The following is a 55,216-nucleotide window of genomic DNA, read 5'->3' as shown; positions in this document are numbered from 1 at the left end:
GCTCAGGGTCATGCGGTGCATCCTTGTGGGCTTATCGGTCGTGAGTCGGGCTCCGGCGATCGGCACGGCGCTGTGCGTGCCTCGCCTCATTGCCTGCAGTCTAGCGGCTTCGTTGCCCTCGACACCACGCCCGCCTGCGACCGGATCTCATGACCCCGCTGAGCCTTGCTCCTACCGCGTTTGCTGGTCTGAGTGCTCAGCGCTCCAGGAACCAGCCCTTCATGACGTCGGTGATGCGGCGCATCTCGGCATCGCTGGTGATGTAGGCGGGCATGGTGTAGAGCCAGCGGCCGAAGGGGCGCAGCCAGACGCCCTGGGTGCGGGCGAAGTCGGCCACGCCCTTGAGCGTGGCGGCGTCATGGACCTCGATCACCGCGGTGGCGCCCAGCACCCTGACATCCTCGACCTCGGGATGGGCGCGCAGCGCCTCATCGTTCACTAGCGTCTCGCGCAGCACGCTGTTGAGCGCCTTAATGCGGCCCAGGTAATCCTCCTCCTCGAACACCGCCAGGCTCTCCAGCGCCACTCGGCAGGCCAGCGGGTTGCCCATGAAGGTGGGGCCGTGCATGAAGGCGTGCAGCTCGCTGTCGCCGACGAAGGCGTCGTGTACCCGGTCGGTGGCGAGCGTCGCGGCGTGGCCCAGGTAGCCGCCGGTCAGCCCCTTGGAGAGCACCATGATGTCCGGCGTCACGTCGGCATGGTCGGCGGCGAACATCCGCCCGGTGCGCCCGAAGCCGGTGGCCACCTCGTCGAAGATCAGCAGCACGTCGAACTCGTCGCAGAGCTCCCGGGCGCCGCGCAGATAGTGGGGCGAGGTCATGTTGAGCCCGCCGGCGGCCTGCAGCAGCGGCTCCATCAGCAGCGCGCCGATCTCCTCGTGATGGGCCTCGAGCACGCTGCGCAGGGCGTCGAGGTCGGCCTGCACTTCCTCTTTACTGGCCTCGAAGGGGGCGGTGGGGGCGGGGGCGAAGTGGTGCTGAGGCAGGAAACCGGCGAACAGCGAGTGCATGCCCTCCTCGGGGTCGCACACCGCCATGCAGCCGGCGGTGTCGCCGTGGTAGGCCTTCATCAGCGTCAGCATGCGGTGCTTGGCCGGCTTGCCCCGCAGGTAGTGATACTGCACGGCAATCTTCATGGCCACTTCCATGCCCACCGAGCCGCTGTCAGAGAAGAACACGTGGTTCAGGCCCTTCGGGGTGACGCGCACCAGCTCACGGGCCAGGCGGTCGGCGGGCTCGTGGGTCAGACCGCCGAGCATCACGTGGCACAGCTCGTCGGCCTGCTCGCGGATCGCCGCCACCAGCCGCGGATGGCGATAGCCGTGGATCATGCACCACCAGGAGCAGGTGGCGTCGAGCAGCGTCTCGCCGCTCTCCAGGGTGAAGGTCGCGCCCTCGCCGCCGACCACCTTGGGGGCCGGGCGCTGGGTCTTGAGGTGGGCATAGGGGTGCCAGACGGGGGACGTCATCGGGCCTCCTGCAGTGAACGTGGCGTGTCGTCACCGGCACTCACCGGTGGCGTCAGATAGCGCCAATATCCTACCTGTAAACTCTCTTCCTATGAAGGTGTTTACAAGGGCGCGTGGCGGGCTTTATGAGGAGGTAGTAAAATAGTCTTCACAACCAAGGTAAGTGAAGTCGGGCCGCCGTTTGGTGCTGTCTTGTGTCGGTCCGGTGTCCTTTGAAGGGAATCAGGAGACACAGCATGATGCAGGCTTTAAGACGGTCCGCAGGGGGACGAGGGACGCTTCGTCGGGTTGAGCAGGCGGCGCTCGCCATGATGCATCAGGTTTCCGCCCGTTCGTGGCCTTCATGAACGTTGCTACGCCCGAGGTGAGGCTGCCCTGCGCCTCCCAGGCCCTGGCGGCCCTGGCCCGCGAGAGCCGAGCCCTGATGCAGGACGCCAACTGGGCCGATGGCGTCGATCGCCTGCTCGCCGAGATTGGTCGTAGTACCGGGGCCAGTCGCGTCTGGATCTTCCAGCTGCTGGAACTCAGGGAAGAGGCCGTGGTGCAGGACTACGTCTTCGAGTGGGCCGCCGCGCCTCGCTATCGCCAGCTGATGCAGCGCCGCTTCCGTTTCTTCCACTCTGCGCTGGGCGATCCCGTCTATCGACGCATGATCGAGGAGCGCCGCGCCGGCCAGGCCCACGACCTCTGCGTGCCGCGGATGTACGAGAGTCCGCTGCGGCGCCATCTTGAGAGCCAGCACATCCGCTCCATGGCGACGGTGCCGATCGTCGTTCATGGGGAATGGTGGGGTACCCTGGGGATCGACGACTGCGAGCGCGCCATCTCCTGGCAGGGGCCGGGGCTCGACCTGCTCACCACCGCCAGCGAGCTGATCGCCGCGGCTCTCTATCGTCACCAGCTGACCAGCCGCTCCCGCCAGCTCGAGCTCTTCCATCAGGTGACGAATTGCGGCGTCTGGGAGGTGGTGCTCTCCAATGGGCGGGTGTGGTGCTCCCAGGCCTTGAAGGCGCTGCTCGACTATCCCGCCACCTACCCCCGAGTGCCGCTGCGCCGGCTGCTGGCGCGCGTGCAACGGCAGGACCGCCAGCGCCTCTGGGCCGAGCTGCGGCGCGCCCTGTCTCAGCGCCAGGCAATGTGTCGGCTCGACGTGCGCCTGGCCCTCGGCGATGCTGACGAGCACTGGTTCGATCTGTTGGCGGAGATCCGCTGCGACGAGGCCGGGCGCCCCCAGATCATCGCCGGCATCCTGATCGATATCCGTCAGCGCAAGCGCGACGAGCAGGACGCCTGGCGCGCCGCCGAGTCGGACACCCTGACCGGGGCCCTCAACCGGCGAGGCCTGGCGAGATGGCTCGAGGCGCGCGCCGAGGCGCGGCGCCTTCACCTGCTGATGCTGGACATCGACCATTTCAAGCGCGTCAACGACGCGCACGGCCATCCCGCCGGCGACGCGTTGCTGCGTCTGCTGGCCCGGCGGCTGCGCGATGCGCTGCGTGAGGAGGACGCCCTGGTGCGCCTAGGCGGCGAGGAGTTTGCCGTCGTAGTGCGGGGCCGGGACGACGCCTCGGCGGTAGCGCTGGCCGAGCGGCTGCGGCGGATCGTGGTGGCGACGCCCTTCCGCCTGGGCCTGCCGGGGCAGGGCGAGGGGCTCAGCCTCGCGGTCTCGATCAGCCTGGGGGTGGCCCTGCTTCCCGGCGCGTCGGACGCTGCCGAGCGTCGCCTGTCGCTGGCGATGGCCTGGGCGGACGAGGCCCTCTATGCCGCCAAGCAGGCGGGGCGCGATCGCGTGCGGATCCATGAGAGCGTGTGCGAGCAGGCCGATGACCATCACCGAGCCAACGAGATCGAGGGCGATTGCGCCGGGTGAGCGCGGCATATGGTACGACAGAAAGAGGTCGACCGGCGTCGATGACGTCGGGTCAAGGGATTCGCATTACGCTGAGATGGTGCGGATGGGGAGACTTGAACTCCCACGCCCGAAGGCACCAGGACCTAAATAAAATCAACGTGGTACGAGATAAGCAAATATCATACCAATTCGCCAAAGTGTGCCAGTTAGTGTCCCCACTATGTTCGCGTTGCCGCGGCAGTTAATCCAGTGCGCCAAGTTAATCGCAGACCTGTTTAGCTATAGGTAATCTCTATTGGACAAAGTGCAAACGCAGTGCTTGCGCAACGATCCAGAATGTTATAAACTGCTGGGTAAGCTAGAACGGCGAAAGGCCCGAACCCATATCGCGCCAACGATACGAGCCCGAGCCTCTCTAGTGAGTGCAAGCACCATGTGGGGTGGTGCCTGACTAGCTCCTTTCTTTCACCGGCTAGTCTAGCTGCATAACGCCCCCATGGCAACAGAAATTGCCGTGGAGCTAGACCAAATGCGACATCTATTCGCACTGAGCGACATTCGCTCAACCTACCAACTTCGTAGCCTGGCTGCCGTTCAGCGGTGGTGCAAGCATCCCGCATTTCCCTCTCCCGTCGCCAGCTATGGTCCGACAAGTCGCCCGCTGTTCGATCCTGCTGCTATTGCCGCGTGGGTAGCCGAACACCGCCCCGAGTACGTCCAGCATGGGGAGGTGCGGTAATGGGTATGCAATTCGATTTGTTCGGCGCTCCGACCAAGCCTGTTTCTTTCCCTGCCGTGGGCTCAAGCAATGCCCGTTGCCTGTGGCTCATGCTCAATGAGGGATGGCTCGATAATGACCGCCTTCGTGCGTATGGCATGGGCAATGCCTCTCGCCGTGCCAAGGATTTGGTAGAGAATTACGGATGGCCCGTGGTGACTCGTTGGAAGTCGTTTTCTCGCCCTGATGGCGTGATTGTGTCAATCAAGGAATACCGCGTAGAGCCCGTATGGCTCCACGAACTAGTGCGTGACGACGAGGTATTTGCCGAACGTCTGGCCATGTGGGGTCTTGCACAGAACGACTACGAGCACGGCAAGAAAGGGGGTGAAGCATGAGCCAGTTACTAGCATCCCCCGACGCCGTGCGCCGCACCTATGGTGAGATGCAAGAACTGCGGGCCAGCCTTGCACGGTATGAGCAGCACGAGCGACCGGCACTGATGGTTGCCAATGCTGCCGCCTATCGCGAAGAGCTGTCGAGCGAGTGGGCAGTAGACCGCGAAGAAATCCGCGCCAAGCTGGCAGAGTGGCCCAACCGTCGCGCTGCTGAGTGGCACGAGCAGTGTCTCGACATGGCACAAACGGCGGGCGAGTACGAGTTCCTTCTCGATCACCCGGTTGGAACACAGATGCGGCAACTGCAAGAGGCCCTTTCGAGGGCCTTCCAGGCAGAAACCGGCATCACCCTGGCTGAGATCGACGACGCGGCAATGCAGGATCAGAACCGCATGATGCAGCAGCGCCAGCAGGAAGAGATGCCGGAAGGCGAGTGGCCGCACATGAAGAGCAGCGGCAAACCGTTGTCCACGCTGGCCAACTTCAAGCGGCTGCTAGCTCATTATGGTATTCACCCGCGCTATAACCTTATCGCCAAGCGTGACGAGTCGTTAGTCCCTGGTCTGTCCACCACTCGGGATAACCACGACAACGCGACGCTGGCGCACATCACGAGCCTGGCCCACCTCAACCGTTTGCCGGTAGGCGAGCTGGCGCCTTACATGCTCGCCGTTGCCGACGAAAACGCCTATAACCCCGTCCTTAGTTGGATCGAGTCGAAGCCTTGGGATGGCGAGGATCGGCTGGCCGACCTGCTGGATGGGGTGGCCGTCTCCGAGCAGTTCGATTACGAGCTGAAAGACATGCTTATCGCCCGCTGGCTGGTGTCGGCTGTAGCCGCCATCGCCAAGCCGTCCGGCTTCCATGCTCGTGGTGTCTTGGTCTTCACCGGCCCGCAAGGCATTGGCAAGACAAGCTGGTTCCGTAATCTGCTGCCCGAGCACCTTGGCGAGTATTTCAAGGAAGGCGCCACTATCGACCCATCCGATAAAGACAGCGTGACCGGCGCCGTCTCAAACTGGATCGTCGAGATTGGCGAGCTTGATGCCACGTTCCGTAAAGCTGACATCGCCCGCCTAAAGGCGTTCGTCACCAGCGGCGAGGACCGTATCCGCAAGCCGTATGCCCGCGCAGAGTCGATGCTGCCGCGCCGTACCGTGTTCTGTGGCTCTGTTAACGATAGCCAGTTCCTTGTCGATCCGACTGGTAACTCTAGGTTCTGGACGGTCGAAGTCACCGCGCTGCACTATGAGCAGCCTTGCGACGACCTTCAGCAGCTTTGGGCGCAAGTCTATGAGCTGTACAAGGCCGGTGAACAGTGGTGGCTGACGCCTGACGAAGAGAAGCGGCTGGCTTCCTCGAACAGCGACTTTGAGCAAGTTGATCCGCTGGAACAAATGCTTCTCGATACCTTCGCGATTGATGAGCCAGCATTCCAGCGCATGACCTCAACCGAGGTGCTGAAGGCCATGGGTATCGACAAGCCCAACCGTAGCCAGGCAAGCCGGATGGGGATTCTGCTACGCCAACGCTTTGGCGAGCCGAAACGTAGCAATGGCCGAACGATGTTCAACCTACCTGCTCGACGAATCTAGTCAAACCAAGGCCCCGTCATCGTGCGGGGCTTTTTTGTAGCCAAATCAATTCCGGTGCCGTAGAGCAGTGCCTGGCGAAGAGTGCTAGGGTTATATTTAGGTTTTCTGTTTCAGGGTTATGCTAATGAGAATCAGTTTATTTATCGTGATTTTAGCAGTTTTGGTGATTGCAGGGTGTGCTAACCGGGCGTCCAATGAATATCATTATCCGAATAAAAGAGATCTTGATCGAATAGACAGAGAGCTTGGGGGTTTAATTGATGCTGGGGATATTAATTTACTTGCAGAGAATATGAGGCGAGCTTATCGAATGCCTAACGATTTAAAGGGCGAGCCTTTATATTTAGAGCTTGAGGAATGGGATAGGGCCTATGAGTTTTTTTCGCGAGAGTTTTATAATGATCTAGTGGGTCGTGATGCTGAAGCTGCCAGGAATCTTTATAATTTTGATGACTACTGTAAGTTGAAGATTGGGACTACTTGTGCGGAAAGCGCTAGAGAAATGGTAGCAGCTAATAACAGAATCGATAACCAACGTATGCAAGATGAGCTTTGGAAGAAGGTAGAAGATATTCGAAAAGGCATTGCTTCAGTGGAAAGCGTTGATGAGGCTAGAGCTTTGCACGTGCCAAGTAATGGGGGTAAATTGTTATTCAACCCCAGTGTTGGTGGTGGTGATGGTAAGTATTACGAGTTAACGACATTTATAACCAGCAAGAGAGGGGGAGCGTATTTGTCATGGTGGCCGGATGTTAGTTGGGATATGCACCCTGTTGGTTGTGTGATTATTAATCCCGTTCTGCACGGGGATATATATTTTAATCAGGCTGTGAGAGTGATCGGGAAATACGTTGGTAATAGAGAGGTTCGTATATCGAGCGGGATTTTTGCGATGGTTCCAGTGTTTTCCGATGCTCATGTCTTTCCACGATAGAGCTGCTCGATAATTCTGGAGCGACATCGGTTTACTGAAACCCGCCACTGAGCGGGTTTTTAAGCTATTGTGCATCGAAGATGCACTGGGGGATGCACTGGGGGATGCACTGGGGGATGCACTGGGGGATGCACTGGGGGATGCACTGGCTCAAACCCGCATGGTTGAGCGGTTCGCGGCCAATTAGTGCAACGTAGTGCATCCCCTTTCCCAACATTTGGAAAAAAATAGGTAAGGCCAGCATATTACCCAGGAGTGCTGGCGCCTTGCTCGGGGCGCATAGTATTTATTTTTCCTCGATAACGATGCACTAGGATGCACTATCAGTCTGAAAGCCCCGCCGTTGCTGGGCTCGCAGCAGTGCATCATGCAGTGCAACCCCCCTTGTGACCGTTGCACTGGGGATGCACTGCACCCCACCTGATACGCACGTCTAGAGCAGGCCCCTACCCGCGACAGTGCCGAGCCGCGCCACTGCCAGTCCGCAGATGGAATTATCCGCCCGATACCCGACCGATGCGCTGGAGACGCGAGCAACTAGCGGGGGATGGGCGGCTTATACATGCCCGACCTCTCATGCTGCGAACGCAGCAAAAGCAAGATTATCCGTCTTATCTTGACTTCCACCTGATAGACTCGACCTATCGTCGTTTGTCATCCTGATAGGCTCCTGCTATAATATGGCTACAGGTTAATAGGACACGTTAATGAGCGAACGACTGCCAAACGGACAATTCCCCAAGGGGAGGAGTGGCAACCCCGCTGGCCGCCCCAAGTCGGCCTCAACCGAGCTGCGCCGGTCCCTGGCCGAGCATGGGACCGCCGTTGTCGAGAAGGTGGTATCCGCCGCACTGGCTGGCGATATGACTGCCGCCAAAGTGGTTATTGACCGCCTGCTGCCGCCACTGAAGGCACAGCCCGCACCGATCCATGTGGATCTTGAAGGCGCGGATGGTCTGGCAGGTGTATCTCGCCGCCTGGTTGACGAGGCCGCCGCTGGTCGAGTGCCTGCCGATGTGGCATCGCAGCTTGTCGCCGCGTTGGGGCAGGTGGCACGGATCACCGAGATTGACGAGCTAGAACGCCGACTGGCGGCGCTGGAGTCTGCGCAGTGAACCGGCGTCTCGATGCCCGCTTAGCCGAGCTGGAGCGGCAGACCGTCACCGTGTCCGGCATTGATCGAATCATCTTGATACCTGGCCGAGATGGCGACCCGCTGGAGGGCGTCACCCTGGAGCGGCAAGCGTCCGGCGAATGGAGCAGCCGCCCGGTAACACGGGAGGACGTATGCGACAGCGCCTAGTCAATCGCCTGACCGCCCTCGAGTCCCGACGCCCGACCAACCATTGCCGCACCCTTGCCGACTTCTACCGCGACCTTCAGGAAAGTCCAAGCTTTATGGCCGACCTCTATCGCGGATTTATCGAAACCGGCTCCGTTAATCCCACTCCACATAAATCAGTATCACGCGCTGAAGCTGAGCGTACTTATCACGAGGTTATGAAATGAAAGAAATATCTCCCGACTTTGTATTGGGCCTTTTTTGCGGATCAGCTTATATGGCCGCATTAGTCACTCTTATTCAAATGTTCATCTAATAGAGAAGCCACATGAACCTGACCGACCTGGAACAACTCACCGCCGCCCAGGACGAAGCGCAACGCGCCGCCGTTGAATCCGTCCGTGGTGCCCATTCTGCCGCCCTCGAGGGCGCCCAGACGCTGCGCGACGAGCTAGCCGAGGCCATGGGGCAGGGCGACGAACGCGAGGCCCTGCGAGCCATCATCGAGGCCGCTGCCGAGAAAGAGCTTACCGGCAAGCAAGGCCGCGAGATGGCTGGAATCATCGTCGGCCAGTTTGCCGCCGCCGTGGCCGACATGCCGCTGCCTGCCAGCGTGTCCCGTAACGGCTCCGAGCTGGTGGCCCGTTGTGCCAGCGCCGCCAACGGATACGCCGCCGATCAGCAGCGCCAACTGTTCGCCGCCCTGGTGCTCGCCTGCCTCGACCGAAGCGTAAAAACCGGCCTCCTTTCATTCCCCAGCCCCGCCGAATGGGCCGACAAGCCCAGCATCGAGGGGCTTCGTACTATGGGCAAAGTAATGGACCCCGAAGCCGTGGCCGCCCTTGAGGCCGAGCACGTAGCCCGCGCCGCTGAGCTAGCCGAGGCACAACGCTATGTCGATGCGCTGGAGCAGGCCCGCCCGGCGCTGTTCGTGCTGGCTGAAGGCGTCGAGCCCAGCACCACCGTTCGCAACCGTCGCGGCGGCTCTGTGGGTATTGGCTCTATCAAGCTTGAGGCAGGCGACACTGAGCTTTCCGCCGAGCAATACGCCGCCGTTCGTAATAACGCTTCGTTCCGCGCCCACCTTGAGGCCGGGGCGCTGGAGATCGTTTCTACCGCATCGCTTGTGCAGGAGGCATGACATGACCAAACACTACTTCCGCGACGTACCCCCCGCCCGTGGCCACTGGATTCAGCCCGGCACCGATGCGGCGACCATTGGCCGCAAGATCGTTGGTAACGCGATGCGCGAGTTTCTAGCCCGCCACCCCGAGGAGTCTGCAACCATGACCACGACCACCGACGCACAGCGCCAACGCGAGGCCGCCCGGCAGGAATGGATCGAGCGGCGCCAGGGGCAGGCGACCATCGACAGCGCCTATGAGAAATACATGGCCGAAAAGGTAGCGGCATCCAAGCCGCTGAGCCCCGACGCCGCCTCGAGCTACCGCCGCGACCTTGGCACCAGTGACGCCCAAGCCCAGCGGGACAAGGCACACGCCGATTTTCTGGCCCGTCGCCATGGGGGTGGCCAATGAGTTTCGGAAAGCGTCGGCAGAATCTGGGCAGCCGTGGCCACCGCGCCGCCCAAACGGCAGGCGGACACACAGCCGCCAAACACCACAACACGCGGGCCGAGTCTCCTACTGTGGCCCGCCTTCGCTCCAAGATGGGGGGCCTTAAATGCACCCGGTAACACAAGCATTCAGCGCCATCGCCGCCCAGCTTGGCATCACGACGACCGAGGAATTCAAGGCGTTCGTCTCCGAAACGAACGCCGATGTTGAACGCCACGTTCGCGCCCACGATGACGACCCGCTGGCTTTCATCCAAACCCCACCCGCGCCTCGTGATGATACCGACGCAGCGGCTATTGGCGTGGCAACCGCGCTGCTGGTCGCGCTGGCTATCCAGCGCGGCGAGATGACCGCTGACGAGGCGCTGGCAATGCGAGAGGTGCTGCACTGATGGCTGAAACTATTTCGGATTTACTGGTTGGGTTATCCCTTGACACCGATGCGGCTAGCTTCCAGAAGGGCCAATCCGCCCTCGTAGGCCTTCGCAACAATGCTCTATCCGCAGGCGCCGCCATCACTGCCGCCGCAGGCAGCGCCACGGCAATCACCCGCATGGCCGAGACGCGGGCCGCTGCTGGCTTCATGGCCGAATCCTTGGGGCTGTCCGCCGATGAAGCCGACCGGCTGGGCTTCGCGTTCCAGCAGGTGGGCGGCGATGCCAGCAACGCTCTAGGCGCACTGCGCCAAATGCGTGACCTCCGCGACCAGTTCACCCGAGGCGAGGGCGCACTATTCACCGCCGGCGAATTCGGCATTCAGGCCGGGCCGATTGCAGCCGCGCAATCCGAGATGCAGGCGCTACTTGAGTTGTCTGAGCAGTTGCAAGGGCTTAACGAGACGCAGCGCAATCTCGCGCTTGGCGATCTCGGATTTGAAGGCACTGGCATCGCTAACCTGCTGCGCGGCGGGCCGGGCGAGTTTCGGGCGCAACTGGAGCAAGCCGCCGAGTTTAGGACACTGACCGAGGAGGAGATCGAGACAAGCAAAGAAGTCGTCCGAGCGGTTAACGAACTGTCCCGCGCGATGGATGAGATGGGCGACAAACTCGTGGTAGAGGCTGGCCCCGAGTTAACGCGCATCATCGACTTTTTGACCAAGTACCTGCCGGACGCTGGCGAGTCGGCAGGTGACAAGTTTATCCGCGAGACGCCATGGTTACCCGACTGGCTGGCCGATGATGTGGGCAAGTATTTGCCATCGCTCGGGCCGGGTGATGACGCGCCACAGCCTCAGTCGTCCACGGGCAGCCCGAGCATGGACGAGCTTCTAGACGCTGTGGGTGCTGTGGAGTCCGGCAACCGCCACCGGGACGCACAAGGGCGCCTCATCACCAGCCCAGCCGGGGCTCGCGGGCAGTACCAGATAATGCCGAACACTGGGCGAGATCCGGGCTTCGGCGTCATGCCGTTGCAATCCGACCTTGTGGCCGAGCATGAGCGGTTCGCGGAAGATTACCTTGGCGCCCTGCTGCGCGAGTTCGATGGCAACATGGATGCGGCGCTGGCGGCCTATAACACTGGCCCAGGCCGAGTTAGTAGGCTGCTGAAGCAATACGGGCCTGGTGACTTCCTGCAACACGCGCCCCAGGAAACGCAGGACTACGTGCCGCGCGTCCGTGGGCATCTTGGCGATAACCCCCAGGCGGGCGTGACGCAGAACATAAACTTCACTATCAATGGCGCGACCGATCCTGAGGCCGTTGGCCGCGTGGTCGATAAGCGGGTTCGCGAGTTCGCCAGCCGTGGCGCTGCCAGCTACCGGAACAAGGTTACATGAGTGCCGCCGAGCTGCTGGACCTCCACACGGACGTGGAGCCGCTGGGCGCTGAGGAAGTGGCCGAGCTGGCTGAGAGCTGCGCGAACCTTTGGGGGAAGGCGCTTGGCATTTTCTATTCTGACGCCCAGGCCGCCTGGCGTGGCGTCAAATACCCGCCTGATGGCGGCGAGGCGCTGGAGGATCTTCTAGGCACCCGCGAGCTACTGGCGAACCTGCTGGCTGGCTATGGTGGCGACATGGACGCCGACCGGCTGGGCGACTTGATGCTCGATGCCCTAGAGGCGGGCCGCAAGTTCGCCCCCGCCGCCATGACTCGGCCCGTGCCCGAGGTGGTCGAGGATTATGTCGGCTGCCGTCCGCCCGCGTGGGTTTAGATGCCCCAGTTCAGACGCTCCACCAACTCGTAAAGCATCGGTAATCGCTGAAGCTTGTCGCCGTCCGAGCCGTAATGATCCGTCATAGATTGCGCTGAATGCCCCAATAGCCACGAGATGGCGTGACCCTGCCCACCCCTTAGCCGCAACTCCTCCGCGACCGTGTGACGGTATCCGTGGAAGTCTGGCGCTATCCCCAGCTTCGCCCGCTGGCGCGTGAACCATTTCGACGGCTTGAATCCGTAGCGCCCCTGCCATGGCTCCACATCGAATAGCCTTTCATTCTCCTTACGGCTCGCCACTAGATCGAGGAGCCCGAGTTCGATTAATCGACTATGAATCGGCACTAGTCGCCATGATCCGGCATTCTTGATTTGCCGCCCATCGCGCCCATGGATGTCGATGTGGTAGATGTCGCCATGCTGGAGTACGTCACCCGGCGCCAGTGCCGCCAGTTCCTCTAGTCGCGCCCCGGTATAGACGCCGAGCAGGGGTAGCCAGTAGCGCCAGCCCGTCGCCTGCTGGTGAGCATCAAACCATAGCGCCAGTTCGTCCCGCGTCCATGTCTTGCGCTTGGCTGTGGCCTTGCTGCGTTTCGGCTTGATGCCCGTTAACGGATTGGCGCCGAGATACCCGAAGTTGACCAGCCACGCTGCATAGGACGAGACCAGTGTGGATATATTGTTCTGCGTGGTGGCGCTGATTCGCTGATAGTCGCCTGCCTGTATCTCGTCCAACGTCATGGATGCTTGCCGCCCCAGGCTGCGCCGGGCCGGGTAGTCGGCCAGCCGCTCCACGAAGTCACGCGCTGCCGCCTTGTCGAAGCTATCCGCAGGCATGTCGCCGACTAGCTCCACCATGACGCCGAGGGCATGGCGTGACTGGTGCCGCGTCCTGTCCCTGGCATCGACAAGCTGGTGGCTTGCATAGCGTTCCCACAAGGCCGAGAGGGTAGGGTTAGGGGCAGGTGCTTGGCGTGGCGTGTGTCGCCGCCTTGGCCGTTCTGAGAGCTGCTGGCGCAACTCGTCCAGCGACTCGGCATCATGGATCAGCGACTCGGCCTTGAGGCGCAAATTTGCTGCCTTGGCTCGTGCCTCGTGCTTATCTGTGGTGGCAAGTGATAGCCGGAGTTCAACTCCTAGATGCTGATAATCAGCGGGAATACGCCATCTGAAATGATAAGCACCGGACGGTTTGCGGACAGTGAAGGGGATTGCCATTGTGTGACCACCTGTGTGACTCGGTGGCACGATTTGGCGCGTATCTAGTTGATTATACTGAGATGGTGCGGATGGGGAGACTTGAACTCCCACGCCCGAAGGCACCAGGACCTAAACCTGGCGTGTCTACCAATTCCACCACATCCGCACGGATAGGCAGGCGTGCACATTCTACGGACGCCTTCGCGCAAGTCAATCGACATCGGGCAGCACCAGGTGCTCGGCGGCCGCTGCAGCCAGCGCTTCGTGTCCCTCGGCCGCGAGCCTCGGCACCACGCCGAGGCAGGGGGCATCGAGGGTGGCGTCGAGGGTCGCCAGGTTGTCGCGGTAGAGGGCATCGTCCGACGCGAAGCCAGGATCGAGGAGGTTGCCCACCCAGCCGGCCAGCCGCAGGCCGTCGGCGCGGATTGCATCGCAGGTGAGCCGGGCATGGCTGATGGCGCCGAGGCGCAGCCCCACGACGAGGATGACCGGAAGCTCCAGGCGCACCGCCAGCCCCGACAGGTCCTCGCGGTCGTTGAGCGGCACCCGCCAGCCGCCCGCCCCCTCGAGCAGCGTCAGATCGCGATCTAGGACGAGCGGCGCCCGGGCATGCTCCGCCAGCGCCTCGAGCGTCGGCGTCGCCCCGGCTCGGCGGGCGGCCAGGTGCGGGGCGATAGCGGGCGCGAAGGCGAAGGGATTGATCGTCGCGTAGGGCAGGGCCGGCCGGGTCTGCGCCTCGAGGGCCAGGGCATCGGCGTTGCGCAGCCCCTGGGCGGTCTCCTCGCAGCCGGAGGCCACGGGCTTGAGGCCCAGGGTGGTGAGGCCGCGGCGCCGGGCCAGGGCGAGCAGGCCGCTGGTGACGAGGGTCTTGCCGGCATCGGTGTCGGTGCCGGTCACGAAGTAGGCGGGCATGTCAGGTCGAGAGCTCCAGGGTCAGCAGGCGGTAGGTGACGGGCAGCCCCTCGGGCTCGCGCAGCGCTTCGAAGCGCCGCGCCGCCCGGGCCAGGTCGGCTCGCGTCAGCCGGGCACCGGGCCGCGCGACCTGGGCCCCGACGCCCTTGATCGAGGCCATGACCGCGGCGAGGTCGGGATAGTGAAAGCGCGCGGCGACCTCGCGGCAGTCGACGCGGCGAAAGCCCGCCGCTCGGGCCGCGCGGCGATGCTCGCCGGCGTCGCGGAAGGCGAGCAGGGCGGCCGGGCGCTCGGGGTGCGACCAGGCGTGGTTCACCTCGGCCAGGGTGCCGGGGGCGAGGGTGTTGATCAGGGCGCGACCGCCGGGGCGCAGCACGCGTCGCACCTCGGCGAGCACGGACGCGAGGTCCGGGCACCACTGGATCGCCAGGTTGGAGACCACCAGGTCCAGGCTCGCCTCACTCAGCGGCAGGACGGCAGCATCGCCACACAGCCAGCGCACGGGGTCGCCGTGGGTCCGGCGGGCCTCGTCGAGCATCCCCGGGGCGAGGTCGAGCCCGATCACGCGGCAGTCCGCACCGTAGCGCGCCTTGAGCCCGGCGGCCGTCTCCCCCGGGCCGCAGCCGAGATCCAGTACCGCCCCGGCTCGCTCGGGAAGCCGCGCCAGCAGCGACGCGGCCATGGCCCGCTGGGCGCTGGCCCGCTCGGCATACTGCGGGGCGGCCCGGGAGAAGGCGCGAGCGACGCGTCCCCGCCAGCCGGCCTGTTCGGCCGATGCCTGTTCTATCAAGGGCGGCGTGGCGCGGCGAGGCGCGTCCGCCAGGGGTTCTGGAAGAGCCATCATGGCGCTCGCTCCTCGGCGATGGCGGCCAGGCACTCCGCCAGGGCGCGTGGCTGGCTGAGCATCGGGCAGTGGCCCGCGTCAGCGAGGCGAACGTCGGCCGCGTCGCGGTCCGACGGGGGCAGCAGGGGGTCGTGCTCCCCGACGATTCGCCAGATCGGGCAGGGCGGGGCGGCCAGGGAGTGGCGATGGTCGAGCCGGGCCAGCTGGCCGAGCCCCGCGGCCAGGGTCGCCGACGGGGCGGCGGGTTCGGGGCCGAGCAGCTCGAGCAGTTGGCGATGGGCCGCCCGCGGCGAGGGCTCACCGCGCAGCTGCCAGCGCAGGAAGTGGGCTCGCGTCGTCGCCGGGTCGCGGCGGAAGGCGGTGCGAAAGGTCGCGAGGTCTTCGTGCGAGACGCCGTCGGGATGGCAGAAATGCGCACCCATGCCGAGCAGCACCAGGCCGCGGGGGGTGGGCAGGTGGTCGAGCAGGGCCGCGGCGAGCAGGCCGCCCAGCGACCAGCCCACCCAGACGGCGTCTTCCGGCAGGTCGGCGGCCATCGCCTCGGCTAGCCCGGCGAGGTTCTCGGGGTCGTCCAGGGCGGGGCGGGTCGCGTAGCCGGGCCAGTCGGGAGTCGAGACCTTTAAGCCGGCCTCACGCCGATTGGGCCAGTGCGCCGCCAGCGGTCGCCAGATGCGCGCATCGCAGCCCCAGCCGGAGAGCAGCACCAGCGGCCTCATGCCGACACCTCCGCGGCGTGCAGCGCGGCCAGGGCCTCGAGCAGCGCCTCGAGATCCTCGTCGGTGTGGGCCGCGCTCAGGGTGATGCGCAGCCGCGCCTCGCCGCGGGGCACGGTGGGCTCGCGGATGGCGCCGACCAGGATCCCGCGTTCGCGCAGCCGGGCCGCCCAGCGCATCACGCGCTCGCTGTCGCCCAGCACCAGGGGCTGGATGGGCGTGGTGGAGGGCGAGAGCGCGAGCCCGAGCCGGGCGGCCTCGGCGCGAAAGCGCGCGATCCGCTCGGCCAGGCGCATGCGCCGCTCGGGTTCGGCCTCGAGCAGGTTCAGCGCCTCGAGGGTGGCGGCGGCCACCCCGGGCGGCTGGGCAGTGGTGTAGACGTAGGGGCGGGCGAACTGGATCAGGTGATCGATCAGCGCCTGGCTGCCGGCCACGAAGGCGCCGGCGGAGCCCAGCGCCTTGCCCAGGGTGCCGACCAGCACCGGCACGCGCTCGGGACCAACAGCCCGGCCCGCGCAGCCGTCGCCGTGCTCGCCCAGCACGCCAAGCCCGTGGGCGTCGTCGATCATCAGCCAGGCGTCGTGGAGGGCGCAGGTCTCGGCGAGCCCGGCGACGTCGGCCACGTCGCCGTCCATGCTGAACACCCCGTCGCTGACCACCAGGCGGCGCCCGTCGGCCGGCGCACGGGCGAGCAGCCGCTCGAGATCGTCCAGGTCACTGTGATGGAAGCGCCGCGAACGGGCCCCCGAGAGTCGGCCGCCGTCGAGCAGCGAGGCGTGGTTCAGGCGGTCCTGGTAGAGCCGGGTCTCGCCGTCGCAGAGCGCCTGCAAGGTGCCAAGGTTGGCCATGTAGCCGGTGGAGAAGAGCAGCGCCGCCGGGCGCCCGGTCAGCTCGGCCAGGCGCTGCTCGAGCGCCTCGTGAACCGCCAGGTGACCGCTGACCAGGTGCGAGGCTCCGGCCCCGGCGCCATCACGGCGCGCGCCCTCGGCCTGCGCCTCGGCGAGGCGCGGATCCCGCGCCAGGCCCAGGTAGTCGTTTCCGGCGAAGTCGCGAAGCGGCCCGCGGGGGTGGTGGGTGCGGCGCGCACGCCAGCGGCCGCCGTCACGCTGCGCGGCGGCCCGCGCGCTGAGGTGGCTGGTCCAGGCATCCGACATAGGGTTCACAGCCGACATGCGGGTCAGGCTTGGGCGGCGTCGTAGGCGAGCCGGCCGGCCGCGCTCTCCTGCGCCGCCGCGGCCTGACGCACTGCATTGGCTTCCAGAGCGGCCGTCAGGGCGGCCTGCTGGCCCGCCTCGTCGGTGCAGGTTTCACGGCGCTCGGGGTGCAGGCCCAGCCGGTCGAAGAGCGCGCGGTCCTTCTCCACCTGGGGGTTGCCGGTGGTCAGCAGGGTGTCGCCGTAGAAGATCGAGTTGGCCCCGGCCAAGAAGGCCAGCGCCTGGGTGGAATCGTCCATCTGCTCGCGGCCGGCGGAGAGACGCACGTGGCTCTTCGGCATCAGGAGTCGGGCCACGGCGATGGCGCGGATGTACTCGATGGGGTCGAGGTCTTCGACGTTTTCCAGCGGCGTGCCGGGCACCTTGACCAGCATGTTGATCGGCACTGACTCGGGATGCGGCTCGAGCTTGACCAGCTGCTGTAGCAGGGCGGCGCGATCGCGGGGCGCCTCGCCCATGCCGAGGATCCCCCCCGAGCAGACCTTCATCCCCGCCTCGCGCACGTTGCCCAGGGTCTCCAGGCGGTCGGCATAGGTGCGCGTGGTGATGATCTCGCCGTAGTAGTCCGGCGAGGTGTCGAGGTTATGGTTGTAGTAGTCCAGGCCGGCCTCGGCCAGCCGGCCCGCCTGGTCGGTGTCGACCATGCCGAGCGTCATGCAGGTCTCGAGCCCCAGCTCCTTGACCCGGCGCACCATCTCCAGCACCACCTCGAGGTCGCGCTCCCGCGGGCTCTTCCAGGCTGCGCCCATGCAGAAGCGGCTGGCGCCGGCCTCGCGTGCGGCGCGCGCCTGCTCGACGACCTTCTCGATCTCGAGCAGCTTCTCCTTGCCGAGCCCGGTGTTGTAATGGCCCGACTGCGGGCAGTACTTGCAGTCCTCGGGGCAGGCGCCGGTCTTGATGGAGAGCAGGGTGGAGACCTGCACGGCGTTGGCCTCGAAGTGGGCCCGGTGCACCTGCTGGGCGCGAAACAGCAGGTCGTTGAAGGGCAGGGCGAACAGCGCCTCGATCTCCTCGAGCGACCAGTCGTGGCGGACCTCGCTTCGTGTGGCTAGGGTCAGGGAGTCGGGGCGGGATTCTTGGGGCGCAGCAGGCATGGCGGGCTCGCTTATGGTCAACTGGTCGTGGATATCGAGGTTGACGGATAGCCTACGGCCTGCGGCGGGCATGTCAACCGGCGGAGTGAGTGGAGTTGACGGCTGGCTGCGCCGGGCCCTGCCCGGTCGCTGCGCGTTCTGCCTGGCGGCATTGCCGGGAGAGGCGCCATGGTGCGCGGCCTGCTTCGCGGAGCTGCCCTGGAACCTGCCGGCCTGTGATGGCTGCGGTGAGCCGCAGCCCCCGGCCCAGGCGGGGCTGCGCTGCGGGCGCTGCCTGCGTCGTCCCCCAACGTTCGACCGGGCCAGGGTGCCGCTGCGCTACACCAATGAGGTGGCCGGCCTGGTGCAGCGCTTCAAGTTCGACGCCTCGCCGCGGGCCGGGAGCCTGCTGCTCGAGCTGCTGATGACGCGGCTCTCGGCGGATGCCAGGGCCTGGCCCGAGGCGCTGGTGGCGGTGCCGCTGCATCCGCGCCGCGCGCGGGGACGCGGCTTCGACCAGGCGCTGTGGCTCTCCCGGCGCCTTGCTTTACGGCTCGGCTGCCCGCTGGTAAGCGCCCAGCGCCTGCGGGACACGCCCAGCCAGCGCGGCCTGGACCGCGGCGAGCGGCGCAAGAATCTGCGCGCGGCCTTTGTTGTACCGGCGACACTGCCCGGGCGGGTGGCGCTGGTCGACGACGTCGTCACCACGGGGGCGACCCTGGAGGCGCTGGCCGTGGCCTGTCGCCGTGCCGGCGCTCGCGAGGTGGAGGCCTGGGCGGTGGCGCGCACGCCCCTCCACGACCGCTGATCCGGGCTCTGGTAGAGTGTTTCCCTTTACCCCTGCCGGAGCCTTCCATGGAGACCAGACCCCATCCCTTCGCCGATCTCTCGCCCGCCAGGGTCGTGGCGGCGGTGGAGTCGCTCGGTTTCTGGCTGCCCGGGGAGCCCTTCACCCTGAACAGCTACGAGAACCGGGTCTTCCTGGTGCACGACGACGAGCGCCGCCGCTGGGTGGTGAAGTTCTATCGCCCCGAGCGCTGGACGGATGCCCAGATCCGCGAAGAGCACGCCTTCCTGGCCGAACTCGCCGAGGCCAAGGTGGCCGTGGCCGCCCCCTGGCGAGACGCGGCGGGCGAGAGCCTGCATCGCGCCGAGGGCTTTCGCTTCACGCTCTTCCCGCACCTGCCGGGCCAGGCGCCGGAGCTGGAGAACCCGACTCACCTGTTCGCCCTCGGCGAGCTGATCGGCGCGGTCCATGCGGTGGGCGAGCGGGGGCGCTTCGCGCATCGTCGCTCGCTTGATCTCGACGGCATGGTGCTGGAGGCCCGCGACAAGGTGCTGGCGAGCCGCTGGCTGGATCGCCGCCAACGTCCGGCCTACCGGCGCCTCTGCGACGCGCTGCATGCACGGCTCGCCGCCCATGCCCAGGATCTCGGCCAGATGATCCGCGTGCAGGGCGACTGTCATATCGGCAACGTGCTTGGTCGCGATGAGCACTTCGCCCTGGTCGATTTCGACGACTGCCTGATGGCGCCCGCCATCCAGGATCTGTGGATGCTGTTCACCGCCCAGGAGGAGGGAGAGCGTCAGATGCAGCTTTCCGAGGTGCTCGAGGGCTACGAGCAGCACCGCGACTTCGAGCGTGGCGAGCTCGCCCTGGTGGAGCCGCTGCGCACCCTGCGCCTGCTGCGCCACAGCGCCTGGCTGGTGGATCGCTGGGAGGACCCGGCCTTCCCGCTAGCCTTTCCCTGGCTTGCCGATGCCGGCTACTGGGATGGCCATCTGCGCCTGCTGGAACAGCAGCGCCAGGTGCTCGAAGCGGCGCCGCGCTGGCTGGCCTGAGGGCGTGCTGGCCCGAGAGGAAGATGGACGAAGGAGAGAAGGAGAGAAGGGCGTTAATGCAGGACGCACCCCGCGGGGTGCGTCCTGCAGCATATCGCGGGAGCGAGTCGAGCAAGCACGTCGCGAAAGCACGGTACGAAAGCACGTTACGAAAGAGTCGACGCTCAGTCGTCAGCGGGACCGGTCTCGGCGGGCGTCGGGTTGGCAGTGCCCTCGCCCTGGCGGCGCTGGGCGTTGATCTCGGCCGCCGGATTATCCTGCTGCTCGATGGCCAGGTCGCTGGCCAGGCGCAGCTGGAAGGTCTGCTGCGGGGGCAGGCGGCATTCGCCACCCTGGCAGGCGGGGATGCCGAAATCGCCGTCGGCGCCATAGGCGGCGGCGGAAAGTTCGCCGCTGTAGATCTCGCTCTCGCTGCCGTCGGTCTCGATGCAGGTCAGGGCCTGGGTGGTCAGGCGGATGCGCTCACCGTCGAGACGGGCGTTGCCGACCACCACGCAGTATTCCGGCAGGGAGTGGGAGGCACTGCCGCCAGCGACCGGGTGAATGATCAGGTCGTCGTGCGCTGGTTCCTGGGCGGTAAGCGTCAGGGTCTCGATGACCTGGACGTCGAGGGTCGCATCTATTGGCAGTTCGAGGGTGTCGCTCATGGCCAGGCTCGGCACCGTTAGGGCAGCGGCCATCAGCAGAGAGGCAGGGGTCTTGATCATGTCGGGCTCTCGAGGGTGATTTGGGCGCAGCATGAAGCAGGCATAAGCCTATCACAGGCCGGCAGACCCGGCAGCCCTCGGGGATGGGGGGAGGCGCGACACGATGTCACTGGCCGGCCCGACGCTACCCTGCGTCGATGGTCGTCATGCGCTAGAATGTGGGTTCCTGGATTCTTTTGTTGTACAGAATGTGGATGTTGTATATCTTCTGTACACGATACAACCATGATGGCCGGGCTATCCACCATCGACACGCCGGACACCGACTCTGCCACGGGGCCTGACCATGACCGAAGAACTCGCCAACCATTACCGCCACATCATTCACGAACTGGGCGAGAACCCCGACCGAGAGGGCTTGCGCGACACGCCCAAGCGCGCCGCCAAGGCGATGCAGTTCCTCAACCGCGGCTACAGCCAGTCGCTCGAGGAGATCATCAACGGCGCGGTGTTCGAGTCGGAGACCGACGAGATGGTGCTGGTCAAGGACATCGAGCTTTACTCCATGTGCGAGCACCACCTGCTGCCGTTCATCGGCAAGTGCCACATCGCCTACCTGCCCAGCGGCAAGGTGCTGGGGCTCTCCAAGTTTGCCCGCATCGTCGATATGTACGCCCGGCGCATGCAGATCCAGGAGAACCTGACCCGCCAGATCGCCGAGGCGGTTCAGCAGGTGACCGAGGCCCGGGGCGTGGCGGTGGTGATCGAGGCGCGCCACCTGTGCATGATGATGCGCGGGGTGGAGAAGCAGAACTCCAGCATGACCTCCTCAGTGATGCTCGGCGCCTTCCGCGAGAAGCAGAGCACCCGCCAGGAATTCCTCACCCTGGTCAACGGCCGCTGATTTCCCCGCAAGGAGCCTCGATATGCCGATTCACGCCCTGGACGATCAGCACTTCGACCACGACATGGCCACGATCCGCATCAAGAACCTGCGCCTGCGCACGCACATCGGCATCAAGGATGACGAGATAAAGAACCGCCAGGACGTGGTGATCAATGCGGTGATTCGCTATCGCGCCGACAAGGCCGTCGAATTCAACCACATCGAGCAGGCCCTGAACTATCGGACCATCACCAAGGAGGTGATCGCCCTGGTCGAGGATCGTCGCTTCCTGCTGCTCGAGCGCATGACCCGGGAGGTGCTGGACCTGATCATGGGCCACCAGCAGGTGCTGACCGCCCAGGTGGAGATCGACAAGCCTCACGCGCTGCGCTTCTCCGATTCGGTGTCGATTACCCTGTCCGATTCCCGGGAGTCTCGCCGCCCGCAGTGAGCCCGCGTTGATTGGCAAAAGACCCCGGTGCTTGGTGCACCGGGGTCTTTGCGCTTAGCATGGGGGAAAACCGACAAGAGGCCGCGATCGCGGCAGGAGACGACCATGCAAGCCCTCAAGGAAACGCAGCTCTATTGCCCCTTCGCCTATATCGACGGCAGCTGGGTCGCCGCCGACAGCGGTGAGCAGATCGACGTGCTCAACCCGGCCACCGGCGAGTCGATGGGCAACGTGCCGCGCCTGGGGCGTGCGGAAACTGAGCGGGCCATCGACGCGGCGGACGCCGCCCTGCCGGCCTGGAAGGCGCTCACCGCCCTGGAGCGTGCCGATATCCTGATGAAGTGGCACGACCTGATGATGGAGCATCAGGACGACCTGGCCATGATCATGACCTACGAGCAGGGTAAGCCGCTCAAGGAGTCGGCGGGCGAGATCGCCTACGCGGCGAGCTTCCTGCGCTGGTTCGCCGAGGAGGCGCGGCGCGTCTATGGCGATACCGTGCCGGCCGCCAAGGCCAACCAGCGGATCGTGGTCACCAAGCAGCCGATCGGCGTGGTGGGGGCCATCACGCCCTGGAACTTCCCCGCGGCGATGATCACCCGCAAGGCCGGCGCGGCACTGGCCGCGGGCTGCACCATCGTCGTCAAGCCGGCCAGCCAGACGCCGTTCTCCGCCACCGCCCTGGCCAAGCTTGCCGAGCGGGCCGGCGTGCCGCGCGGTGTGTTCAACGTGGTGCCCGGGCGCGCCTCGGAGATCGCCGCGGCCATGACCGAATCGTCGCTGGTGCGCAAGATCACCTTCACCGGCTCCACCGAGGTCGGTCGCGGGCTGATGGCTCAGGCCTCCCAGCACATCCAGAAGATCTCACTGGAGCTGGGCGGCAATGCCCCCTTCATCGTCTTCGAGGATGCCGACCTGGACGCCGCGGTGGAAGGCGCCATGGCCGCCAAGTTCCGCAACGCCGGCCAGACCTGCGTCTGTACCAACCGCTTCTTGGTCCAGTCCAGCGTGGTCAACGCCTTCTGCGAGAAGCTGGCGGTGGCCATGAACAGCGAGCTCAAGGTGGGTCACGGCACCGGTGACGGCGTCAACATCGGCCCGCTGATCGACGACAAGGCGGTGGCCAAGGTCAGCGAGCACGTCCACGACGCCGTGGATCAGGGCGCCGAGCTGCTGCTGGGCGGCCATCCGCATCCGCTGGGCGGCAACTTCTTCTCGCCGACCCTGATCAGCTTCGCCCACGACAAGATGAAGGTCGCCCACGAGGAGACCTTCGGCCCGCTGGCGGCGGTGTTCCCCTTCGATGATGAGCAGGAAGCCGTCCAAATGGCCAACGACACCGAATACGGCCTGGCCTCCTACTTCTATTCGCGTGACCTGGGTCGCGTCTGGCGGGTCGCCGACGCTCTGGAGTACGGCATGGTGGGCATCAACACTGGCCTGATCTCCAACGCCGCGGCGCCCTTCGGCGGGGTCAAGGCCTCGGGGCTCGGCCGCGAGGGTGGCCATCAGGGCCTCGACGAGTTCCTCGAGACCAAGTATCTCTGCTTCGATCTCGGCTGACCGGGCTTCGCCCGGAGCTGCAAGCTTGAAGAGCGGCGCTTCGCGCCTGAAAGCTGAAAGAAGAACACCCCGCCGAGCGCGCTCGGCGGGGTGTTTCTTTAATACGGAACCTAAGAAAACGGCTGGGCGATGGTCAGGCTAGGCGAAAATCGGCGCGAAAGCGGAGTTTGCTGTTGCAAATGAGCATTTCAACCGGGCTAGCGCACTAGACGATTTTCAACGACGCATGGCCGAGATCCAGCGTTTTCCCCTCCGTTTAGTGGCGGAAGTGGCGCATGCCGGTGAAGACCATAGCGATGCCGGCCTCGTTGGCGGCGTCGATCACCTCCTGGTCGCGCATGGAGCCGCCGGGCTGGATCACCGCGGCGATGCCGGCGGCGGCGGCGGCGTCGATCCCGTCACGGAAGGGGAAGAAGGCGTCGGAGGCCATCACCGAGCCGGGCACCGAGAGTCCCTCGTCGGCGGCCTTGATGCCGGCGATCTTGGCCGAGTAGACGCGGCTCATCTGGCCGGCACCCACGCCGATGGTCTGACCGTCCTTGGCGTAGACGATGGCGTTGGACTTGACGTACTTGGCCACCTTCCAGGCGAAGGCCAGGTCGCGCATCTCCTGCTCGCTGGGTACACGTTCGCTGACCACGGTGAGCTCGTCGCGGCCGACCATGCCGAGGTCGCGATCCTGGACCAGCAAGCCGCCGGTGACGCGCTTGATGTCGTGGGCGTGCTCGCGCTCGCCGGGCCAGTGCTCGCCGACGTCGAGCAGGCGCACGTTCTTCTTCTCGGCGACGATGCTCGCCGCCTCGTCCTCGACCCCGGGGGCGATGATCACCTCGACGAACTGGCGCTCGACGATGGCCCGCGCGGTCTCGGCGGTAAGCGCCACGTTGAAGGCGATGATGCCGCCGAAGGCGCTGGTCGGGTCGGTGGCGAAGGCCTTGTCGTAGGCCTCGCGGGCAGTGGCACCCACCGCCACGCCGCAGGGGTTGGCGTGCTTGACGATCACGCAGGCGGTGTCGGTGAAGCCCTTGACGCACTCGAAGGCGGCATCGGTGTCGGCGACGTTGTTGAACGAGAGCGCCTTGCCGTTGAGCTGGGTGGCGGTGGCCACGCTCGCCTCCCTGGCGTCCGCCTCGACGTAGAAGGCCGCCTTCTGGTGCGGGTTCTCGCCGTAGCGCATGCCCTGCTTCTTCTCGAACTGCAGGTTATAGGTGCGCGGGAAGCCGTCCTCGCCGCCGGAAACCCGCTGGCCGAGGTAGTCGGCGATGGCGGCGTCGTAGCCGGCGGTATGTTCGAAGGCCTTCACGGCCAGGTCGAAGCGGGTGGCATCACTCACCGCGCCTTCGCCAGAGGCGATTTCGGCGAGCACTCGAGCGTAGTCGCCGGCATCCACCACGATGCTGGTATGGGCGTGGTTCTTGGCGCAGGCGCGCACCATGGTCGGGCCACCGATGTCGATGTTCTCGATGGCATCCGTGAGGGTGCAGTCCGGCTTGGCGACGGTCTGGGCGAAGGGGTAGAGGTTGACCACCACCATGTCGATGGGGTCGATGCCGTGCTCTTCCATGACACCATCGTCCTGGCCGCGACGGCCGAGGATGCCGCCGTGGATCGTCGGGTGCAGCGTCTTGACACGGCCATCCATGATCTCGGGGAACCCGGTGTGCTCGGACACCTCGGTGACCTCGATGCCGTGCTCCTTGAGCAGGCGGAAGGTGCCGCCGGTGGAGAGCAGCGCGATGCCGTGCTCGCTGAGGCCGCGGGCGAAGTCGACGATGCCGGTCTTGTCGGAGACGCTGATCAGGGCGCGGCGGACCGCGGTGGAGGAGGCTTGGGCCATGGGAGTCACTCTCTGTCGATGGTCAGGCTGACACGGGTTGCGATGGGGCGCGAAAACGCGAGGGGAGCCGCGCAGGCTCCCCGGATGGACCGTTCAGATCAGGCCGTACTGCTTGAGCTTCTTGCGCAGCGTGCCGCGGTTGAGGCCGAGCATCTCGGCGGCACGCGTCTGGTTGCCCTGGGTGTGCTCGAGCACCGAGGCCAGCAGCGGCGCCTCGACCTCGGCCATCACCATGGCGTAGAGGTCGGTGACGCTGGAACCGTCGAGATGATCGAAGTAGCGCGCCAGGGAGGCCTCGACGGCCTCACGCAGGGGGCGGTCGTCCTGGGGGCCCGGGTGAACGGTGTCGCTCAGTTCGGCAAGCTCGCGGGAGGTCTGGGACTCGAACTCGGACTGCGCGAGATTCTGATCAAGGGGGTGGCTGCTCATCATGCGGCACGGGTTCCGTCGGATGCCACGGCCCGGGCCACGCGATGCGGCGTCGCGGCGGGGTCGTGGCGAAAGAGTTCGTCAATGAAGCGGTGCTGGGCGCGGGGGCTCTCGAGGCCGTTGAAGGTGGCTCGCAAGGCTCGTCGCCCGTCGTCGTCGAAACGCGCATCGCCGGCCAGGTACCAGCCGAGATGCTTGCGCGCGATGCGCACGCCCATGTGATCGCCGTAGAAGTCGTGCAGGGCCGTGAGGTGGTCGCGCAGCACCGCGGCGCGCTCCTCGTCCTGCGGGGGAGCCAGCGGCTCGCCATGGCGCAGATAGTGGTCGATCTCGCGAAAGATCCAGGGGTTGCCCTGGGCGCCGCGCCCGACCATCACCGCATCCGCCCCAGTATAGTCGAGGATCCGGCGCGCCTTCTCGGGGCCGTCGATATCGCCGTTGGCGAACACCGGAATGCCCACCGCGGCCTTGATGGCGGCGATGGTGTCGTACTCGGCGGTGCCGGCATAGCGCTGCTGTCGATGGCGGCCGTGCACGGCCAGGGCCTGGATGCCGGCGTCCTCGGCGATGCGTGCCACCCGCTCGCCGTTGTTGCTCTCGGCACACCAGCCGGTGCGGATCTTCAGCGTCACCGGCACCTCGACCGCGGCGACCACCGCCTGGACGATCTCGGCCACCAGCGCCTCGTCGCGCAGCAGCGCCGAGCCGGCGGCCTTGTTGCAGACCTTCTTGGCCGGGCAGCCCATGTTGATGTCGATGATCTCGGCGCCCATGGCGGCGTTCAGCCGGGCCGCCTCGGCGAGCATCTCGGCGTCGCCGCCGGCGATCTGTACGCTGCGCGGCCCCGGCTCACCGCGGTGATCCATGCGCAGCCGCGACTTGCGGGTATGCCACAGGGTGGGATCCGAGGTGACCATCTCGCCCACCACCAGGCCGGCACCCAGGCGCCGGCAAAGCGCGCGGAAGGGACGATCGGTGACCCCGGCCATGGGGGCCAGCACTACCCGGTTGGGCAGTTGATGGTGACCGATGCGGGGCAGGGGGCGAGCGTCGTGCATGATCGGGGGTCGTCGGCGACAAGGGGTGCATATCATACGCCCACGCCGGGCGTTGTTGAACCGCCAGGCGCAGGCTTCGGGATCAGGCGTTGGCCGCGGGGCGTCGACCAACGGAACGACGCCCGACGGAACGCCGCCCGGTCAGCCGCACCCAGCCCTCGCGCACCGTCGGCTCTTCCATGATCAGCCCTCGGGCGCGGTAGGCCTCGAGCACGTCCTCGGCCTGAGCCTCGAGGATGCCCGAGAGCGCCAGGCGGCCGCCCGGGGCGACGCGGCCGGCGATCTCGTCGGCGAGTTCCACTAGCGGGCCGGCGAGGATATTGGCGATGACCAGCGGGAACTCGCCCGCCGCGAGCTGCTCGGGGTAGCAGAGCCGGAACGCCGACTGGGCCACGCCGTTGCGCTCGGCGTTGTCGCGGCTGGCCGAAAGCGCCTGGGGATCGATATCGGTGCCCGTGGCCTCCCGAGCACCGAGCCTGAGGGCGGCGATCGCGAGGATCCCCGAACCGCAGCCCACGTCGAGGGCGCGTGTATCGGTCAGCTCTCCGGCCACCGCCAGGCCGTCCAGCCACTCCAGGCACAGCGCCGTGGTGGGATGGGTGCCGGTGCCGAAGGCAAGTCCGGGGTCGAGATGCAGGTTGACGGCGCCGGGCTCGGGCGGCGCGTGCCAGCTCGGCACGATCCACAGCCGCTCGCCCATCTGCAGGGGATGGAAGTCCGCCATCCACTCGCGCTCCCAGTCGCGGTCGGCCAGCAGTTCGACCTCGACCTCGGGGCAGGGCTCGTCGGGGAACTCAGCGGCCCAGGCCTCGCGCACACGGTCGAGCATCGCATCCATGCCTTCGAGATCGTCATAGAGCCCGGTGAGCACGGTCTCGTCCCAGAGGGGGGTGGTGCCGCGCTCCGGCTCGAAGACCGGCTCGTCGAAGGCGTCCTGAAGCGTGATGGCGGTGGCGCCTTCGGCCAGCAGCAGCTCCTCGAGGGTCTCGGCCTGCTCGGGGGCGATACGGGCCTTGAGTTGCATCCAGGGCATGGGCGATCTCCGGTCGGTGCGGGAAGGGGCGGGGAAAGGGAGTGGGCAACGCAAGCGGGGCGGCCATGGCCGCCCCGCTTGCAGGAGGAGACGGGCTCAGAGGCCCAGCTTCTTCTCCAGATAGTGGATGTTCACGCCACCCTGCTGGAAGTGAGTGTCGCGCACCAGATCCTTGTGCAGGTCGGTGTTGGTCTTGATGCCTTCCACCAGCAGCTCGTCAAGGGCGTTGCGCATGCGGATCAGCGCCGTCTCGCGGTCCACGCCCCAGGTGATCAGCTTGCCGATCAGCGAGTCGTAGTGGGGCGGCACCGAGTAGCCCGTATAGACGTGGGAGTCCATGCGCACACCGAGCCCGCCGGGCGGGTGATAGAGGGTGACCCGGCCGGGCGAGGGCATGAAGGTGCGGGCGTCCTCGGCGTTGATCCGGCACTCGAAGGCGTGACCGCTCAGCTCCACCTGGTCCTGGCTGACCGAGAGCGGCAGGCCCGAAGCGATGCGCAGCTGCTCGCGCACGATGTCCACGCCGGTGACCATCTCGGTGACGGGGTGCTCGACCTGGACCCGGGTGTTCATCTCGATGAAGAAGAATTCGCCGTTCTCGTAGAGGAACTCGAAGGTGCCGGCGCCGCGGTAGCCGATGGTGATGCAGGCCTCGCGGCACGCCTCGAGCACCTTGGCGCGGGCAGTCTCGTCGATGCCCGGCGCCGGGGCCTCCTCGATCACCTTCTGATGGCGACGCTGCAGCGAGCAGTCGCGGTCATAGAGGTGGATGGCGTTGCCCTGGCCGTCGGCCAGCACCTGGATCTCCACGTGGCGCGGGTTCTCCAGGAACTTCTCCATGTAGACGGTACCGTCACCGAAGGCCGAGTGGGCCTCGGTGCGGGTGACGTTGACCGCCGAGAGCAGGTGCGCCTCGGTGTGCACCACGCGCATGCCGCGCCCGCCGCCGCCGGCGGCGGCCTTGATGATCACCGGATAGCCGATGCGCCGGGCCACGGCGAGGGTCTCGCTCTCGTCGTCGCCCAGGGGGCCGTCGGAGCCGGGCACCGTGGGCACGCCGGCCTTCTTCATCGATTCGATGGCGCTGACCTTGTCGCCCATCAGGCGAATGGTCTCGGCGCGCGGACCGATGAAGGTGAAGCCGGAGCGCTCGACTTGCTCGGCGAAGTTGGCGTTCTCGGAGAGGAAGCCGTAGCCCGGGTGGATGGCGCTGGAGTCGGTGACTTCCGCGGCGCTGATCAGCGCCGGAATGTTCAGGTAGGACTGCGCCGAAGAGGCCGGGCCGATGCACACGGCCTCGTCGGCCAGGCGTACGTGCATCAGTTCACGGTCGGCCGTGGAGTGGACCGCCACCGTCTTGATGCCCAGCTCCTTGCAGGCGCGCAGGATGCGCAGGGCGATCTCGCCGCGATTGGCGATCAGAACCTTGTCCAGCATGATGAATCCGCCAGTTGATGAGTGATGAAGACGGGGGCGATCAGGCGATGACGAGCATTGGCTGGTCGAACTCGACCGGCTCGCCGTCCTCGACCAGGATCGCCTCGATCACGCCGTCGCGATCGGCCTCGATCTGGTTCATCATCTTCATCGCCTCGACGATGCAGATGGTCTCGCCTTTCTTGACGCTCTGGCCGACTTCCACGAAGGACTTGGAGCCCGGTGCCGGTGAGCGATAGAAGGTGCCGACCATCGGCGAGTTGACGCTCTGGCCCTGATAGGACGGCTCGGCGGCGGCGGCGGGCTCGGCGGGAGCCGCCGGTGCCTGCGGCGCCTGCTGTGGCGCGGCCGCGTAGGGCTGGGGCGCGGGCTGCTGCCAGCTCGTGCCGTTGGGGTGGCGGCTGATGCGAACCGACTCTTCCCCTTCCTGGATCTCGATCTCGCTGATGTTGGACTCTTCGAGCAGTTCGATCAGCTTCTTGACCTTGCGGATATCCATGACGTTTCTCGACCGGTGGGGTTGGGGTGATGATCCGGGGTGCTGTCAACCCCGGCCAACTTGCAATAGATCCCGGCAAGATAGCGTGTCTTGCGGCCTCTATTGACCATGAAGGAGCAGTGGAGGCGGAGTCTGCCGAAAATCGGCCGGGATGTCCAGCCGTAGGGGAACGCTGTTCGAGTGCGATCTCCCACGCGCCGCGGGCTCAGCCCCGTCGTGTCGCCAGCCAGTCCAGCACGCCCTCGAGGTGGCTGGCGAGCTGGGGGGCATCGACCTCGCCCTGGACCCTGGCATCGCGCAGTTCCTCACCGTCATTGAAGAACAGCAGGCTGGGCGGGCCGAACAGCTCGAAGTGCTCGAGCACCTCGCGGCTGGCGGCGTCGCTTGCGGTCACGTCGACGTTGATGCGCTGGAACTGACTCAGCGGACCCGCCACCTCGGGCGCCGGATAGACGCTGCGCTCCATGACCTTGCAGGAGATGCACCAGTCGGCAGTAAAGTTGACGAAAGCCGGCTCGTCGCTCTGCGCCAGTGTAGTACGCAGCGTCTCGAGGTCCTCAACGGTGGTGATGTGTTGCGCGGGGGCGAGCGCCCCCGCCGTGGTGGCGCCCGAGCTCGTCGCGGTGACGGCCAGCGGGCGCAGCGGATCATCGCCGCCGCGGGAGGCGCCGATCACCAGGGCGATGCCCCAGATCAGCAGCATCAGGCCGCCGGCCTGGCGCACCCGCGGCCAGCCCTGGGTCTGGTTGACGGTAAGCGCGCCCAGGGAGAGGGCGCTGCCGATGGCGAGGCCCGCCCACAGCAGCAGGGCAACGCTGCCCGGCAGCAGGCGCTCGACGAGCCAGATGGCCACCCCCAGCAGCAGGATGCCGAAGGCGGCCTTGACGCCATTCATCCAGGCGCCGGAGCGCGGCAGCAGGGTAGTGCCGAAGGTGCCGACCAGCAGCAGCGGCACGCCCATGCCCAGCGCCAGAGCGAGCAGCGCAGCGCCGCCCATCAGCGCATCGCCGGTGGTGGAAATGAAGACCAGGGCGCCGGCCAGCGGCGCCGAGACGCAGGGCGAGACCACCAGCACCGACAGCGCGCCGGCCAGTGCCAGGCCGGCGGGACCGCTCTGCTGGGCGCGAGCCTGCCAGGCATCGATGCGGCCGGACAGAGACGACGACAGGCGCAGGTTGAAGGCTCCGAACATGGCCAGGGCGAACAGCGTGAAGAGCAGGGCGAAGGTGATCAGCACCGGTGCCGACTGCAGGCGCGCCTGGAGGTTCAGGCCGGCGCCGAACAGCCCCATCAGCACGCCCACGGCGGCGTAGGTCAGCGCCATGCCGCCCACGTAGCTCGCCGAGAGGGCGAAGGCCCGCGGGCGCGTCGGCTGCTGGCCGACGATGATCGAGGAGAGGATCGGCACCATGGGCAGCACGCAGGGCGTGAAGGTCAGCCCCAGGCCGGCGAGAAAGAAGAGCCCGAGGATCAGCGGCAGGCTGGCCTCTGCCATCAGCGAGCGAAATTGGCCGTCCTCGCTCGTCGGGGCGGCGATCGACGAGCCCTCGGCACTGGCCGCAGAAGGCCCGTCGGCAGAGGCCGTGGCAGCAGGATCGGTGGCGGCACCCGGCGCGTCGGCGACCGCACTACGCTGGGGATCCTGCGCCGCGGGCATCCAGCCGGCGAGAGAGGCCGGCGCCTCGCCCTCCCGAGCGGTGAGCTCGACCCGCTCCGGCGGGTAGCACAGGCCCGCATCGGCGCAGCCCTGGAAGGTCAGGGTCAGGTCCAGCGGGCCCTGGTGGCCGGGCGAAAGCGCGCTTTCAAAGACCACGCTGTCATAGAAGACGTTGACGTCGCCGAGGAACTCGTCGCTCTTGGCCTCGCCCGGGGGCAGATCGGGCTCCCCGAGCGTCAGGCCCTCGGTCGCGCTCGCGACGTCGAACTGGTGGCGGTAGAGATAGTAGCCGTCGGCATTCTCGAAGCCGACGAAGAGCCTCTCGCCGTCATGCCAGGCGCTTGGCTGAAAGGCTTCATGCACGGGTAGGAACTGCGCATCGTCGTCGTTCTGGGAGAACCATTGGGCCTGGGCTCCCAGCGGCAGTAGCAGGGTGATCAGCAGGGCGAGTCGCAGGACGATCGGCACGGGTCTTCCTTGGTGGCAGTGAGCGGTGGTCGTTTGGCGCGGTTTGACTCCGGGCTATGGTCCGGGTTCCCCATCGGCGACAAGGCCGCCGGCCTGCTAGGATATCGCAGTATCAGGAGGGTGTTGATGGCATCCTCTCGTCGAGGCTGCGCCGTATTGTCGCGTCGCCGGAAGCTCTCTTCATCAAGGAAACCCGAACATGGCGTTGACGCAAAAGGGTGCCGCCAGGCGCCGCAAGCGGACCGAGGAACTGGAGCGGCCGGCCTATGGCTGGATCTACAAGCCACTGCTGACGCTGCTGGTGCTCTACCTGGCGGTGTGCGTGGGACTCGGCATCTGGTGGAGTCGCGCGCCGGCGGTCTTCGACGTGGAGCAGGCGGTGATCGATCAGCGCGGCACGACCGCCCAGACACCCGCTTCCCGGGGCGCGGTGACCACCGCCAGCCTGATGACGCTGGTCGAGACCCTGCTCGAGAAGCCTGGGGGCTACCTGCGCAATGATATCGCCCCGCCCGGGGTGTGGCTTGACAACATGCCCGCCTGGGAGTTCGGGGTGCTCACCCAGGCGCGTCGGCTTTCGGTGGCGCTGCCGGCCATGGAGCAGGCCGCCATGCCGGCGCTCGAGGACGTTCGCGAGCGGCTGGCGGGCGACAGCGGTGACTGGCTCTATCCCTCCACCGAGCGGCGCCTGACACAGGCCCTCGAGGCCCTCGACGGCTACCTGCAGGCCCTCGACCGGGACGGCGAAGCCGCCTTCGGCGCCCGGGGCCAGGGGCTCGCCGCCTGGCTCGAGACGGTCACCCGCTCGCTCGACGACCTGGGGCTTCGACTGTCGGCCAGCATCGGCCCGCGTGCGGAGCTTCGCGACCTGGACATCGACGCCGAGGCCCTGCCGGCGCGGACCGCCTGGTACCGGGTCGACGACGTCTTCTTCGAGGCTCGCGGTCAGGCCTGGGCGCTGATCCATCTGCTGCGGGCGGTGCAGCGCGATCAGGCCGATGTGCTGGCCGCGGCCGGCCTGACTTCGCACTGGGAGGCGCTGGTGGCCGAGCACGAACTCAGCCAGCGGCGGCTGTGGAGCCCGCTGGTGCTCAACGGCTCGGGCTTCGGCCTCTTCGCCAACCACTCGCTGGTGATGGCCAACCACATGATCCGGGCCCGCGACCTGTCGCGGGCGCTGTCCGATCAGTTGGCGGCGGCGACTCCGGCCGCCGGCGACGCTGAGGCGTCCTCGGAGGCGGCAACCGCTGGCGATGCGCCGGCCGGTGGCGATGCCGGGGCCGATAATGCGGTCGATGAAGGCGACGTTGATGCAACCGAGCAGGCGGAGACCGAGTCTGCCGGGGAAGACGCTGTCGAAGCCGAGCCCGAGGAAGCGCCCGAGGCGTCAGCGTCGGAGGGCGCGGCCGACAGCGACGAGGCGGCTGCCGAGGCCGGCGATGACAGTGAGTCCGGCGTGAAACCGCCGGAGTAGGGTATCGCAAGCATCGGCGAGATCGCCGACATGCACCAACGAGACGGGCCGCCCAGTGGGCGGCCCGTCTCGTTTGGCGGCGGCGCGTCGGCGCCACCAGGCGTGATGCGCTCTAGCGATCAGGCCTTGTCGTGGGCGGCCACGGCCTTCTCGATGGCCTTGCAGGCGGCCTCGGACCCTTCCCAGGACTCCACCTTGACCCACTTGCCCTTCTCGAGATCCTTGTAGTTCTCGAAGAAGTGGGCGATCTGCTGGCGCAGCAGCTCGGGCAGGTCGGTCACTTCCTGAACGTCGTCATAGAGGCTGGAGAGCTTGGGGTGGGGCACGCAGACCAGCTTGGCGTCCTCGCCGGCCTCGTCGGTCATGTTGAGGATGCCCACCGGGCGCGCGCGGATCACGGCGCCGGGCTGAACCGGGTAGGGGGTGACCACCAGGGCATCCAGGGCATCGCCGTCGTCGGCCAGGGTGTGCGGGATGAAGCCGTAGTTGGCCGGGTAGAACATCGGGGTGGCCATGAAGCGGTCGACCAGCAGGGCACCCATGTCCTTGTCGATCTCGTACTTGATCGGCGCGTGGTTGGCCGGGATCTCGATCGCCACGTAGATGTCGTTGGGGAGATCCTTGCCGGCGGGGATGTTGTCGAAGTTCATCGTCGCTTCCTTGGGTTGGCAATACTGCTAATGCGGGGCGAATCGGAATGGTGGAAAAAATCCGCCGAATTATACGAAGCCAAGGCGGTGATTACCAATCGGCCATAGGTGGCATGCCGCTTCATCCGCCGATGGGCCAGGCGTGGAAGCAGGGTGTATCATGGGTCTCCGATGGAAGGTGTCGGCCATCGGCCGGCGAAGCGCGTCGTTTGCGAGGAGAACGCCTTGACCCCCCAGCACCTGTCGCTGAGCTACGGCCAGGCCTTCGTGGCGCCTGATCGGCGTCGGCATCGCAGCTCGATGTCGGTGCGACTGCCCGAGCCCCCGCTGCTCTCGGCCAAGGGCGCCTGCGCCCTGATCAGCGACTCCACCTCGCGCAACAACCTCGCCAAGCAGGCCGGCGATCTCAGCGTCAAGGGCTTTCTGGCCGACTACTTCTCCACGCCGGATCACTGGGACGTCAAGGCCTCGGCGACCCGGGTGCTGCGGGCGCTGAACACCTGGTGCTTCAGCCAGAACCGGCGGATCTCGGACGGCAGCTACGTCTCCTCGCTCTCCGCCATGATCTTCCGCGGCCGCGAAGCGCACCTCTTCCACATGGGCGATACCCTGGTGTTCCGCCTGCGCGGCGCCGAGTTCGAGCAGCTCTCCAGGGATCACGTCACCGACCTGGGTGGCTATCGCTATCCCTCGCGCGCCATGGGCATGGACAGCGGCCTGGAGGTCGATTACGCCAGTCTGCCCCTCAAGCAGGGCGATATCTTCCTGTTCACCACCCAGGCGGTGCGGGGCACCCTGATGCCCTCGGACTACGTGCGGCTGATTCGCGAGGATGCCAGCGACCTGGATGCCGCCTGCGAGCGGCTGGCCAGCGCGGCCCGAGAGCGGGCCCAGGAGCGCGGCTACGGCAGCGATCAGTTCTGCTTCCAGCTGGTGCGTATCGATGCCCTGCCCAACGCCTCGGAGGATCAGCCCGGCCGGGTCTACGGCGATCTGCCGATTCCCCCGGAGCTGGCTCCCGGGGAGCGCCTGGACGGCCTTGAGGTGCTGTCGGTACTGTCGCGCACCGCCCAGTCGCGGGTCTATCACGTGCGCGATGTGCACAGCGGGCGCGAGATGGTGATGAAGGCGCCGAGCCCCGAGCTCTCCAGCCGCAACGCCTACCTCGAGCATTTCCTGCTGCAGCAGTGGGTGGTGGAGCGCGTGAAATCCCCCTTCGTGGTGCGGATCATGGAGTCCTCGCGCCCGCGGCGCTTCCTCTACTATCTGATGGCCCACGTGCAGGGCAGCACGCTGACCGAATGGGCCCGCCAGCATCCCCAGGCGAGCCTCGAGCAGCGCCTGGATATCGCCAATCAGCTGGGCAAGGCGGTGCAGGCGCTGCACCACCGCGACCTGCTGCACCAGCGCATCCACCCCGACAACGTGCTCATCGACCGGCACGGCCAGGTGGTGCTGGCGGACTTCAGTGCCTGCCATCTGCGCGACGTGGACGGTCACCGCCGCTCGCGGGGCCTGGTGCGCCAGCTCGGGCTCACCGAGCACAGCGCCCCGGAGTATGCCCTGGACGATCAGGTCGGGCGGCGCAGCGATCAGTACTCGCTGGCCTCGACCATCTACTGGCTGCTGACCGGCGAGCTGCCCTACGCCCTGGCCCCCCATCGGCTGCGCAGCCACACCGACCTCGAGCAGCTCGCCTACCGCAGCGCCCGGACCCTCAATCCCGAGGTGACGGTTGCGCTGGACGAGGCGCTGCGCCGCGCCCTGGACCCCCAGCGCGCGCTGCGCTTCCGGCGCATGTCGGAGTTTCGCCGCGCCCTGCGCCCGCCCCGGGAGGCGGGGAACGGTGGGCGTCGCCCGGGGGAGCGGGCGAGCTTCTGGCAGGGGGTGGCGGGGATCCTGCTGCTGCTGCTGGTGCTCTCCTGGCTGTTGAGATAAGGCCCTTCGGGCAGTTCCAAGCAGCCAAGAAAAACCTCCAGCAGAGGTGTCTGCTGGAGGTTTTCTTCGTTGCCATCGTGGTGTGCCAGCCACCATCCTGCTCGGCGCTCGGCGCCGCCTAGATCGTGAAGTCGGGCAGCTTGCGCTCGGCCTTGGCCAGCTTCAGGTGCGCGACCTTGGGCAGGCCGTTCTCGAAGGGCGGAAAGTCCTCGCCCTGGATCAGCGGTGAGAGGTATCGGCGGCAGGCCGCGGTGATGCCGAAGCCGTCCTCGCGAATGAACTCGCCCGGCATGAACTTCTCGCGGTTGGCCACCTCGGCCAGCGGAGCGGCCTCGATGCACCACTCGTAGGGCGTCTCGCTGACCCGCTTGATGGCCGGCATCATGGAGTTCTTGCCTGCCACGGCCAGCTCCACGGCCTTGTCGCCCACCGCGTAGGCCTGGTCGACGTCGGTCTTTGAGGCGAGATGACGCGCGGCGCGCTGCAGGTAGTCGGCCACTGCCCAGTGGTACTTGTAGCCCAGGTCCTGCTTGACCATGCCGGCCAGCGTCGGCGCCACGCCGCCCAGCTGGCGATGGCCGAAGGCGTCGGTGTTGCCGGAGTCGGCGAGGAAGGTGCCGTCCTCGTAGCGCGCGCCCTCGGAGACCACGATCACGCAGTAGCCGTACTCCTTGACGCAGGCGTCGACCCGGGCCATGACCGCGGCGCGGTCGAAGGCCACCTCGGGGAAGATCACAAGGTGCGGCGGCTCGCCCTCGCCCTCGCCGGCCAGAGCCCCGGCGGCGGCGATCCAGCCGGCGTGGCGACCCATCACTTCCAGCACGAAGACCTTGGTAGAGGTGGCGCACATGGAGGCGATGTCCAGCGAGGCCTCCAGGGTCGAGGTGGCGATGTACTTGGCCACGCTGCCGAAGCCTGGCGAGTTGTCGGTGATCGGCAGGTCGTTGTCCACGGTCTTGGGCACGTGGATCGCGGTGAGCGGGTAGCCGAGCTTCTCGGAGAGCTGCGATACCTTCAGGCAGGTGTCGGCGCTGTCACCGCCGCCGTTGTAGAAGAAGTAGCGGATGTCATGCGCCTTGAAGACCTCGATCAGCCGCTCGTACTGGGCGCGGTGGGTCTCGATGTCCTTGAGCTTGTAGCGGCAGGAGCCAAAGGCGCCACCGGGCGTGTGGCGCAGGGCCGCGATGGCCTCGTCGCTCTCCTGGCTGACGTCGATCAGGTCCTCGGTGAGGGCGCCGATGATGCCGTTGTGGCCGGCGTAGACCTTACCGATCTGGTCCGGATGGCGGCGGCAGGCTTCGATCACGCCGCAGGCGCTGGCGTTGATCACGGCGGTGACGCCGCCGGACTGGGCGTAGAAGGCGTTGTGCTGGGCCATGGGGCTTACCTGTTCCTGATGCGTCGAGGAGTGCGAAAGCCGCAGAGTCTAGCCGAAAGCGGCTGTCACTGCATCCGCCCGGCGCGCTCACTGGAGCGCCCCGACGGCGCCATGCTAGTCTCGCGCAGACCGCGCCGCGGCCAGCGGCGGCAAGACTTCCGGAGACTGCATGCACCTTCACATCCTCGGCATCTGCGGCACCTTCATGGGCAGCCTTGCGCTGCTCGCCCGCGAGAGGGGCCTGACCGTCAGCGGTTCGGATGCCAACGTCTATCCGCCCATGAGCACCCAGCTCGAGGAGGCGGGCATCGTCCTGAGCGACGGCTACTCGGCCGACAACCTCATGCCGCGCCCCGACCGGGTGGTGATCGGCAACGCCCTTTCGCGGGGCAACCCCGAGGTCGAGGCGGTACTCGACCTGGGTCTGCCCTACGTCTCCGGCCCCGAGTGGCTGGCCGAACGGGTGCTGCCGGGGCGGCGGGTCATCGCCGTGGCCGGCACCCATGGCAAGACTACCACGGCGAGCCTGCTGGCCTGGCTGCTGGAGTCCGCCGGCCAGTCGCCGGGGTTCTTGATCGGCGGGGTGCCGCGCAACTTCGGCGTCTCGGCGCGCCTCGGCGCCGATGACGCGCCCTTCGTGGTGGAGGCCGACGAGTACGACACCGCCTTCTTCGACAAGCGCTCCAAGTTCGTTCACTACCGCCCGGAGATCGCCATCCTGGGCAACCTGGAGTTCGATCACGCCGACATCTTCCCCGATCTGGCCGCTATTGAGCGCCAGTTCCACCACCTGGTGCGCACCGTGCCGGGACGTGGTCGGCTGCTGGTGGCCGATGGCGAACCGGCGCTGGACCGGGTGATCGCGATGGGCGCCTGGACGCCGCTGGAGCACTTCGGCAGCGCGGCGGAGAGCCCCTGGCGCCTCGAGCTCGAGCGCGAGGACGCCTCGCGCTTTCGGGTGATCCACGAGGCCCGCGACGGGGCAGGGGAGGTGAACGAAGACGCGGTGGTCGACTGGTCGCTGACCGGCGCCTACAACGCCCGCAACGCCCTGGCGGCGCTGGCGGCCGCGAACGCCTGCGGGGTCGACCTGGTGCGCGGCGCCGCCGCGCTGTCGCGCTTCGCCACGCCCCGCCGGCGACAAGAGCTGCGCGGGGAGGTGGCCGGCATCGAGGTGATCGACGACTTCGCCCATCACCCCACGGCGATCGCCGCCACCCTGGAGGGCCTGCGCGCCGCGACCCCGCGCGGCCGGCTGCTGGCGGTGATCGAGCCGCGTTCCAACACCATGCGGCTGGGCACGCTGCGCGACCGCCTGGCGTCGAGTGTGGCCGCCGCCGATGCCGCCTTCTGGTTTCAGCCGCCGGGGCTCGACTGGTCGCTTGCGCCGGTGCTCGAGGCGAGCCCTGTGCCGGCTCGTCTGTGCCAGGACCTCGACGCCCTGGTCGAGGCCCTGGTGGCCGAGGCGCGGCCGCTGGATCGCATCGTGGTGATGTCCAACGGCGGCTTCGGCGGCATCCACGAGAAGCTGCTGGCCGCCCTGGAGGTCGCTCATGCCGATTGAACCACGCGGGCGCAGCGAGGCGACCGAGCTGCGCGAGCCCGTTACGGTGGCGCTGACCGGGGCCTCGGGGGCCCAGTACGGCCTGCGCCTGATCGAGGCGCTGGTGGCGGCCGAGCATCGCGTCTGGGTGATGATCTCCAAGGCCGCCCACCTGGTGGTCGCCACCGAGACCGACGAGGAGCTTCCGGCGCGGCCGGAGCGGCTCGCCGAGGCGTTGACCGAGCGCACCGGCGCCGCGGCGGGCCAGATTCGCTGCTTCGGCCGCGAGGACTGGATGGCCCCGGTGGCCTCCGGCTCCGGGGCGCCCTCGGCTATGGTGATCTGTCCCTGCTCCACCGGCACGCTCTCGTCGGTGGCCACCGGCGCCAGCAACAACCTCATCGAGCGGGCCGCCGACGTCGCCCTGAAGGAGCGCCGCCGGCTCATACTGGTGCCCCGCGAGACGCCCTTCTCGGCAATCCACCTGGAGCACATGCTGTCGCTGACCCGCATGGGCGCGGTGATCCTGCCCGCTGCGCCGGGCTTCTATCATAAGCCGCAGCGCATCGAGGATCTGGTTGACTTCATCGTCGCGCGCATCCTCAACCAGCTGGGCATCGAGCACCGCCTGATGCCGCGCTGGGGAGAATAGGCCGGCTCGGGCCCGGGAGCGCCCTTTCTCGCCGGCGTCATGTCGACCCGCCACCCTGGGCGGGTCAAGATCACAAGGACGTCTTCCATGATCACGCTCTCTGTGCTGTCGGTGTTCGTGCCGACCTTCCTGCTGGTCTCGCTGACGCCTGGCATGTGCATGACCCTGGCCATGGTGCTGGGTATGACCCAGGGCGTGAAGCGCACGCTGTGGATGATGGTCGGTGAGCTCGTGGGCGTCGGCCTGGTGGCCTTTGCCGCCGGCGCCGGCGTGGCCGCGCTCATGCTGCGCCAGCCCGAGCTCTTCGCGGTGTTCAAGTGGCTGGGCGGCGCCTACCTGGGCTATCTGGGCGTGATGATGTGGCGCTCCCGCGGGCGAATGGCCATCCCCGAGACGCTCGAGGCGGGGCCACCCGCCGCCCGAGGGCAGCTGGCCCTGCAGGGGCTGGTCACGGCGGTGGCCAATCCCAAGGGCTGGGCCTTCTTCGTGGCCCTGCTGCCGCCCTTCCTGGATGCCAGCCGGCCCCTGACGCCCCAGCTTGCGGCGCTGATCGCGGTGATACTCGCCATCGAGTTCCTCTGCCTGCTGCTCTATGCCACCGGCGGACGCACCCTGCGTCGGCTGCTCGGCAACGGCGACAACGTGCGCCTGCTCAATCGCGGCGCCGGCACCCTGATGGTCGGCGTAGGCCTGTGGCTGGCGCTGGGCTGAGGCGAGGCGGGGCTAAAACGGCGGCAGCCAGGCGATGCGGGCGGCGACCAGTATCAGCGAGGCGATCCCCAGCCGCTGCCAGGGGCAGGGGTGCAGCGGCGCCCGCGGGTGGCGCTGCCAGGCGAGCTGCACCAGGGCGCAGACCACCAGGCCGAGCAGCGCACCGCCGATCAAATCGCTCAGCCAGTGTACCCCGATCACCAGACGCGACAGCGCCATGGGCAGGATGGCGGCGATGGCCGCCCAGTAGGCCAGGGTGCGCCGGCCGGGCGATAGTTCACGGCTGACGAAGGCCGCGGCCATGCCGAACAGCACCACCGCGGTGGAGGTGTGGCCGCTGGGGTAGGAGAAGGAGTCGGCGAGATGCTCCGGCGTCATGGGGCGGATGCGCCCGATCGCCGCCTTGCCCAGGACGTTGAGCAGCGCGATGACCACAAGCCCACCGGCGATGTGCCAGAAGGCCGCCCAGTGGCGCCGCCACATGAGCCAGATGCCCCAGGGCAGGACCAGGGCCAGCACGCCAAGCAGGTCACCGACCCGGTCAAGCGCCTGGCCGATGGCGTCGAGCCCGGGCAGCGCCAGACCCCGCATCAGTGCCTCCAGGTGCGTGTCCATGACCAGCGGGGCATCGTGGTGGATGACCACCAGTGTCCAGGCGGAGAGGGCGGTCAGCGAGAGGATGAGCAGCAGCCAGGAGGCGAGCGGCGGCTCGACGTCGTGGGGCGGCGAGAGCCACCGCCAGAGGCGCCGGCCGAGGGCGCTGCGGCGCGACCAGCCGATCAGTCCCCGGTAGGCCATGCCCTGGCGGGTCATCAGGTGGCGCACCCAGGAGAAGATCACCGCCAGCACCACCACCAGCGCCCCCAGGCCGACCAGCCAGGCCTCCAGCCCCTCGGGCAGCGCCACCAGCCGCTGCCAGGTGCGTCCCAGCAGATAGCCCGGCAGCACGTAGGCCGGCGCCCACAGCGCCGCCGAGATCAGGTTGGCCCAGAGGAAGGCGCGGGGCGACATGCGCAGCATACCGGCGATCAGCGGCACCACGGGCCTCACCGGTCCCACGAAGCGTCCCAGCAGCACCGAGAGTGAACCGTGCCGCTGGAAGAAGCGTGCGCCCCGGGCCAGCCACTCCGGGTGGCGCGACAGCGGCCACTGTGCGGTGACTCGTTCGCGCTGGTGATAGCCCAGCAGGAAGCTCAGGCCGTCGCCGATCACGGCGCCGACGAAGGCCGCCAGCATGGCCGTGATCACGGCGAGCTCCTGGTGGCCGGCCAGGGAGGCGGCGGCCGTCATCAGCACCACGCCGGGGACCAACAGCCCCACCAGGGCGAGGGATTCCACCAGGGCGATGGCGGCGATGATCAGCAGCAGCAGCCCCGGTGAGGGCGCCAGCTGGAAGAGGGTGTCGGCGATGTTCACGTGACGCTCCATGGTCAGGCCGGGAATCGGCGCACCTGCGCTCAGCCGTCGGCCAGCGAACGGCGACAGGTCTCCAGGCGCTGCTCGAAGTGCGGCCAGGGCTCGCCGGCCCGCAGTCGGCACAGGCGCAGCCGCACTTCCAGCGGGCCGGTATCCATCAGGGTGGTCTGCTCCAGCGCCTGGCCGAGGCGGTGCTGGACCAGCAGGGCGCCGCTCTCGCTGGTGTCCGGCAGTATCAGCCAGAAGTCTGCCGGGCCATGTCGGCCCAGGATGTCGTGATCGCGACTGCGGTTGGAGACCGCCTGGCAGAGAGTGTCCAGCAGCGCCTGTCGCGCGCCTGGGCCGAACTGTTCGCCGGCCATGTCCAGCTGGGGCAGATGCATCAGCAGTAATCCCAGGGGCTGGCCGAGCAGTTTGGCGCGTTCGACCTCGCTTGCCAGCTGCTCGTGCAGGGTCTCATGGCCGGTGGCGGCGCACTCGGCATCGCGCGGATCGGTGGCCCGGATCAGGGCGTGCTGGCGTGCCTGCTCCCAGGGCACCAGGGCCGCCACGGCCACCAGGCTCAGGTAGCCCAGCAGCATCTGGCCATCGAGCTGGCCGTTGCCGAGCAGGGCCAGCCACACCGGCGTCAGCGCGAGGTTAAGCAGCATGGCGGGGGCCAGCGGCAGCAGCAGCAGGGTGAGTACCGGCGGCAGGCCCACCCAGAGTGCCGGCAAGCCGGACTGGCGGGGCAGTTCGACGGCAATCAGCAGATAGCCGCAGATCAGCGCCAGATAGGCGGCCAGCCGCGAGTGTTCAGCGCGCGTCGCATTCAGCAGGGTGGCGACCACCATCAACAGGGAGAGCGCGGCGGGCAGGGGGATGCGTTCGTACTCGCCCATCAGGTAGAGCCATAGGGCCATGCCCAGCAGCAGCAGCGCGCCGCCGGCGTGCCACAAGGCGAACAGCCGAGAGGCGTGGCGGTAGCGATCAGGCATGATCCGCTCCCTTGATCACCCACAGGCCAGCCGATTGGTGGGACAGGGCGTGGCGCTCGTCGTCCAGCGACAGCAGGCCGGCGAGGGGGATCGCCCGGGCCGGCCCGCGCGCCTCCAGGGCGCGCCACAAGCGTTCGCGACGCGTATCGGCCTGTTCGGGGTCGCGGCTGGTCAGCAGTGCCGCCAGGGTCGTTGGATCGAGCCGGTAGCAGCGCTCGAAACGGTAGGTCAAACGGCACAGGCGCTGCGCCAGCGGCCAGCAGCGGTGGCGGGGCGTGTGCAGCAGCAGCAGCTCGGCGTGCACGCCCTCGCGCAGGCTGCGCTTGCGTTCGAGGATCAGGTCACCGAGTAGCCGGTTGCCGGGCCACAGCGGCAGTCCCGGCACCAGACGGGCGCGGCGCAGGGCGTTCTGACGACGCGCGCGCAGATCCAGGGCCCGGGACAGGCCCAGCAGCATCAGGGCGGCGAGCAGCAGGCCGCTCAGCACCCACTGCTCGAGGCCCAGCAGGTTTTTGAGGGGCCACCAGGTGGCGAGTGCCAGCAGGCTGCCCAGCAGCAGCACCCAGCGGGGCTGGGGTAGCATCAGCAGCATGGCCCAGGCCCACAGCCAGGTGACATGGCGGCCAGGCTCTCCCCACAGCAGCGCCGCCAGCAGCAGGCTTGGCAGCAGCTGCCAGGGCAGTGTGGCGGGGCGGCGATGGTCGAAGGTCAGCAGCAGCGCGGTAAGACCCAGCCAGGCCGCGGCCAGCCACATCAGCAGGGTGTCGATCAGGGGCTGCGTGCGGGTGGCCAGTAGCGCCATCAGCACCGCCGCGATCAGCAGGTTGCCGCGCAGCAGGACGCTTTTGTACTTGGTCTGCATGGTGGATTAGTATGAATCCCTTCCCGGTTTTCGGCACAGTATAACCCCGGCCCTGCCCGTGTCGCGGCGGCGCCGGCCCCCAGGAGACACGCATCGGCATGACAGCTCAAGCCTCTCGCTCGGATCTCGAGACCGCCACCCCGGAGATCGGGGACGTCGACACCTACATGGAGCGCCTCGGACAGGGCGCCCGCGAAGCGGCGACCCGCATGCGTCGGGTCGATACGGCGGCCAAGAATGCCGCCCTGCTGGCCATGGCCGAGGGCCTCGGACAGGCCCGCGGCGAGGTGCTGGCGGCCAACACCCGTGACCTGGCCCGGGGCCGCGAGAGCGGCCTTGACGAGGCCCTGCTCGATCGCCTGGCGTTGGATGATGCGCGCCTGGATGCGATGATCGAAGGGCTCTCCCAGGTGGCCGCGCTGCCGGACCCGGTCGGCGAGATCGATGGCCTGCGCTCGCGGCCCAGCGGCATCCAGGTCGGCCAGATGCGCGTTCCCCTGGGCGTCATCGGCATCATCTACGAGTCGCGCCCCAACGTGACCATGGAGGCGGCGAGCCTGTGCCTGAAGTCGGGTAACGCGGCCATCCTGCGCGGGGGCTCCGAGGCCCGCGAGTCCAATGCCGCCATCGCTGCCTGCATTCGTGCCGGTCTCGCCCAGGCCGGCCTGCCCGAGGGCGCCGTGCAGGTGGTGGCCACCACCGACCGCGCCGCGGTGGGCCGGCTGATCAGCATGCCCGAATACGTCGACGTGATCATTCCGCGCGGCGGCAAGTCGCTGATCGAGCGCATCACCCGCGAGGCCAGAGTGCCGGTGATTAAGCACCTCGACGGCGTCTGCCACGTCTATGTCGACGCCAGTGCGGACCTCGACAAGGCGCTGGCCATCGCGGTCAACGCCAAGACCCAGCGCTATGGCACCTGCAACACCATGGAGACCCTGCTGGTCGATGCGCCGGTGGCCGAGACCCTGCTGCCGAAGCTTTCCGCCGCCTACGCCGAGCATCGGGTCGAGCTGCGCGGCTGCGAGCGCACCCGGGCGATCCTCGGCGACATCGCCCCCGCCAGCGAGGCGGACTGGCAGGCGGAGTACCTGGCGCCGGTGCTGGCGATTCGCGTGGTGGAAGGCATCGATGCCGCGATGGATCACATCGAGCGTTACAGCTCGCGGCATACCGATGCCATCGTCACCGAGAACTACACCCTGGCGCGGCGCTTCCTGGCCGAGGTGGACTCCAGCTCGGTGATCGTCAACGCCTCCACCCGCTTCGCCGACGGTTTCGAGTACGGGCTGGGCGCGGAGATCGGCATCTCCACCGACCGGCTGCATGCCCGGGGCCCCGTGGGGCTCGAGGGGCTGACCACCCGCAAGTACGTGGTGCTCGGCGACGGCCAGGTGCGCCAGTGAGCGAGACGGGCCTGCTGGTCCGCTCCCCAGAGTCGCCGGCGCCCCCTCGGCTGGCCATGCTGGGGGGCACCTTCGACCCGGTCCATCTGGGCCATCTGCGCAGCGCCGTGGAGCTTCGCGAGGCGCTGGCGCTGGATCGGGTGCACATGATTCCCGCGGCCATGCCGCCGCTGCGCGGCGAGCCGCGGGTCTCGCCCGACGAGCGCCTGGCGCTGCTGCGCCTGGGGATCGCCGACACGCCGGGGCTGGTGGCCGACCCACGAGAGCTCGAGCGCGACGGCCCCTCCTACAGCGCCGATACCCTGGCATCGCTGCGTGGCGAAGTCGGCGACGAGGCGCGGCTGGTCATGGCGCTGGGATATGATGCCTTCCTGCGCCTGGCCGACTGGCGCGATCCCGAGCGGCTCTTCGCCCTGGCCCACGTGGTGGTGATCGATCGCCCGGATCACGAGGCTGCGCTGCCGGCGGCGCTTCGTGAATTGCTGGCCGGGCGCGAGGTCGAGCAGGGCGAGGCCCTGATGGCACACCCGGCCGGCAAGCTGCTGCGCCTGCGGCTGCCCTCGCGCATGGCCATTTCGGCTACCGAGGTGCGCCGCCGCCTGGCCACCGGGCGCAGCGTTCGTTATCTGCTGCCCGAGGCGGTGGAGGCACGTATTCTCGCACGCGGGCTCTATCGGCACGCTTGATGGCGTGCGTCATTGCTGGCGAGTTGAATGCTGCCCACCGGCGCGTCGAGTCGGTACAATAGGGGTGACGATTTCTCGTTGACCAAGGGCAGATACGAAGGGCTATGCATATCGACGCACTCAAGACTCTGGTGATCGACGCACTGGAGGACCTCAAGGCCCAGGACATCGCCGTCCTGGATGTTGCGCGACTGACCAGCGTGACCGACCGCATGGTGCTGGCCACCGGCACCTCCACCCGCCACGTGTCGGCGCTGGCCTCGACGGTGTTGCAGGCGGCCAAGGACGAGGGCCTGGCGCCGCTGGGCGTCGAGGGCGAAAACGGCTCCGACTGGGTGCTGGTCGACCTCGGCCAGCTGGTGGTTCACGTGATGCTTCCCGAAACGCGCCAGCTCTATGACCTCGAGCGGCTGTGGGTCGATCTGCCGAGCGATGCCGAGTCCAGGGTCGAGCAGGGTTCATGAAGGTCCGCCTGCTGGCGGTGGGCACCAAGATGCCCGACTGGGTGAATCGCGGCGTCGAAGAGTACCGCAAGCGTCTGCCCCGCGATTTCGCCCTGGAAGTAGAGGAGATCGCCCCGGGGCAGCGCGGCAAGAATGCCGACGTGGCGCGCGCCATGGCATCAGAGGCCGAGCGCATCCGCGCTCGCCTCAGGGGCAGCGAGCATCTCGTGGCCCTCGAGGTGGGTGGTAAGGCCTGGAGCACCGAGCAGCTGGCCCGCGAAGCCGACGCCTGGCGCCTCGAGGGACGCGACGTGGCGCTGCTGGTGGGCGGGCCCGACGGCCTGGAGCCATCGCTCTCGGCCAGCGCTGATCAGCGCTGGTCGCTCTCCCCGTTGACCTTGCCTCACCCGCTGGTGCGCATCCTGCTCGCCGAGCAGCTCTATCGCGCCTGGACCCTGCTGGTCGGCCACCCCTATCACCGCTGACGGCGTGCCTCGCCGGCACCGCTGAAGGTGTTTTTTTATGAGCACCGCTGAAGGCTCTTCGTGATTACCGCTGAAGGCTCTCTTCTTGAACACCGCTGAAGGCTCTCTTCTTGAACACCGCTGAAGGCTCTCTTCTTGAACACCGCTGAAGGCTCTTCGTGATTACCGCTGAAGGCTCTTTGCTTCATCATCCCGAGGTCATTACCTAGCATGCGTCGCCGTCGCGATACCCTGAAGAACCCGGAACAGGAGCTGCGCGTGTTCCGCATGCGCTCGCTGTTGGCCGTGCTGGTGGTGCTGATCCTGACGGGGCTGCTGGGCGGGCGGCTGTTCTACCTGCAGGTGGTGCAGCACGAGGTCTACAGCACGCGCTCCGAGAAGAACCGGGTGCGGGTGGAGCCTCTGCCGCCTACCCGCGGCCTGATCTACGATCGCAACGGCGCGCTGCTGGCCGAGAATCGGCCAACCTACAACCTGACCCTGGTGCGCGAGCGGGTCGATGACCTGGATGCCACCCTGGCCCTGCTGGTCGAGCTGCTGGAGCTGCCCGAGGAGGAAGCCAAGGCCTTTCGGGTCCGCTCGCGCCAGCGCCAGCGGCCCTTCCAGCCGGCGCTGTTGATGAGCGACCTCGACGAGGCGCAGATCGCCCGCCTGGCGGTCAACCGTCACCGCCTGCCCGGCGTCGAGGTCGAGGCCCAGCTGCTGCGCTACTATCCCGATGCCGAGACCATGGTGCATGCCCTGGGCTACGTGGGCCGCATCAATGCCGAGGAACTGGCGGGGTTGGACTCGGGCAATTATGCCGGCACCCACTTCATCGGCAAGAGCGGGGTGGAGCGCTTCTACGAGGACGAGCTGCACGGCGAGGCGGGGCTGCGCAAGGTCGAGACCAATGCGCGCGGACGGGTGCTGCGCGAGCTTGGCCACACCGATCCGGTGCCCGGGCGTGATCTCACCCTGACTCTGGACAGCGAGCTGCAGAGGCTCGCCGTGGAGCTGCTCGACGGGCGCCGCGGCTCGATCGTCGCCATCGCGCCGACCACCGGCGAGGTTCTCGCCCTGGCCTCGGTGCCGGGCTTCGACAGCAACCAGTTCGTCACCGGCATCGACGTCGCCTCCTACCGGGCGCTGCAGGAGAACCTTGACCTGCCACTCTACAATCGCGCCATTCGCGGCCACTATCCGCCGGGCTCGACGATCAAGCCGTTCATGGCCATTACCGGCCTCAAGGAGGGCGCGATCACGCCTGGAGAGGTGATCTACGATCCCGGCTATTTCCAGCTGCCCAACGACTCGCGGCGCTACCGCAACTGGCTGCGCTGGGGCCACGGCCGGGTCGATCTGGAGCGTGCCCTGGCCGTCTCCAACAACACCTACTTCTATTCGCTGGCCCATGAGCTCGGGATCGATCGCATTCACGAGAACATGACCGCCTTCGGCTTCGGCCAGCGGGTCGCCCACGACGTTCAGGGGCAGAGCGACGCCCTGATGCCGTCGCGCACCTGGAAACGCGGGCGCTTCAATCAGCCCTGGTATCCCGGCGAGACCCTCTCGGTAGGCATCGGCCAGGGCTACCTGCAGGTGACGCCGCTGCAGCTCGCCACCGCCACGGCGGTGCTGGCCAATCGGGGCGAGTGGGTCAAGCCGCGCCTGGCCCAGCGCATCGGCGAGCACGAGGTGCCGGTCGACCTGCCGGATACCCCCGCGGACATCGAGCTTGGCAACGAAACGTGGTGGGACAGCGTCTACTCGGGCATGGAGAAGGTCGTCTCGGGGCGCGAGGGCACGGCGCGGCGAATCGGTGGCGATCTCGAGTACCGGATGGCCGGCAAGTCCGGCACCGCCCAGGTCTTCTCCCTGGGCCAGAACGAGAAATACAATGCCGACGAGCTCAAGGAGCGGCTGCGCGACCATGCCCTGTTCATGGCCTTCGCGCCGGTGGAGGAGCCCGAGATCGCCGTGGCGGTGATCGTCGAGAATGCCGGCGGCGGCAGCACCCACGCCGCGCATTTGGCCAAGGCGATGACCGATGCCTGGCTGCTCGATGACGAGGCCCCGGACAGCGACGAGGTGCGCGAGGCCCTGGAGCGCGAAGACGATCGCGTGGCGGGAGACTGAGCGATGATCTGGAACGAACTGACGCGTGGCCTGCGCAGCCACCCCGTGAAACCCTCGCTGAGCGGCATCGCGCGGCGCCGCAGCCTATGGGAGCGCATTCACCTCGACCCCTGGCTGCTCGGCATGCTGCTGGTGCTGATGCTGGCCGGTCTGGTGGTGCTCTACAGCGCCAGCGGTCAGCACTTCTCGGTGGTCACCGCCCAGGCGATCCGTTTCGGCGTCGCCCTGGTGGTGATGGTCGGGCTCGCCCAGCTCTCCACGACGACCCTGCTGCGCTGGACGCCGCTGGTCTACGTGGCGGGGCTTGGCATGCTGGTGGCCGTGGAGCTGATCGGCGACATGGGCATGGGGGCCCAGCGTTGGCTGGTGATTCCCGGCGTGATCCGCTTCCAGCCCTCGGAGCTGATGAAGCTCGCCATGCCGATGATGGTAGCCGCCTGGCTGAGCCGTCAGGTGCTCCCGCCGCGCTGGCGCGACCTTGCCGTGTGCGCGGTGATCATCGGCCTTCCGGTGGCGCTGATCGCCCGGCAGCCCGATCTCGGCACCTCCTTGCTGGTGGCGACGGCGGGGATACTGGTGGTGGTGCTGGCCGGGCTCTCCTGGCGCTTCATCTTATTTTGCGGCGCGCTGGCGGCGGCGGCGCTGCCGCTTTTGTGGATCAACCTCCATGACTATCAGCGCCAGCGCGTGCTGACCTTCCTCGATCCGGAGAGCGACCCGCTGGGTGCGGGCTGGAACATCATCCAGTCGACCACCGCCATCGGCAGCGGCGGCTTCTGGGGCAAGGGCTGGCTGCAGGGCACTCAGTCGCAGCTGGAGTTCCTTCCCGAGCGCCATACCGACTTCATCGTGGCGGTGCTGGGCGAGGAGTTCGGCCTCGTCGGGATGCTGGCCTTCCTGATGCTCTACCTGCTGATCGTCGGACGCGGGCTGTGGCTCGCCGGGGCCGCCCAGGAGACCTTTGGCCGGCTGGTGGCGGGGAGCATCATCCTGACCTTCTTCATCTACGTCTTCGTCAACGTGGGCATGGTCAGCGGCATCCTGCCGGTGGTCGGCGTGCCCCTGCCGCTGGTCAGCTACGGCGGCACCTCCAGCGTGACCTTGATGGCCGGTTTCGGTATTCTCATGGCCGTTAACGCCCACCGCCGACTGCTGCCGCGCTAGGCGGCCGACACGACTCAGGGAGAGCCGCAATGACGGTGTCGTCACCACAGGGAAAACGCTGGATGGCCTGGCTGGCGGGAGGGCTGCTGGCCCTGAGTGCCGCCGGCTCGACGGCGGCCGACTTCGATCCTCAGCGACACGGCGAGGCGCGCCGGCTGGTGGCGGAGCTCGCCGAGCGCGGCATCGACCGCGACTGGCTCGAGGCCGCCATGCAAGCGGCCGAGTACCGCCAGTCGGTGCTCGATGCCATGAGCGGCGCCGCCGAGCATCGACTGACCTGGCCCGAGTATCGCGCCATCTTCCTCGACGAGGCGCGCATCGCCAACGGGGCGGCCTTCATCGCGGCCCACCCGGATGCCTTTGCGAGGGCCGAGGCCGACTTCGGCGTGCCGCCGGAGGTCATCGCCGCGATCCTCGGCGTCGAGACCCGCTACGGCGAGATCACGGGCCGCCATCGCGTGCTGGACTCGCTGTCGACGTTGGCCTTCCATCATCCGAGCCGTGGGCGATTCTTCCGCGGCGAGTTGGCCGCCTTCCTGGAGATCGCCTTCGAGCAGCAGCGTGCCCCCGGCAGCCTGACCGGCTCCTACGCCGGAGCCATGGGCTATCCGCAGTTCATCCCCACGAGCTACCGCGCCTATGCGGTGGATTTCGACGATGACGGCCTGCGCGATCTCTGGACCAACCCGGTGGATGCCATCGGCAGCGTGGGCAACTACTTCGCCGAGCACGGCTGGCGCGCGGACGCCCCGATCTATCATGCGGTCGAGGGGCCCGCTGCGCCGCCCGAGGGCATCGAGTTCAATCGCGCCGCGCGACCGCCGGCGGTACCTGCGGCCAGGCTCGCCGCATCGGGCCTCGAGATGCCGGGCGCGCTGGCCGACGATCATCGCCTGCTGCCGGTGGCGCTGGAGGCCGGGGAGGGCACCTGGCGCTACGTGCTCGGCGAGCAGAACTTCTACGTGATCACTCGCTATAACCACAGCCACCTCTATGCCATGGCGGTGACGGAACTCGCCGAGGCGATCGCCGAGGCGCGCGGTCGTAAGGCCGGCTGGCTCGATGCCGCCGACACCCTGCCCGAGGAGGCCTCATGAGACGCTTCTTGGTGATCCTGAGTCTGGCGTCGCTGCTGGTCGGCTGTGCCGGCCCGAGGCCCGCTCCCGTCCAGTCGGCCGGGTCTGACGCCTCGGCCTCGGCGTCCTCCCAGGGTGGTGAACGCTACGCGCTCACCGGAGACGCCTATCCCGAGGATCCGCCCGACGTGGCCCAGGTGCCCGATGCCGTGCCGCAGCGCGAGCCGCGTTCCCGGGGCGGCAACAAGTCGCCCTACGAGGTATGGGGCAAGCGCTACGAGGTGATGGCGGATGCCAGCGGCTACCGTCGCGAGGGGCGCGCCTCCTGGTACGGCGAGAAGTTCCACGGCTACGCCACCTCCAATGGCGAGATCTACGACATGTACAAGATGAGCGCCGCTCATCGCTCCCTGCCGCTGCCGAGCTTCGTGCGAGTCACCAGCCTCGATAACGGGCGCTCGACGATCGTTCGTGTCAACGATCGTGGCCCGTTCCACAGCGAGCGTGAGATCGACCTCTCCTACGCCGCGGCCGCCCGGCTGGGCATCCTCGAGCAGGGCACCGGCCGGGTAAGGGTCGAGGCCATCGACGTGGAGCGCTGGCTCGCCAGGCGCGGTGGTGAGCCCGAGCCTGATCCCACCGTGACCGAGGCGGGCGACAGCGATGCGCCCCAGGCCGTTCGCGACGAGCCGGCGGAGGGCGTCTTCCTGCAGGTGGCTGCCCTGGGCTCTGAAGACGGGGCTCTGGCGCTGCAGGCCAAGCTCGAGGCGGAAATCGCCGGGTCCGTGCGCGTAGCCAGCGCCGAGGGCCTTCACCGCGTTCAGGTCGGCCCGCTGGATCCCGCGGGTCAGCTGGATCCGGTTCGTGAACAGTTGCGCCGGGCCGGCTTCGCCCAGGCCTTCATCGTCGACGATGCCGACTGAGTCGGCGTCTCCCTAGCGTATAACCCTGTGATGCACCCGATGAGAACCCTTGCCATGAGATTCACGTTATTTCTTCGCCGCCACCGGCTGCTGCCGATGCTGCTGGTCAGCCTGCTGCTGGTTGCGTCACAGGCCGCGGCCCAGGCGGTGCCCCAGCCGCAAACCATGATCCCCTCGCCCCCTCAGCTGGCGGCGAGCTCGTGGATCCTGATGGATGCCGACAGCGGCCGGGTGCTGGCCGAGCACAATTCCCGCGAGCGCCTGCCGCCGGCCAGCCTGACCAAGCTGATGACCGCCTACCTGGTCGAGCGTGAACTCAACCAGGGCAACATCAGCCCGGACGGGCTGGTGCCGATCAGCGAGAAGGCCTGGCGCACGGGCGGGTCGAAGATGTTCATCGAGGTCGGCGAGCAGGTGCCGGTCAGTGAGCTGCTGCACGGCATCGTCATCGTCTCCGGTAACGACGCCAGCGTGGCCATGGCCGAGTACCTGGCCGGCGGCGAGCGTCCCTTCGCTGATCTGATGAACCAGCACGCGACGCGCCTGGGCATGCACGACACCAACTTCGTCAACCCCACGGGCCTGCCCCACGAGAATCACTTCTCCTCGGCCCACGATCTGGCCCTGCTCTCCCAGCACATCATCAACGACTATCCGGATCACTACCGGATGTATCGCCAGAAGGAGTTCACCTACGGCGGCATCGAGCAGGCCAACCGCAATCGTCTGCTGTGGCGCGACGCCAGCGTCGACGGACTGAAGACCGGCTGGACCGAGGAAGCGGGCTACTGCCTGGTCGCCTCCGCCGAGCGCGACGACATGCGCCTCATCTCGGTGGTGATGGGCACGGCCTCGAGCGATGCGCGAGCCCAGGAGTCCCAGAAGCTCTTGAGCTACGGCTTTCGCTACTTCGAGACCCTCAACCTCTACGACGCCGGGGCCGTGCTCAACACGCCGCGGGTCTGGGGCGGCGACAAGAACGAGCTGCGCGTCGGCGTCGACAGCAGCGTGGTCATGACCGTGCCGCGCGCGCGTGATGGGGAGCTCACCGCCAAGCTCGACATCCAGGCCGACCTGACCGCGCCGATCGCCGCCGGCGACCGGGTGGGCACCATGGAGGTGCGTCAGGGCGAGGAAGTGGTCGGCGAGCGGCCGCTGGTCGCCCTCGAGAGCATCGAGGAGGGCGGCTTCTTCAAACGCCTGATCGATCAGGTGCAGCGCTTCTTCACCAACCTGACTCGCGGCTGGTTCGAGTAAGCCTGCGGGCGGGTATCGCCCGTGGACGTCCTCGTCGCCGCGGCGATGAGCCACGGGTCGGCCCCTCGGGCCGGCCCGTGTTGCTGTCTGGCGCCTGAGGCAGCCGACCCCGGGGAGAGCGTGGTGACGACGGGTCCGGTTGGTCGCCGCCGCCGCGTTGCGTAGAATAGGGGCATACCCTCCATCCGGACGCGATCATGAGTGACAACTCCCTACGCGACCTTCGCAAGCCCGTCCCCCGGGCGGGCGATACGTCGCCGAAGATCACCTTCCCCTGCGACTATCCCATCAAGGTCGTCGGCGATGCCGCCGACGACTTCGCCGCGACGGTCTGTCAGATCGTCAACCGTCATGACCCGAGCTTCGACGCCGCCGGCATCCAGGTGGTGCCGAGCCGCAACGGCCGTTTCCAGTCGGTGCGCCTGACCCTGCGCGCCACGGGCGAGGTGCAGATCAAGGCCCTCTTCGATGAGCTGAAGGCCACTGGCCGCGTGCACATGGTGGTGTGATGGCACCCGACAGCACGGCGCCGATCGCGCTGCACCGCCTGGGTCGAAGGCCCTATGGCCCGGTCTGGCAGGCCATGCGCACCCTGACCGACGAGCGCGACGGCGAGACCCCGGACCAGTTCTGGCTGGTGGAGCATGACCCGGTGTTCACTCAGGGGCAGGCCGGCAAGCCCGAGCACCTGCTGATGCCGGGTGACATCCCGGTGGTCGCCACCGATCGTGGCGGCCAGGTGACCTACCATGGCCCCGGCCAGGTGGTGCTCTATCCGCTGCTTGACGTGCGACGCGCTCGCCTGGGCGTGCGTGAGCTGGTCAGCGCCCTGGAGCAGGCGGTGATCGTGCTGCTGGCCGAGCACGGCGTGACGGCCCATGCCCGGCCCGATGCCCCCGGCGTCTACGTGGGGGAGGCCAAGATCGCCTCCCTGGGGCTCAGGATTCGTCGCGGGGCGAGCTTCCACGGGGTGGCGCTCAACGTCGACGGCGATCTCTCGCCCTTCTCGCGGATCAACCCCTGCGGCTATGCCGGCATGGCCATGACGCGACTGACCGACCTGGTCGACGACTGTCCCGGTGTCGAGGCGGTGGGCGAGTGCCTGGCGGAGTGCCTGGCGCGGGAGCTGGGGCGTGAGTTATCAGCGCCAAGCAGCCAGGCGCCGAGCCGCCAGGCTGACCCGTGACGGGCAGCAGGTGCTGAGGTAGAACAAGCCCCGCTGGATCAAGTATCCAGCGGTCAGGGATATCGCAGTAACCGGAATCAAGAGGCGCTGGGGACAAGCCGAAGAGGAGGTCCGACGCCAAGGATGGCGTCGGTAGCGCCCGGGGAGGGGTTCACAGCGCCTCCGGAAGGCCGGCCCCGCTCGCAGGCTAGTCCCCAGGTCAGCCACGAACTACCGAGCTGTCAAACTATCTGCGATAGCCCTGATCCAGCGGGGCTTTGCGTTGATACCCGAATTGGCAGAGGCATCATGTTGTTCGCCAGCGCTCGGCGCTCAGCCGACGTTGACGGCATCGATGCGGTTCGGGTCCGGCTCCTGGCCCGGCACCTCAGCGGGAGCGGCCAGGCCGAGGTTGTTCTTCTCGAACACCCGGTCGGCGCGATAGCTCGAGCGCACCAGCGGGCCGGACGGTACCTCCATGAAGCCCTTCTCCAGGCCCAGCTCGCGGTAGCGATCGAACTCCTCAGGCGTGACCCAGCGCTCCACCGGCAGGTGGTTGCGGGTGGGGCGCAGGTACTGGCCCAGGGTCACGATGTCGACGCCGATCTCGCGCAGGTCATCGAAGGTCGCCAGTATCTCTTCCTCGGTCTCGCCCAGGCCCAGCATCAGGCTGGTCTTGGTGATGACGCCGGGGCGATGGCGCTTGGCATGGGCCAGCACGTCGAGGGTCTTGCGGTAGCCGGCGCGCGGATCGCGCACCCGCGAGGTCAGTCGCTCGACGGTCTCGACGTTCTGGGCGAAGACCTCGAGCCCCGAGTCGACCACCCGCTCGATCGCCGAGGGCTCGGCGTCGAAGTCGGGCGTCAGCGCCTCGACGACCACCTCGGGGGTGCGCGCCTTGATGGCCCGGATGCAGTCGGCATAGTGGGTCGCGCCGCCGTCGGGAAGGTCGTCACGATCCACCGAGGTCAGCACGATGTAGCGCAGCCCCATCAGCTCCACCGACTGGGCGGTGTTCTGCGGCTCCTCGGCATCCAGCCAGCCCTTGGGGTTGCCGGTATCCACGGCGCAGAAGCGGCAGGCGCGGGTGCACACCGAGCCCATCAGCATGATGGTTGCGGTGCCGTTGCTCCAGCACTCCCCCTGGTTGGGG

53 protein-coding genes and 1 tRNA gene (2 of these 54 running past the window's edge) are annotated in these 55,216 nt (G+C 67.4%); 31 read left to right on the top strand and 23 right to left on the bottom strand.

The features are described 5' to 3' along the window. Positions 1-12, bottom strand: the 5' portion of a protein-coding gene (locus tag RSO68_RS03485; protein WP_315585452.1) for a winged helix-turn-helix domain-containing protein. Its footprint begins 291 nt before the window's first position; only the first 12 of its 303 coding nucleotides appear in the window; its start codon is at positions 10-12; its stop codon lies beyond the left edge, outside the window. A 184-nt stretch (positions 13-196) separates the two neighbouring features. After that, entirely contained in the window at positions 197-1,468 is a 1,272-nt protein-coding gene (gene bioA, locus RSO68_RS03480; protein ID WP_315585451.1) for an adenosylmethionine--8-amino-7-oxononanoate transaminase, read from the bottom strand. 343 nt (positions 1,469-1,811) lie between these two features. Between bioA and RSO68_RS03475 the strand changes: the two genes are divergently transcribed. From RSO68_RS03475 to RSO68_RS03430, 10 genes are all read left to right on the top strand, one after another. Next, entirely contained in the window at positions 1,812-3,338 is a 1,527-nt protein-coding gene (locus RSO68_RS03475) for a sensor domain-containing diguanylate cyclase (RefSeq protein ID WP_315585450.1), read from the top strand. A 720-nt stretch (positions 3,339-4,058) separates the two neighbouring features. Beyond that, positions 4,059-4,436, top strand: a complete 378-nt coding sequence (locus RSO68_RS03470) for a hypothetical protein (RefSeq protein WP_315585449.1) — start codon at positions 4,059-4,061, stop codon at positions 4,434-4,436. Further along, positions 4,433-6,031, top strand: coding sequence for a virulence-associated E family protein (locus RSO68_RS03465; RefSeq protein WP_315585448.1), 1,599 nt, complete (start codon positions 4,433-4,435; stop codon positions 6,029-6,031). Before RSO68_RS03470 ends, RSO68_RS03465 begins: the two co-directional genes overlap by 4 nt. A 124-nt stretch (positions 6,032-6,155) precedes the next feature. Beyond that, complete coding sequence (locus tag RSO68_RS03460; RefSeq protein ID WP_315585447.1) at positions 6,156-6,965, top strand: hypothetical protein; 810 nt, start codon at positions 6,156-6,158, stop codon at positions 6,963-6,965. 707 nt (positions 6,966-7,672) lie between these two features. Beyond that, complete coding sequence (locus tag RSO68_RS03455; protein ID WP_315585446.1) at positions 7,673-8,080, top strand: DUF5681 domain-containing protein; 408 nt, start codon at positions 7,673-7,675, stop codon at positions 8,078-8,080. Positions 8,081-8,575: 495 nt separating this feature from the next. Further along, entirely contained in the window at positions 8,576-9,388 is an 813-nt protein-coding gene (locus RSO68_RS03450; protein WP_315585445.1) for a hypothetical protein, read from the top strand. A gap of 1 nt (position 9,389) precedes the next feature. Next, positions 9,390-9,785 carry a hypothetical protein gene (locus RSO68_RS03445; protein WP_315585444.1) on the top strand — a complete coding sequence of 132 codons (396 nt, stop codon included), beginning with the start codon at positions 9,390-9,392 and terminating at the stop codon, positions 9,783-9,785. Between the two features lie 145 nt (positions 9,786-9,930). Continuing rightward, complete coding sequence (locus RSO68_RS03440) at positions 9,931-10,215, top strand: hypothetical protein (RefSeq protein WP_315585443.1); 285 nt, start codon at positions 9,931-9,933, stop codon at positions 10,213-10,215. Next, entirely contained in the window at positions 10,215-11,600 is a 1,386-nt protein-coding gene (locus RSO68_RS03435) for a transglycosylase SLT domain-containing protein (RefSeq protein ID WP_315585442.1), read from the top strand. The genes RSO68_RS03440 and RSO68_RS03435 overlap by 1 nt, the downstream gene beginning before the upstream one ends. Further along, positions 11,597-11,974 carry a hypothetical protein gene (locus tag RSO68_RS03430; protein WP_315585441.1) on the top strand — a complete coding sequence of 126 codons (378 nt, stop codon included), beginning with the start codon at positions 11,597-11,599 and terminating at the stop codon, positions 11,972-11,974. The genes RSO68_RS03435 and RSO68_RS03430 overlap by 4 nt, the downstream gene beginning before the upstream one ends. On the opposite strand, the gene RSO68_RS03425 is transcribed toward RSO68_RS03430, so the two are convergent. The 7 genes from RSO68_RS03425 to bioB form a co-directional block, all read right to left on the bottom strand. Beyond that, the gene (locus RSO68_RS03425) at positions 11,971-13,194 is read right to left on the bottom strand and encodes a site-specific integrase (RefSeq protein ID WP_315585440.1); all 1,224 of its coding nucleotides are present in this window, start codon (positions 13,192-13,194) and stop codon (positions 11,971-11,973) included. The two genes, RSO68_RS03430 and RSO68_RS03425, sit on opposite strands and share 4 nt — an antisense overlap. A gap of 63 nt (positions 13,195-13,257) precedes the next feature. After that, positions 13,258-13,342, bottom strand: a tRNA-Leu gene (locus RSO68_RS03420). Positions 13,343-13,386: 44 nt separating this feature from the next. After that, positions 13,387-14,088 carry a dethiobiotin synthase gene (gene bioD, locus RSO68_RS03415; protein ID WP_315585439.1) on the bottom strand — a complete coding sequence of 234 codons (702 nt, stop codon included), beginning with the start codon at positions 14,086-14,088 and terminating at the stop codon, positions 13,387-13,389. Between the two features lies 1 nt (position 14,089). Continuing rightward, the gene (locus RSO68_RS03410; protein ID WP_315585438.1) at positions 14,090-14,932 is read right to left on the bottom strand and encodes a methyltransferase domain-containing protein; all 843 of its coding nucleotides are present in this window, start codon (positions 14,930-14,932) and stop codon (positions 14,090-14,092) included. Beyond that, positions 14,929-15,648, bottom strand: coding sequence for an alpha/beta fold hydrolase (locus RSO68_RS03405; RefSeq protein WP_315585437.1), 720 nt, complete (start codon positions 15,646-15,648; stop codon positions 14,929-14,931). The genes RSO68_RS03410 and RSO68_RS03405 overlap by 4 nt, the downstream gene beginning before the upstream one ends. Then, a complete protein-coding gene (bioF, locus tag RSO68_RS03400; RefSeq protein ID WP_315585436.1) occupies positions 15,645-16,799 on the bottom strand; it encodes an 8-amino-7-oxononanoate synthase in 1,155 nt (384 codons plus the stop codon). Before bioF ends, RSO68_RS03405 begins: the two co-directional genes overlap by 4 nt. Before the next feature lie 23 nt (positions 16,800-16,822). Beyond that, positions 16,823-17,953 (bottom strand): biotin synthase BioB, encoded by a 1,131-nt coding sequence (gene bioB / locus RSO68_RS03395; protein ID WP_315585435.1) that lies wholly within the window; start codon positions 17,951-17,953, stop codon positions 16,823-16,825. Between the two features lie 85 nt (positions 17,954-18,038). Here bioB and RSO68_RS03390 point away from each other — a divergent pair, with 85 nt between their 5' ends. Both RSO68_RS03390 and RSO68_RS03385 read left to right on the top strand, forming a co-directional pair. Next, on the top strand, positions 18,039-18,740 hold the full coding sequence (locus tag RSO68_RS03390) for a ComF family protein (protein WP_245781523.1): 702 nt from the start codon (positions 18,039-18,041) through the stop codon (positions 18,738-18,740). 47 nt (positions 18,741-18,787) lie between these two features. Beyond that, positions 18,788-19,774, top strand: a complete 987-nt coding sequence (locus RSO68_RS03385; protein ID WP_315585434.1) for a serine/threonine protein kinase — start codon at positions 18,788-18,790, stop codon at positions 19,772-19,774. Positions 19,775-19,938: 164 nt separating this feature from the next. On the opposite strand, the gene RSO68_RS03380 is transcribed toward RSO68_RS03385, so the two are convergent. Then, positions 19,939-20,481, bottom strand: coding sequence for a hypothetical protein (locus RSO68_RS03380; protein WP_315585433.1), 543 nt, complete (start codon positions 20,479-20,481; stop codon positions 19,939-19,941). Between the two features lie 286 nt (positions 20,482-20,767). Here RSO68_RS03380 and folE point away from each other — a divergent pair, with 286 nt between their 5' ends. The 3 genes from folE to RSO68_RS03365 all read left to right on the top strand — a co-directional run bounded on the left by folE (position 20,768) and on the right by RSO68_RS03365 (position 23,321). Next, positions 20,768-21,325, top strand: coding sequence for a GTP cyclohydrolase I FolE (folE, locus tag RSO68_RS03375; RefSeq protein ID WP_089849705.1), 558 nt, complete (start codon positions 20,768-20,770; stop codon positions 21,323-21,325). A 22-nt stretch (positions 21,326-21,347) separates the two neighbouring features. Then, positions 21,348-21,758: a dihydroneopterin triphosphate 2'-epimerase gene (folX, locus tag RSO68_RS03370; RefSeq protein ID WP_175535072.1), complete on the top strand. Its 411-nt coding sequence runs from the start codon at positions 21,348-21,350 to the stop codon at positions 21,756-21,758. A gap of 105 nt (positions 21,759-21,863) precedes the next feature. Next, complete coding sequence (locus tag RSO68_RS03365) at positions 21,864-23,321, top strand: NAD-dependent succinate-semialdehyde dehydrogenase (protein ID WP_089849707.1); 1,458 nt, start codon at positions 21,864-21,866, stop codon at positions 23,319-23,321. 256 nt (positions 23,322-23,577) lie between these two features. Here the strand turns inward: RSO68_RS03365 and purH are convergent, their stop codons facing one another. The 7 genes from purH to dsbD all read right to left on the bottom strand — a co-directional run bounded on the left by purH (position 23,578) and on the right by dsbD (position 31,739). Then, positions 23,578-25,158 (bottom strand): bifunctional phosphoribosylaminoimidazolecarboxamide formyltransferase/IMP cyclohydrolase, encoded by a 1,581-nt coding sequence (gene purH / locus RSO68_RS03360; protein WP_315585432.1) that lies wholly within the window; start codon positions 25,156-25,158, stop codon positions 23,578-23,580. 93 nt (positions 25,159-25,251) lie between these two features. Continuing rightward, the gene (gene fis, locus RSO68_RS03355; RefSeq protein ID WP_089849713.1) at positions 25,252-25,590 is read right to left on the bottom strand and encodes a DNA-binding transcriptional regulator Fis; all 339 of its coding nucleotides are present in this window, start codon (positions 25,588-25,590) and stop codon (positions 25,252-25,254) included. Beyond that, positions 25,587-26,645: a tRNA dihydrouridine synthase DusB gene (gene dusB, locus RSO68_RS03350; protein WP_315585431.1), complete on the bottom strand. Its 1,059-nt coding sequence runs from the start codon at positions 26,643-26,645 to the stop codon at positions 25,587-25,589. Before dusB ends, fis begins: the two co-directional genes overlap by 4 nt. Positions 26,646-26,727: 82 nt before the next feature. After that, positions 26,728-27,678, bottom strand: a complete 951-nt coding sequence (gene prmA, locus RSO68_RS03345) for a 50S ribosomal protein L11 methyltransferase (RefSeq protein WP_315585430.1) — start codon at positions 27,676-27,678, stop codon at positions 26,728-26,730. 96 nt (positions 27,679-27,774) lie between these two features. Continuing rightward, the gene (gene accC / locus RSO68_RS03340) at positions 27,775-29,115 is read right to left on the bottom strand and encodes an acetyl-CoA carboxylase biotin carboxylase subunit (RefSeq protein ID WP_089849722.1); all 1,341 of its coding nucleotides are present in this window, start codon (positions 29,113-29,115) and stop codon (positions 27,775-27,777) included. 40 nt (positions 29,116-29,155) lie between these two features. Further along, a complete protein-coding gene (gene accB / locus RSO68_RS03335) occupies positions 29,156-29,614 on the bottom strand; it encodes an acetyl-CoA carboxylase biotin carboxyl carrier protein (protein ID WP_089849724.1) in 459 nt (152 codons plus the stop codon). A 205-nt stretch (positions 29,615-29,819) separates the two neighbouring features. After that, positions 29,820-31,739, bottom strand: a complete 1,920-nt coding sequence (dsbD, locus tag RSO68_RS03330; RefSeq protein ID WP_315585429.1) for a protein-disulfide reductase DsbD — start codon at positions 31,737-31,739, stop codon at positions 29,820-29,822. Between the two features lie 199 nt (positions 31,740-31,938). On the opposite strand from dsbD, the gene RSO68_RS03325 reads away from it, so the two are divergent. Continuing rightward, on the top strand, positions 31,939-33,213 hold the full coding sequence (locus tag RSO68_RS03325) for a DUF2333 family protein (RefSeq protein WP_315585428.1): 1,275 nt from the start codon (positions 31,939-31,941) through the stop codon (positions 33,211-33,213). A gap of 119 nt (positions 33,214-33,332) precedes the next feature. On the opposite strand, the gene ppa is transcribed toward RSO68_RS03325, so the two are convergent. Next, positions 33,333-33,863 (bottom strand): inorganic diphosphatase, encoded by a 531-nt coding sequence (ppa, locus tag RSO68_RS03320; protein WP_089849731.1) that lies wholly within the window; start codon positions 33,861-33,863, stop codon positions 33,333-33,335. 300 nt (positions 33,864-34,163) lie between these two features. On the opposite strand from ppa, the gene RSO68_RS03315 reads away from it, so the two are divergent. Beyond that, a complete protein-coding gene (locus tag RSO68_RS03315; RefSeq protein WP_390882385.1) occupies positions 34,164-35,801 on the top strand; it encodes a protein kinase domain-containing protein in 1,638 nt (545 codons plus the stop codon). A 118-nt stretch (positions 35,802-35,919) separates the two neighbouring features. Here the strand turns inward: RSO68_RS03315 and RSO68_RS03310 are convergent, their stop codons facing one another. After that, positions 35,920-37,179, bottom strand: a complete 1,260-nt coding sequence (locus tag RSO68_RS03310) for a 6-phosphofructokinase (protein ID WP_089849737.1) — start codon at positions 37,177-37,179, stop codon at positions 35,920-35,922. A gap of 169 nt (positions 37,180-37,348) precedes the next feature. On the opposite strand from RSO68_RS03310, the gene mpl reads away from it, so the two are divergent. The 3 genes from mpl to RSO68_RS03295 all read left to right on the top strand — a co-directional run bounded on the left by mpl (position 37,349) and on the right by RSO68_RS03295 (position 40,085). Then, complete coding sequence (gene mpl, locus RSO68_RS03305; RefSeq protein WP_315585426.1) at positions 37,349-38,743, top strand: UDP-N-acetylmuramate:L-alanyl-gamma-D-glutamyl-meso-diaminopimelate ligase; 1,395 nt, start codon at positions 37,349-37,351, stop codon at positions 38,741-38,743. Continuing rightward, positions 38,733-39,374, top strand: a complete 642-nt coding sequence (locus RSO68_RS03300; RefSeq protein WP_089849743.1) for a flavin prenyltransferase UbiX — start codon at positions 38,733-38,735, stop codon at positions 39,372-39,374. Before mpl ends, RSO68_RS03300 begins: the two co-directional genes overlap by 11 nt. A gap of 87 nt (positions 39,375-39,461) precedes the next feature. Next, the gene (locus RSO68_RS03295) at positions 39,462-40,085 is read left to right on the top strand and encodes a LysE family translocator (RefSeq protein ID WP_315585425.1); all 624 of its coding nucleotides are present in this window, start codon (positions 39,462-39,464) and stop codon (positions 40,083-40,085) included. Positions 40,086-40,097: 12 nt separating this feature from the next. Here the strand turns inward: RSO68_RS03295 and RSO68_RS03290 are convergent, their stop codons facing one another. The 3 genes from RSO68_RS03290 to RSO68_RS03280 are packed head-to-tail and all read right to left on the bottom strand — an operon-like array spanning position 40,098 to position 43,340. Next, positions 40,098-41,501 carry a bifunctional DedA family/phosphatase PAP2 family protein gene (locus RSO68_RS03290; RefSeq protein ID WP_315585423.1) on the bottom strand — a complete coding sequence of 468 codons (1,404 nt, stop codon included), beginning with the start codon at positions 41,499-41,501 and terminating at the stop codon, positions 40,098-40,100. A gap of 41 nt (positions 41,502-41,542) precedes the next feature. After that, positions 41,543-42,478, bottom strand: a complete 936-nt coding sequence (locus RSO68_RS03285) for a GGDEF domain-containing protein (RefSeq protein ID WP_315585422.1) — start codon at positions 42,476-42,478, stop codon at positions 41,543-41,545. Next, positions 42,471-43,340, bottom strand: a complete 870-nt coding sequence (locus RSO68_RS03280; protein ID WP_315585421.1) for a hypothetical protein — start codon at positions 43,338-43,340, stop codon at positions 42,471-42,473. The genes RSO68_RS03285 and RSO68_RS03280 overlap by 8 nt, the downstream gene beginning before the upstream one ends. A 98-nt stretch (positions 43,341-43,438) precedes the next feature. On the opposite strand from RSO68_RS03280, the gene RSO68_RS03275 reads away from it, so the two are divergent. The 11 genes from RSO68_RS03275 to lipB all read left to right on the top strand — a co-directional run bounded on the left by RSO68_RS03275 (position 43,439) and on the right by lipB (position 54,084). Further along, positions 43,439-44,746 carry a glutamate-5-semialdehyde dehydrogenase gene (locus tag RSO68_RS03275; RefSeq protein WP_315585420.1) on the top strand — a complete coding sequence of 436 codons (1,308 nt, stop codon included), beginning with the start codon at positions 43,439-43,441 and terminating at the stop codon, positions 44,744-44,746. A gap of 56 nt (positions 44,747-44,802) precedes the next feature. After that, positions 44,803-45,432: a nicotinate-nucleotide adenylyltransferase gene (gene nadD, locus RSO68_RS03270; RefSeq protein WP_315585741.1), complete on the top strand. Its 630-nt coding sequence runs from the start codon at positions 44,803-44,805 to the stop codon at positions 45,430-45,432. Positions 45,433-45,536: 104 nt separating this feature from the next. Next, on the top strand, positions 45,537-45,896 hold the full coding sequence (gene rsfS, locus RSO68_RS03265; protein WP_315585419.1) for a ribosome silencing factor: 360 nt from the start codon (positions 45,537-45,539) through the stop codon (positions 45,894-45,896). Next, complete coding sequence (gene rlmH, locus RSO68_RS03260; protein WP_089849759.1) at positions 45,893-46,360, top strand: 23S rRNA (pseudouridine(1915)-N(3))-methyltransferase RlmH; 468 nt, start codon at positions 45,893-45,895, stop codon at positions 46,358-46,360. Before rsfS ends, rlmH begins: the two co-directional genes overlap by 4 nt. A gap of 210 nt (positions 46,361-46,570) precedes the next feature. Then, positions 46,571-48,478 carry a penicillin-binding protein 2 gene (mrdA, locus tag RSO68_RS03255; protein WP_315585418.1) on the top strand — a complete coding sequence of 636 codons (1,908 nt, stop codon included), beginning with the start codon at positions 46,571-46,573 and terminating at the stop codon, positions 48,476-48,478. 3 nt (positions 48,479-48,481) lie between these two features. Beyond that, complete coding sequence (gene rodA / locus RSO68_RS03250) at positions 48,482-49,642, top strand: rod shape-determining protein RodA (RefSeq protein WP_315585417.1); 1,161 nt, start codon at positions 48,482-48,484, stop codon at positions 49,640-49,642. Between the two features lie 29 nt (positions 49,643-49,671). Then, a complete protein-coding gene (gene mltB, locus RSO68_RS03245) occupies positions 49,672-50,739 on the top strand; it encodes a lytic murein transglycosylase B (RefSeq protein WP_315585416.1) in 1,068 nt (355 codons plus the stop codon). Beyond that, on the top strand, positions 50,736-51,641 hold the full coding sequence (locus RSO68_RS03240) for a septal ring lytic transglycosylase RlpA family protein (RefSeq protein WP_315585415.1): 906 nt from the start codon (positions 50,736-50,738) through the stop codon (positions 51,639-51,641). Before mltB ends, RSO68_RS03240 begins: the two co-directional genes overlap by 4 nt. A gap of 96 nt (positions 51,642-51,737) precedes the next feature. Continuing rightward, the gene (locus RSO68_RS03235) at positions 51,738-52,898 is read left to right on the top strand and encodes a D-alanyl-D-alanine carboxypeptidase family protein (RefSeq protein ID WP_089849838.1); all 1,161 of its coding nucleotides are present in this window, start codon (positions 51,738-51,740) and stop codon (positions 52,896-52,898) included. Positions 52,899-53,095: 197 nt separating this feature from the next. Next, entirely contained in the window at positions 53,096-53,407 is a 312-nt protein-coding gene (locus RSO68_RS03230; protein WP_089849770.1) for an HP0495 family protein, read from the top strand. Continuing rightward, entirely contained in the window at positions 53,407-54,084 is a 678-nt protein-coding gene (gene lipB, locus RSO68_RS03225) for a lipoyl(octanoyl) transferase LipB (RefSeq protein WP_315585414.1), read from the top strand. Before RSO68_RS03230 ends, lipB begins: the two co-directional genes overlap by 1 nt. A 312-nt stretch (positions 54,085-54,396) precedes the next feature. Here lipB and lipA read toward each other — a convergent pair whose 3' ends face one another. Next, positions 54,397-55,216: the 3' portion of a lipoyl synthase gene (gene lipA, locus RSO68_RS03220; protein WP_315585413.1), read on the bottom strand. It continues 233 nt past the right edge of the window; 820 of the gene's 1,053 nt are visible here — the last part of the coding sequence; the start codon falls outside the window, past its right edge — the gene reads right to left on this strand; its stop codon occupies positions 54,397-54,399.

Origin of the sequence: Halomonas saccharevitans, assembly GCF_032333995.1 — a bacterium.
Taxonomy (GTDB): Bacteria; Pseudomonadota; Gammaproteobacteria; order Pseudomonadales; family Halomonadaceae; genus Halomonas; species Halomonas saccharevitans.
Note: the sequence above shows the minus strand (reverse complement) of the source record. Positions and strands in the feature narration are given on the sequence as shown.

Bases quoted from the DNA above. Each gene is read 5' to 3' on its own strand.
- bioA (WP_315585451.1), bottom strand. From the start codon at position 1,468: ATGACGTCCCCCGTCTGGCACCCCTATGCCCACCTCAAGACCCAGCGC.
- RSO68_RS03475 (WP_315585450.1), top strand. From the start codon at position 1,812: ATGAACGTTGCTACGCCCGAGGTGAGGCTGCCCTGCGCCTCCCAGGCC.
- RSO68_RS03470 (WP_315585449.1), top strand. From the start codon at position 4,059: ATGGGTATGCAATTCGATTTGTTCGGCGCTCCGACCAAGCCTGTTTCT.
- RSO68_RS03465 (WP_315585448.1), top strand. From the start codon at position 4,433: ATGAGCCAGTTACTAGCATCCCCCGACGCCGTGCGCCGCACCTATGGT.
- RSO68_RS03460 (WP_315585447.1), top strand. From the start codon at position 6,156: ATGAGAATCAGTTTATTTATCGTGATTTTAGCAGTTTTGGTGATTGCA.
- RSO68_RS03455 (WP_315585446.1), top strand. From the start codon at position 7,673: ATGAGCGAACGACTGCCAAACGGACAATTCCCCAAGGGGAGGAGTGGC.
- RSO68_RS03450 (WP_315585445.1), top strand. From the start codon at position 8,576: ATGAACCTGACCGACCTGGAACAACTCACCGCCGCCCAGGACGAAGCG.
- RSO68_RS03445 (WP_315585444.1), top strand. From the start codon at position 9,390: ATGACCAAACACTACTTCCGCGACGTACCCCCCGCCCGTGGCCACTGG.
- RSO68_RS03440 (WP_315585443.1), top strand. From the start codon at position 9,931: ATGCACCCGGTAACACAAGCATTCAGCGCCATCGCCGCCCAGCTTGGC.
- RSO68_RS03435 (WP_315585442.1), top strand. From the start codon at position 10,215: ATGGCTGAAACTATTTCGGATTTACTGGTTGGGTTATCCCTTGACACC.
- RSO68_RS03430 (WP_315585441.1), top strand. From the start codon at position 11,597: ATGAGTGCCGCCGAGCTGCTGGACCTCCACACGGACGTGGAGCCGCTG.
- RSO68_RS03425 (WP_315585440.1), bottom strand. From the start codon at position 13,194: ATGGCAATCCCCTTCACTGTCCGCAAACCGTCCGGTGCTTATCATTTC.
- bioD (WP_315585439.1), bottom strand. From the start codon at position 14,088: ATGCCCGCCTACTTCGTGACCGGCACCGACACCGATGCCGGCAAGACC.
- RSO68_RS03410 (WP_315585438.1), bottom strand. From the start codon at position 14,932: ATGATGGCTCTTCCAGAACCCCTGGCGGACGCGCCTCGCCGCGCCACG.
- RSO68_RS03405 (WP_315585437.1), bottom strand. From the start codon at position 15,648: ATGAGGCCGCTGGTGCTGCTCTCCGGCTGGGGCTGCGATGCGCGCATC.
- bioF (WP_315585436.1), bottom strand. From the start codon at position 16,799: ATGTCGGATGCCTGGACCAGCCACCTCAGCGCGCGGGCCGCCGCGCAG.
- bioB (WP_315585435.1), bottom strand. From the start codon at position 17,953: ATGCCTGCTGCGCCCCAAGAATCCCGCCCCGACTCCCTGACCCTAGCC.
- RSO68_RS03385 (WP_315585434.1), top strand. From the start codon at position 18,788: ATGGAGACCAGACCCCATCCCTTCGCCGATCTCTCGCCCGCCAGGGTC.
- RSO68_RS03380 (WP_315585433.1), bottom strand. From the start codon at position 20,481: ATGATCAAGACCCCTGCCTCTCTGCTGATGGCCGCTGCCCTAACGGTG.
- folE (WP_089849705.1), top strand. From the start codon at position 20,768: ATGACCGAAGAACTCGCCAACCATTACCGCCACATCATTCACGAACTG.
- folX (WP_175535072.1), top strand. From the start codon at position 21,348: ATGCCGATTCACGCCCTGGACGATCAGCACTTCGACCACGACATGGCC.
- RSO68_RS03365 (WP_089849707.1), top strand. From the start codon at position 21,864: ATGCAAGCCCTCAAGGAAACGCAGCTCTATTGCCCCTTCGCCTATATC.
- purH (WP_315585432.1), bottom strand. From the start codon at position 25,158: ATGGCCCAAGCCTCCTCCACCGCGGTCCGCCGCGCCCTGATCAGCGTC.
- fis (WP_089849713.1), bottom strand. From the start codon at position 25,590: ATGATGAGCAGCCACCCCCTTGATCAGAATCTCGCGCAGTCCGAGTTC.
- dusB (WP_315585431.1), bottom strand. From the start codon at position 26,645: ATGCACGACGCTCGCCCCCTGCCCCGCATCGGTCACCATCAACTGCCC.
- prmA (WP_315585430.1), bottom strand. From the start codon at position 27,678: ATGCCCTGGATGCAACTCAAGGCCCGTATCGCCCCCGAGCAGGCCGAG.
- accC (WP_089849722.1), bottom strand. From the start codon at position 29,115: ATGCTGGACAAGGTTCTGATCGCCAATCGCGGCGAGATCGCCCTGCGC.
- accB (WP_089849724.1), bottom strand. From the start codon at position 29,614: ATGGATATCCGCAAGGTCAAGAAGCTGATCGAACTGCTCGAAGAGTCC.
- RSO68_RS03325 (WP_315585428.1), top strand. From the start codon at position 31,939: ATGGCGTTGACGCAAAAGGGTGCCGCCAGGCGCCGCAAGCGGACCGAG.
- ppa (WP_089849731.1), bottom strand. From the start codon at position 33,863: ATGAACTTCGACAACATCCCCGCCGGCAAGGATCTCCCCAACGACATC.
- RSO68_RS03315 (WP_390882385.1), top strand. From the start codon at position 34,164: ATGTCGGTGCGACTGCCCGAGCCCCCGCTGCTCTCGGCCAAGGGCGCC.
- RSO68_RS03310 (WP_089849737.1), bottom strand. From the start codon at position 37,179: ATGGCCCAGCACAACGCCTTCTACGCCCAGTCCGGCGGCGTCACCGCC.
- mpl (WP_315585426.1), top strand. From the start codon at position 37,349: ATGCACCTTCACATCCTCGGCATCTGCGGCACCTTCATGGGCAGCCTT.
- RSO68_RS03300 (WP_089849743.1), top strand. From the start codon at position 38,733: ATGCCGATTGAACCACGCGGGCGCAGCGAGGCGACCGAGCTGCGCGAG.
- RSO68_RS03295 (WP_315585425.1), top strand. From the start codon at position 39,462: ATGATCACGCTCTCTGTGCTGTCGGTGTTCGTGCCGACCTTCCTGCTG.
- RSO68_RS03285 (WP_315585422.1), bottom strand. From the start codon at position 42,478: ATGCCTGATCGCTACCGCCACGCCTCTCGGCTGTTCGCCTTGTGGCAC.
- RSO68_RS03280 (WP_315585421.1), bottom strand. From the start codon at position 43,340: ATGCAGACCAAGTACAAAAGCGTCCTGCTGCGCGGCAACCTGCTGATC.
- RSO68_RS03275 (WP_315585420.1), top strand. From the start codon at position 43,439: ATGACAGCTCAAGCCTCTCGCTCGGATCTCGAGACCGCCACCCCGGAG.
- nadD (WP_315585741.1), top strand. From the start codon at position 44,803: ATGCTGGGGGGCACCTTCGACCCGGTCCATCTGGGCCATCTGCGCAGC.
- rsfS (WP_315585419.1), top strand. From the start codon at position 45,537: ATGCATATCGACGCACTCAAGACTCTGGTGATCGACGCACTGGAGGAC.
- rlmH (WP_089849759.1), top strand. From the start codon at position 45,893: ATGAAGGTCCGCCTGCTGGCGGTGGGCACCAAGATGCCCGACTGGGTG.
- mrdA (WP_315585418.1), top strand. From the start codon at position 46,571: ATGCGTCGCCGTCGCGATACCCTGAAGAACCCGGAACAGGAGCTGCGC.
- rodA (WP_315585417.1), top strand. From the start codon at position 48,482: ATGATCTGGAACGAACTGACGCGTGGCCTGCGCAGCCACCCCGTGAAA.
- mltB (WP_315585416.1), top strand. From the start codon at position 49,672: ATGACGGTGTCGTCACCACAGGGAAAACGCTGGATGGCCTGGCTGGCG.
- RSO68_RS03240 (WP_315585415.1), top strand. From the start codon at position 50,736: ATGAGACGCTTCTTGGTGATCCTGAGTCTGGCGTCGCTGCTGGTCGGC.
- RSO68_RS03235 (WP_089849838.1), top strand. From the start codon at position 51,738: ATGCTGCTGGTCAGCCTGCTGCTGGTTGCGTCACAGGCCGCGGCCCAG.
- RSO68_RS03230 (WP_089849770.1), top strand. From the start codon at position 53,096: ATGAGTGACAACTCCCTACGCGACCTTCGCAAGCCCGTCCCCCGGGCG.
- lipB (WP_315585414.1), top strand. From the start codon at position 53,407: ATGGCACCCGACAGCACGGCGCCGATCGCGCTGCACCGCCTGGGTCGA.